Origin of the sequence: Porphyromonas sp. HMSC077F02 (genome assembly GCF_001815465.1) — a bacterium.
Lineage (GTDB): Bacteria > Bacteroidota > Bacteroidia > Bacteroidales > Porphyromonadaceae > Porphyromonas_A > Porphyromonas_A somerae.
Window position 1 is genome coordinate 52006 of record NZ_KV820690.1, and the last position, 43893, is coordinate 95898.

General features: G+C 47.7%; 29 protein-coding genes, 1 tRNA gene and 1 riboswitch. Of the genes, 10 read left to right on the top strand and 20 right to left on the bottom strand.

Annotated features, from left to right (window positions below):
- Positions 1-158 precede the first annotated feature (158 nt).
- Positions 159-1541: an ATP-binding protein gene (locus HMPREF3027_RS08965; RefSeq protein WP_070708274.1), complete on the top strand. Its 1383-nt coding sequence runs from the start codon at positions 159-161 to the stop codon at positions 1539-1541.
- A gap of 865 nt (positions 1542-2406) precedes the next feature.
- Here the strand turns inward: HMPREF3027_RS08965 and HMPREF3027_RS08970 are convergent.
- Positions 2407-5052: a carboxypeptidase-like regulatory domain-containing protein gene (locus HMPREF3027_RS08970; RefSeq protein ID WP_070708276.1), complete on the bottom strand. Its 2646-nt coding sequence runs from the start codon at positions 5050-5052 to the stop codon at positions 2407-2409.
- A gap of 261 nt (positions 5053-5313) precedes the next feature.
- Between HMPREF3027_RS08970 and folP the strand changes: the two genes are divergently transcribed.
- From folP to HMPREF3027_RS08985, 3 genes are read left to right on the top strand one after another with little or no spacing between them, the layout of a single operon-like run.
- A complete protein-coding gene (folP, locus tag HMPREF3027_RS08975) occupies positions 5314-6168 on the top strand; it encodes a dihydropteroate synthase (RefSeq protein ID WP_070708278.1) in 855 nt (284 codons plus the stop codon).
- Positions 6169-6179: 11 nt separating this feature from the next.
- Positions 6180-6998, top strand: a complete 819-nt coding sequence (gene cdaA / locus HMPREF3027_RS08980) for a diadenylate cyclase CdaA (RefSeq protein ID WP_018027657.1) — start codon at positions 6180-6182, stop codon at positions 6996-6998.
- Between the two features lie 14 nt (positions 6999-7012).
- Positions 7013-9340 carry a DUF5686 family protein gene (locus HMPREF3027_RS08985; protein ID WP_070708280.1) on the top strand — a complete coding sequence of 776 codons (2328 nt, stop codon included), beginning with the start codon at positions 7013-7015 and terminating at the stop codon, positions 9338-9340.
- Here the strand turns inward: HMPREF3027_RS08985 and nrdG are convergent.
- The 10 genes from nrdG to HMPREF3027_RS09035 form a co-directional block, all read right to left on the bottom strand.
- The gene (gene nrdG, locus HMPREF3027_RS08990; protein WP_070708282.1) at positions 9323-9793 is read right to left on the bottom strand and encodes an anaerobic ribonucleoside-triphosphate reductase activating protein; all 471 of its coding nucleotides are present in this window, start codon (positions 9791-9793) and stop codon (positions 9323-9325) included. The genes HMPREF3027_RS08985 and nrdG overlap by 18 nt on opposite strands.
- A 5-nt stretch (positions 9794-9798) precedes the next feature.
- Positions 9799-11475, bottom strand: coding sequence for a putative transporter (locus HMPREF3027_RS08995; protein WP_083317579.1), 1677 nt, complete (start codon positions 11473-11475; stop codon positions 9799-9801).
- A 15-nt stretch (positions 11476-11490) separates the two neighbouring features.
- Complete coding sequence (locus HMPREF3027_RS09000; protein WP_070708284.1) at positions 11491-13890, bottom strand: anaerobic ribonucleoside triphosphate reductase; 2400 nt, start codon at positions 13888-13890, stop codon at positions 11491-11493.
- 39 nt (positions 13891-13929) lie between these two features.
- Positions 13930-14134: riboswitch (cobalamin riboswitch) on the bottom strand.
- A gap of 75 nt (positions 14135-14209) precedes the next feature.
- Positions 14210-14283, bottom strand: a tRNA-Ala gene (locus HMPREF3027_RS09005).
- A 98-nt stretch (positions 14284-14381) separates the two neighbouring features.
- Positions 14382-14765, bottom strand: coding sequence for a lipocalin family protein (locus tag HMPREF3027_RS09010; RefSeq protein WP_070708286.1), 384 nt, complete (start codon positions 14763-14765; stop codon positions 14382-14384).
- Positions 14766-14834: 69 nt separating this feature from the next.
- Entirely contained in the window at positions 14835-15890 is a 1056-nt protein-coding gene (locus tag HMPREF3027_RS09015) for a BT_3987 domain-containing protein (RefSeq protein ID WP_070708288.1), read from the bottom strand.
- 29 nt (positions 15891-15919) lie between these two features.
- Positions 15920-17056, bottom strand: a complete 1137-nt coding sequence (locus HMPREF3027_RS09020) for a glycoside hydrolase family 18 (protein ID WP_070708290.1) — start codon at positions 17054-17056, stop codon at positions 15920-15922.
- Between the two features lie 15 nt (positions 17057-17071).
- Positions 17072-18379: a LamG-like jellyroll fold domain-containing protein gene (locus HMPREF3027_RS09025; RefSeq protein WP_070708292.1), complete on the bottom strand. Its 1308-nt coding sequence runs from the start codon at positions 18377-18379 to the stop codon at positions 17072-17074.
- Positions 18380-18397: 18 nt separating this feature from the next.
- On the bottom strand, positions 18398-19987 hold the full coding sequence (locus HMPREF3027_RS09030) for a SusD/RagB family nutrient-binding outer membrane lipoprotein (protein ID WP_070708294.1): 1590 nt from the start codon (positions 19985-19987) through the stop codon (positions 18398-18400).
- Between the two features lie 27 nt (positions 19988-20014).
- Positions 20015-23056, bottom strand: coding sequence for a SusC/RagA family TonB-linked outer membrane protein (locus HMPREF3027_RS09035; protein ID WP_070708295.1), 3042 nt, complete (start codon positions 23054-23056; stop codon positions 20015-20017).
- An 864-nt stretch (positions 23057-23920) separates the two neighbouring features.
- Between HMPREF3027_RS09035 and HMPREF3027_RS09040 the strand changes: the two genes are divergently transcribed.
- Positions 23921-26587, top strand: a complete 2667-nt coding sequence (locus tag HMPREF3027_RS09040; protein ID WP_070708297.1) for a calcium-translocating P-type ATPase, PMCA-type — start codon at positions 23921-23923, stop codon at positions 26585-26587.
- 2 nt (positions 26588-26589) lie between these two features.
- Positions 26590-27708 carry a polysaccharide pyruvyl transferase family protein gene (locus tag HMPREF3027_RS09045; RefSeq protein ID WP_083317580.1) on the top strand — a complete coding sequence of 373 codons (1119 nt, stop codon included), beginning with the start codon at positions 26590-26592 and terminating at the stop codon, positions 27706-27708.
- Here the strand turns inward: HMPREF3027_RS09045 and HMPREF3027_RS09050 are convergent.
- The 6 genes from HMPREF3027_RS09050 to HMPREF3027_RS09075 all read right to left on the bottom strand — a co-directional run bounded on the left by HMPREF3027_RS09050 (position 27705) and on the right by HMPREF3027_RS09075 (position 34831).
- A complete protein-coding gene (locus tag HMPREF3027_RS09050) occupies positions 27705-28214 on the bottom strand; it encodes an O-acetyl-ADP-ribose deacetylase (RefSeq protein WP_070708299.1) in 510 nt (169 codons plus the stop codon). The two genes, HMPREF3027_RS09045 and HMPREF3027_RS09050, sit on opposite strands and share 4 nt — an antisense overlap.
- Positions 28215-28411: 197 nt before the next feature.
- Complete coding sequence (gene hutH, locus HMPREF3027_RS09055) at positions 28412-29944, bottom strand: histidine ammonia-lyase (RefSeq protein ID WP_070708301.1); 1533 nt, start codon at positions 29942-29944, stop codon at positions 28412-28414.
- A gap of 5 nt (positions 29945-29949) precedes the next feature.
- On the bottom strand, positions 29950-30588 hold the full coding sequence (locus HMPREF3027_RS09060; RefSeq protein ID WP_070708303.1) for a cyclodeaminase/cyclohydrolase family protein: 639 nt from the start codon (positions 30586-30588) through the stop codon (positions 29950-29952).
- A 13-nt stretch (positions 30589-30601) separates the two neighbouring features.
- The gene (gene hutI, locus HMPREF3027_RS09065; protein ID WP_021902777.1) at positions 30602-31861 is read right to left on the bottom strand and encodes an imidazolonepropionase; all 1260 of its coding nucleotides are present in this window, start codon (positions 31859-31861) and stop codon (positions 30602-30604) included.
- Positions 31854-32828, bottom strand: coding sequence for a glutamate formimidoyltransferase (gene ftcD / locus HMPREF3027_RS09070; protein WP_070708306.1), 975 nt, complete (start codon positions 32826-32828; stop codon positions 31854-31856). The genes hutI and ftcD overlap by 8 nt, the downstream gene beginning before the upstream one ends.
- A 5-nt stretch (positions 32829-32833) precedes the next feature.
- Complete coding sequence (locus HMPREF3027_RS09075; RefSeq protein WP_210400699.1) at positions 32834-34831, bottom strand: urocanate hydratase; 1998 nt, start codon at positions 34829-34831, stop codon at positions 32834-32836.
- A gap of 539 nt (positions 34832-35370) precedes the next feature.
- On the opposite strand from HMPREF3027_RS09075, the gene lpdA reads away from it, so the two are divergent.
- Positions 35371-36729, top strand: coding sequence for a dihydrolipoyl dehydrogenase (gene lpdA / locus HMPREF3027_RS09080; RefSeq protein ID WP_070708308.1), 1359 nt, complete (start codon positions 35371-35373; stop codon positions 36727-36729).
- A 76-nt stretch (positions 36730-36805) separates the two neighbouring features.
- Positions 36806-38227 carry a C69 family dipeptidase gene (locus HMPREF3027_RS09085; protein ID WP_070708310.1) on the top strand — a complete coding sequence of 474 codons (1422 nt, stop codon included), beginning with the start codon at positions 36806-36808 and terminating at the stop codon, positions 38225-38227.
- 213 nt (positions 38228-38440) lie between these two features.
- Here the strand turns inward: HMPREF3027_RS09085 and HMPREF3027_RS09090 are convergent, their stop codons facing one another.
- From HMPREF3027_RS09090 to trpS, 3 genes are all read right to left on the bottom strand, one after another.
- Positions 38441-40399, bottom strand: coding sequence for a tetratricopeptide repeat protein (locus HMPREF3027_RS09090; protein ID WP_070708312.1), 1959 nt, complete (start codon positions 40397-40399; stop codon positions 38441-38443).
- 296 nt (positions 40400-40695) lie between these two features.
- Entirely contained in the window at positions 40696-41175 is a 480-nt protein-coding gene (locus HMPREF3027_RS09095) for a DUF3127 domain-containing protein (protein WP_246830572.1), read from the bottom strand.
- Between the two features lie 30 nt (positions 41176-41205).
- Complete coding sequence (trpS, locus tag HMPREF3027_RS09100) at positions 41206-42198, bottom strand: tryptophan--tRNA ligase (RefSeq protein WP_021902771.1); 993 nt, start codon at positions 42196-42198, stop codon at positions 41206-41208.
- Positions 42199-42458: 260 nt separating this feature from the next.
- Between trpS and HMPREF3027_RS09110 the strand changes: the two genes are divergently transcribed.
- Together HMPREF3027_RS09110 and HMPREF3027_RS09115 are read left to right on the top strand one after the other, a co-directional pair.
- Positions 42459-43451 carry a glycosyltransferase gene (locus tag HMPREF3027_RS09110; RefSeq protein WP_070708319.1) on the top strand — a complete coding sequence of 331 codons (993 nt, stop codon included), beginning with the start codon at positions 42459-42461 and terminating at the stop codon, positions 43449-43451.
- Positions 43448-43893: beta-1,6-N-acetylglucosaminyltransferase (locus tag HMPREF3027_RS09115; RefSeq protein ID WP_141756268.1), on the top strand; the 446-nt coding region annotated here is incomplete at its 3' end. The genes HMPREF3027_RS09110 and HMPREF3027_RS09115, both read left to right, overlap by 4 nt.

Below are 43893 nucleotides of genomic sequence, written 5' to 3' on the forward strand. Positions count from 1 at the left end.
GGCTAGCTGAATGGCACCCTGTCGGGTGCTCTGGCTGGGGCCTTTATCTGAACATTGTTTTTCTTGGGGTTAAATTTATTGGTGATTTTGTGTGTTGGTATTGATTAAGATATTATCTTTGCAAAACATAATGTTTGGCAAAGATAATTATTGGTGATATGAAATTTATAGATAGAGTAGAGGAAACAGCTGCGTTCATGCGTGCGTTGAGTCTTGGCCGGCCTGTGCTGATTGTGATTTATGGTAGGAGGCGTATTGGAAAGTCGGAGCTGATCAAGCATGTTTTGACCGAACAGGATGTATACCATCTGAGCGAAGAGGCACAGACGCAGCAACAGATAGATTCTTTTGCCAAGGCTGTATCTTTCACGTTTGATGGCTTTGATCGGGTATCTTACCACGACTGGGAGACGGTGCTCACCACCCTCAATCTATATGTTGGGGAAAATAGGTCGGTTTGCTTAGATGAGTTTTCGTATCTCGTCAAGAGTGATCCGTCACTGCCTTCCATCATTCAACGATTGGTGGACAACAATAAACTGAAATACAACCTGATCCTTTGTGGCTCCTCCCAATTGATGATGCACTCTCTGGTACTCAATGAGAAGTCTCCCCTATATCAACGCTGTACTTGGCAGCCAAAGCTGAAGCAACTGCGTTTGCCATATATTAAAGAAGCCTTGCATTGTTCCGACCAAGAAGCAGTGGAAGAATATGCCATTTGGGGCGGTGTGCCTCGCTACTGGGAACTTCGTGCCGACTTTGATAGTTTGGAGGAGGCAGTGCGCAATCTACTGGTCAATAATTATGGCACGCTGTACGATGAACCAACTCGATTGCTCCGTGATGAGCGTCGTGATACGGCTACCTCTTTCTCTCTGCTTACGACGGTGGGCAATGGAGTCAATCGCATTTCGGAAATAGCTGGCCGTATGAAGCAGCCTGCGACCAACCTTTCGCAGCCTATCAGCATTTTGACCGACTTGGGCTATGTGGAGAAAGATATCCCCTTTGGCGACAATCCGAAGAGTAGCAAGAAGGGATTGTATCGTCTTGGGGACAACTTTCTCTCCTTTTATTACAGGTTTATCAATCCCAATAAATATCTTATCGAATTAGACCGTCAGGATCTAGTAATGGATATCATCCGTAAGGACTTCAGTACGTACGTTGGTCAGGTATGGGAAAAGATATGTCGTGATTTCGTAACGGGTAATGAAATCGATGGCGTAGTTTATGGCATCGCCTCTCGGTGGTGGGGTGGCATACCAAAAGAGAAGGGTAGCAACGATTATGAGCAGGTGGAGCTTGACCTTGTAGCTGAGTCGCTAGACAAGAAGCACCTCCTCGTGGCAGAATGTAAATGGCGAGAACGTGATGAGGCACAGAGCGTATATGAGCAATTAACAAGTCGTGCCAGTCGCTTACCATTCGTAAAGAAGGGGCAAAAGGTACACACGATATTGTTCCTCAAGACAGAAACTAAGGCTGATGTTCCTTGCTATTATCCCAAAGACATCATAGCCTCTATGCTTCAATAAGAGGCCTAGCCTTTGTCGGGGGTGCCTTTAATGAGGGGGTACCTTTATCGAGGGGTACCTTTATCGGACAAGTCGGATAGGTCGTATGGTAGCATCGTTTTGCCGACCAGTCCGACTTGTCCGACCTGTCCGAAAAAGATCTCTTCTATAAAGTCACCCGATGGAAGAGCACCCGCGAGGGTGCCACTCAGCTAGCCCCTGGTCAAGGCACGAAGTGCCGAAGACCGGCGGGATCCGAGGCACCCCATATTCCACGACCCTTGTGGTCGCACCTACATAGGCTTGTGCGACCACAAGGGTCGATGACGTATGCCGTGCCTTTTTCCCGCTGGTCGTTCGGGGGCGTTTGCCCCCTCCGACCAGGGGCTATCTGAATGGCACCCTGTCGGGTGCTCTAACCGGGGGTGCTTTATCCGATTTCTTTGATAAAAATGGCCATTTGTAGGAGGTTAGTAATCAATGGGTTAGGAAGGCGAAAATTGAGATGCAACTAAGCATTTGCTTTGTTGCATCTCGCCGTTTGCTTAGTTGCATCTCGCCGATCGCTTAGTTGCAACTCAGTTTTTGCTTAGTTACCAGGAGTGGTATCGGGGTGCCTTTATCTAGGGGGTACCTTATTGGGTGGGGTGCCTTTATCGGACAGGTCAGACAAGTTGGACGGCTCGTGCAGTGGCGTCGTTTGTCCGAAAAAGGGACCTGCGATAAGAGGTTCCCCCAAGGGCCTCTGTGAGGGCCTTAGATAGGCCATCCTAAGGTTTGAGGATTTTACATGCATCAGTCCTTTAATGTAATATGATAAAGGGCGTACAAGTATTGACTTGCACGCCCCCTTATCATATTATTATGTAATTAGCTCGTCTAGTAACTAGAATTCATAAGTTACACTTGCATTGAAAGTTGTGCCAGGACCATAGTAAAGTCCATAGTTGTCTAAGCTAGCTACATAGCGCTTGTTGAGCACGTTGTACACATTTGCACGGATAAGGATACCTTGCTTTCCTGTGAGTGCAAAACGGTATGAAGCACCCATATCAAGTAGTCCATAGTTATCTAGCTTCTGAGATTTGTACTCTTTTCCCTTGACTGTTGCTTCAGCCAACTTCTTAATGTCTACATCACCATATAGGTTGAGATAATGATTGTAGTCTGCAAAAATTACAAATCCCTTAGCTTTGTACTCAGCACCGAATCCTAAAGTGCTCTGTGGTGCACTTCCGACCTTAGTACCAGCCAACTCAATTTCAAACTTATCAGCTACAGAATTTCCAGAATCATTGTCAATCACCTCAACAGGAGTCTTCCCTGAATACTTCCAATCGCCATAGGTAAAGTGACCACGAAGCATCAGCCCTGTCAATGGGTGAGTGCGTATATCAAGCTCTACACCCTTGTGAATTTGCGTTACATTGGAAAGCCTAAACCCAGCACTCTGTAGCAGTTTATGAGTATTGGGTGTGGTATAATCGTCCATGCCAAAGGCGAGGAATCTATTTGCCCAAGAGGTATAGTATACATTGAGATTGATTGTAGTGTACCCTGGAAGCTTTGCTGAATAGCCTGCTTCAAGGCCTAGGATATTTTCATTCTCTACCTTTTGCTCTCTAGGGCGAATGGTGGAGTACTCAAAAATGTTGTCCTTAAATGGCTGGCGAGAATAATACCCTGCATTTGCGAAAAACTTGTGATTTTCACCTGCTAGAATAGACGCACCACCCTTGATGTTAAAGCCAAAGCGATTAATTACATCGGACTTCTCATTGAGCAACTTGAAGTTTTCGGATGCTCTATAGCTTTGATTAGAGAAAGCAGCTTGTAAGAAAGAAGAGATTAAATCGTTATGGTACTCTACTTGCCCGAATAGCCCTTGGTAGTTAATCCACTCGCTACTATTGTATGCGATGCGATCTTCGGTAGGTGCATAGTTGAAGAGTGAAGCCCATGGGTCGGCTTTATAAGTATTGGTAATTAAATATGCACCATTTGCATCTAATAATGACTTATTACGTCCCTTTGCGTCGTTCCATCCCTTGAGACCAAATAGCTCTGTGAGCTGACGGAAGTGGTCTCCCTTATAAAAACGGAGATCTGCTCCGACATTTACAGATAGGTTCTCGTGGTTGTCATAAGAGTAGTTGGAAACGAGTCCAAACCAGTGGTGGTTATTAACAGAGGAGCGAATGGCAGTACCATCATACCCTTTGCCGTATCCACCAGCAATTGATTTATTGTATTCGTTTTCAATAAAGTCCCATCGGACTTGGCCATCAGCATCACGTCCAACTTTTTTCCCACTGGCATCTTTAATGTAATCAGGTCCATTTCCGTAGGCACCTGTTCCACCCCCACGACCAAATGATGCATATAGTACTGTGGATAGAGATTGTTTCTTGCTGATAGTCCAGTCCCAGTTGAGGTTCATTACTGGCTTGTGATAGTAGTTTTTGCGCTCACTCAGGACTTTGCCATTGTAGTAACCCCAATTCTTATTGTACTTGTATCCGTACTGGTCATATAGCTCTTGCTTAAGAGAGAAATGCTGGTTGTGCCACTGAGGAGCCCCAAAAATAAGGAAGTTAAACATGTGGTCTCCAGCTTTCTTACCTATAGAGAGGAAATAGTTTTGACCACTTCCCTGTGTGCCATCATTCCATTTGCGCTCACCTTGCCAATGGTCAATAAGTACTGAGACACCCCAGCCATTGCTTAGCAAACCTGTGTTGTATGCTGCTGTACCTTTGAAATACTTACCATAACCACCGATGAAACGAACAAATCCACCTCTTTCAAGGTCGGTAGCCTTAGTAACGATATTGATTGTACCACCGACAGAGGAAATTGCTAGCTTTGATGATCCCAAGCCACGTTGCACATCAATAGCATTGGCAATATCCGAGATACCAGCCCAATTGGACCAGTACATTTTACCATCCTCCATACCGTTGATGGGTTGTCCATTCAAAAGGAATGCGGTGTTGGACTGATCAAATCCACGCATAAACATCTGACTATCTCCAAAGCCTCCAGCTTGGTTGGCTACATAGACGTTTGGTGTGTTTTTAAGAGCCTCTGGGAATTCTACATTACCTACCGCTTTCATCTGAATTTCAGAAGCCTTGACGATAGTAGATGCTATAGGTGTCACACGATTAGCCACATCAATCACTCCTTTACCCACAACTAGTACTTCTCCTAGCTGAGTATTGTCTTGGTAGAGTGAAATAGTGCCTAAGGAACTCTTTCCAGATGCACTGTACTTAACAGTTGCACTCAAGTAGCCTAAGTAGTTTACTTCGAGTGTGCCATTTCCTGTAAGAGAGATAGTGAATTTACCATCCATGTTGGTCGTGGTACCTTTAGACGAATCTTTGCTATCTACCACCACAGCACCAATAAGAGGCTCATGTGTATCACCATCCACTACTACGCCTGTATAGGTCTTCTGTGCCCAAGAGGATGCACAAGTAAAGCCTAGTAAAAGCGAAAGCATTAAAAGCCTATAAAACTGTTTCATAAGTTTGCTTTTTTAGTTTATAAATTGTTGTCTCAAATAATAATCTACAATGGTCAATCTAATTCAATTGCAAAGTTACCTAAAACAATGTAGATTGGTGATATTATAAATTAAGATTTTGTTACATATCCTCGGAAAAGCTGTTATTTTTCAGGCTTTGGTGAAATAGACAGATAACACTTGCTATTCGGTAGCTTGGTGGAGTAGTTAGTTTTATTTACTTTTGTAGGTAGATATTAATTAGTGGAAAGGAGTGAAGCTATGCCAGATGTAGTGATGACCTTTAAGGGTCGGCCATATAACCTTACGGAGGAGCCTATGATCATAGGTATCCTCAATCATACACCCGATTCATTTTATGCCGGTAGTCGCATTGAGGGTGAGCGAAATATACACCAACGGATTGAGGAGATCATTGACCAAGGGGGTAAGATGATTGATGTGGGGGGGTACAGCTCTAGGCCTGATGCTGCGGAGGTCTCTGAGGAGGAGGAGTGGCGACGGGTGAAGGAGGTATTGGATATCCTGAAGAAGGAGTACCCTAGGTTGCCGGTGAGTGTTGATACCTTTACCGCTTCGGTGGCACGTAAGTCGGTAGAAGAGGGTGGGGCAGATGTGATTAATGATGTCTCGGGTGGGCGTATTGACCCACTGATGTTGCAGACGGTGGCGGAGCTACAGGTACCTTATGTGCTGATGCATATGCGGGGTACGCCCAAGACGATGCAGAGCCTCTGTGAGTACAAGGGGCGTGTGGCTGATGGGGTGATTGAGGAGCTACTGGTGACAATCGAGAAGCTGAGGGAGCTGGGGCTTCGGAAGGAGCATATCATCCTCGACCCTGGCTTTGGCTTTAGCAAAACGACGGAGCAGAATTATGAGCTGATGAGTGACCTTGATAAGTTTAGGGTACTCGACTATCCTCTCTATGTGGGGATTAGCCGTAAGAGTATGATCTATAGATACTTTGGCACTACCCCAGCTGAGGCACTCAATGGTACCACGGTGCTAAATACTTATGCGCTTCTTCATGGGGCGCACTTTATCCGTGTGCACGACGTGCGGGAGGCGTGGGAAGCGATGAAGATGGTACAGGAGATTAAGCGACTAAGCTAAGCATTAGGGGTATGGAGTGGTTGGCGTTTTCCTTTAAGGATTTTATGGATATCCTACTAGTGGGGCTATTGCTCTACTATGTCTATGATGTGCTCCGAAAGAGTGGTAGTGCCACGATCTTTGGAGGGATTATCTCGCTGATCCTCATTTGGATTGTCACCTCTCAGATCCTCCGCATGAGGGTGCTTGGGGGAATATTGGATGCTCTCTTTAGTGTGGGGATTGTGGTGATCGTCATTATATTTCAGGATGAGATAAAGGGCTTCCTTACCCTGCTAGGTAGCACGCAGAGGTGGCGATTTATTCGCCGAATCTTTAAGCCTGAGAAAAATGTGGAGGTGAGTCGGGAGCAGAGCTTTATCGGAATGATCTCTTTTGCCTGTGCCAATATGGCAAAGAAAAAGACCGGTGCCCTTATCGTGATTGAGCAGGGCACCAGTCTGGAGCAGTATATCCATACGGGGGAGATTATCAATGCGCAGGTCAATTCGCGGTTGATAGAGAATATATTCTTTAAGAATGCTCCGCTACATGATGGGGCGATGATTATCCGTGACTATACCATCGTGGCGGCGGCCTGTATTCTGCCTGTAGCACAGGGGCAAGAGCTACCGAAAGAGATGGGGCTAAGGCACCGCTCGGGACTAGGGATGTCGCAAGCAACGGATGCGAAGGTAATCATCATCAGTGAGGAGCGTGGGGAGATATCGATTGCACACAATGGGGAGATGATCGCTGATGTGACGACAGATCAGTTGCAACAATTTATCAGCAATGACTTTACCGACCTCGGGAAGATAGGTACGCTTGTCACAGCTCACGCCGTATAGAGAGGAGGTGGACTATGCGTGGAGGGCTTCGCTACTTACTTCTACTCTTTTCGCTACTTTCCGCACTGGTAGTAGAAGCGCAGGAGTTGGCTCCTGTAGTGATGCCTGAATTGCTCGTATTGGGTAGCCACACTAAGTATGAGGAAGATAATGATGCGGTAGCCCTGATTGAGCGGACTGCTACGCGGGAGCGTGCCGATAGGGCGGCACGGCAGTTGGATTATAGCTTTCAGCAGTCGGAGCAATTGCTTCTGGCGCTTGGTCGGGTGGATAAGTGGCGGGGCGCACTGCGTAAGGGGGTGCCTTTCTTTGATCGCTACTTGATTCATTCGCATATTGATGGTACGCCTGTCTTACCGCTTTCGGAGTACCAAAAGGTCTATCTCAAGGGGTACAATCATACGACGCAGCAGCTCAATGAAGCTATCTTATATAGTCAGCATAATGGGTTGGATCAAAACATCAGTGATGGCTCTCAGAGTGTGAGGCTGGAGGAGTTATTCTCCAAGGTGGACCTCTTTGAGAAGTATGTGAAGATACTAGATACCAAGCTCCCCGCACCTCTTTCGGAGCAGGCAAGACACCACTACAAGTACTATCTTACAGATACCATTATATCGGCTGGGTACGTGGCTCAGGTGGTGGACTTTATCCCACGTCAGTCCCATGCCCCTTCTTTTTCGGGACGGTTGCTGATTGTGGAGGATCATGGCCCGCGATTGCTCAATGCTTACCTTATCTTTCCGAAGCAAATCGATATTAACTTCGTGGAGGATCTTCGTCTGCAGCAACAATTTGTGAAGACCTCGGTGGGGTGGCACCTCAAGGAGGAGCGTCTGGTGGGTAATCTGAAGCTATTTATCAATCTACTCTCTCTCTATGTGGAGCAATCAAGGCACTACGATGAGTATGGCGAGCAATCGCCTGACTCCGAGATTATCGCTCTGAAGCAACCTTTTAATGACTGGCAGGATAGGGAGTTAGCAAAGCCAGTTCTCTCTTCTGCCATTGCCCGAAACCTGCTGACCACAAGCGATGGCCTGCGGAGGTTTATGGACCAATTCAAACAGCTAGGGTGGCAGCGTGTGGTACTGGAGTTGGTGGATATGGTGAGTCTCAACTATATTCGTACGAAGTGGGATTACAGCAAGATTTACGGAGGAAGCCTCTTTGACCTCGGGCCTGTGAATGAGCTGGTCGATGCCAATCATACGGAGGGGCTACGTATCAAGGTGGGAGGAAGGACTACCGGCTATCTCTCGCACCGTCACTTCTTTAATGGGTATCTTGCCTATGGATTTAAGGACCGACGCCCTAAGTATGGCGTTGGCTACGCCTATTCTTTTAGACCTAAGCGCTACTTTAGGGAGGAGTTTCCTCAGCACGAAGTATCGCTGAGCTATCAGCACGATATCTATATCCCAGGTCTTGAGGTACAGAATAACGACCGAGATAATATCCTCTATGATGTTGGGGTATCGTATCTGGCGACTACCTCTTATCGAAATCTCTTAACTCTGGAGTATCTAAAGGACTTCAATGCAAGTCTCTCTCTCAGGCTTTATGCTAGCTATAGGGAGGATAGGGCGAGTGGGCCGCTTGATTTTGTGCGGGTTAATCACGACCACTCTCTGCAGAAGCTGCCTAAGATCACCGATGTATATTCGGGCGTGGAGCTACGGTGGGCGATCGGTGAGCGTATCTTTGATGGCTCTATGCAAAGACACCGGCACTACGCGAATGTATATCGCGAGGTACCGGTGCTAAAGCTTCGCCACGAGTGGGCGGATAAATGGTTGGGGGGTGACTTCCGTAGGCAGCGTACTGAGCTATCTGCTGAGCAGAGACTCTGGATGGGGGTCTTTGGTCGTCTGGACTATCAAGTGACGGTGGGGAAGCTATGGAGCTCGGTGCCCTTTCCTGTCTTATATACGCCACCGACTAATATCGGAATTATGCACAAGCACAATACGTTCCAATTGCTCAACCCTTTGGAGTTCGTTGCAGATGAGTGGCTGACGGCCTTTATGGAATACCATATGCGAGGCGTGGTCTTTGACCGTATCCCATTGATCAATAAGTTGCGACTTCGGGGTGTGCTGACGGCCAACTTCCTCTATGGTAACCTCACTGCTAAGAACCGACAAGCTACGGGTAATGAATTATTCGTACTCCCTGTGCATACTACTGAGATGCAGGATCAGGTCTATGCTGAGGTGGGCTTTGGGCTGGAGAATATACTCAAGGTGGTGCGCATTGACGTCTATCGTCGCCTCTCTCCGCTTAAGGCTCACTCCAAAGGTCCATGGGGGGTGAAGCTAGATTTATCGCTTAGCTTTTAGGTGGATAATTCGTTGGTTGCTGCTACCTCTGAAGGAAAGGGTAGGGTCGTACAATCGCTTCTCAAAGGGACCATCGACCAATACATCGATCCACTCTAGTAGCGGTGCTCGCTCTGGATCCGCAAGCAGTTCTTCGTAAAGGTAGCCTGTGTAGCACCAGATGCTTAGTCCCGTCTCCTCTCGCACTCTTCTGAGTAGAGGACCGAAGTCGGTGGGGTTGTAGAAGGGGTCTCCGCCACTAAAGGTGACGCCATCGAGTAGGAAGTTGCCCTTAATCTCCTCTATTATGTTGCCTATCCGCTCCTCCGTCAGTGGCTCTCCTGCCTGTGGCGACCAGCTGAGTGGGTTGTGGCAACCAGGGCAGGCGTGCCGACACCCTGCCAAGTAGATGCTATACCTTATCCCATCGCCATCGAGGATGGTCTCGGGAATTACCTTGAGCAGATGGAGCATACCACCTAGGTAAGTAGTAAGATCATCCACTGTGCCGCCATCACTCGTAGGAAGAGGGTGACTGGATAGACGGTAGCATAGACCACCGATGGGATATTGTTTTTAGTGGCATCTGGAGTGAGCGATAGGGCTGGGGCAAAGGTCATATTCCCCGCCACATACCCTAAGAGGGTGAAGTAATCTAGCTTGAGCCAAAGGCGTCCAATCACGAGGGTGATCCAAAGCGGAATCATCATCATCAGTGCTGCGTAGCCCATCCAGACAAAGCCACCGCTCATGAGCTTCTCCACAAAGCTACCCCCGACACTCAGTCCCACGCAGGCTAGGAAGAGGGTAATCCCTATCTCCCGTATCATCATATTGGCACTCTCGGTGTTGTGGGTGTTGAGCCTAAACTTTGTTCCGAAGTTGCTCAGTAATATGGCTACAATCAGTGTGCCGCCTGAAAAGCCGAGCTTCACCGGCATACTCATTCCGGAAAGCTGTATCTCCAAGCTCCCAACAAGTACACCTAGCAGTAGTGCCAAGAAGAGCACCAGCAGATTGGGTCGCCTTAGGTTGGTAGCTGAGTTGCCAAGTATCTTCTCCACATGTTTTACGTCCTCCTCTTGCCCCACAATCACCACCGTATCACCTACTTGTAGGCGGAGGTCGGGCTTAGCGATTAAGTGGACGCCAGCACGATAAAGGCGTGAGACATTGACATTGTAGAGTGTCCTAAACTTGAGTTGCTCAATGCTCTTGCCGGTGATATTGGGGTGCGTCACTAGCACACGGTGAGATACCAAGGTATTATCGAGCTTAAACCAGGTGGCATCGCTCATCTCGAGCCGACGACCTACGAAGGCAGCGATGGTCTCCACCTCGTCTTGCTCCGAGATAACCAAGAGCTTATCGCCCTCATAGATTTTTGAATTGGAGCTAGCCATCTCCACCTCGCCAGTGCCTTCGTGCAAGATACGAGAGATGACTACCTCGTATTTCTCTAATAGCATCTTTACGTGGTAGATATCCATCCCGAAGAGGGCTGGATTGGTCACTTCTAGAGAGTAGACTAGGGCTTCTCGTTTATTCGCCTGCTCCCTCTCCTCCAATTCCTTCTCCTCACGTGCCACATCAATCTTAAAGATCCACTTGATGATTGAAAGGGTGACCACCATCCCAACAATGGCAACTGGATAACCAAGGGCATAACCTATGCCGATATCTTGTGGTGTACTTCCCGAGAGCATTCGTGCTGTCTCCTGTGCCGATGCAAGCGAAGGGGTGTTGGTCACCGCACCCCCTAGGATACCCATCAATGTGGCTATCTGTTCGCTTGAAAAACGGTAGATGAGGTAGGTGACGACTAGTGAGAAAAAGACTGATGCGATAGAGAGTAGATTCAGAGATACGCCTCCTTGCTTGAAGGTGGCAAAGAATCCTGGCCCTACGATCATACCAATACCAAAGATAAAGAGGATCATCCCACTCTCCTTCACAAAAGAGAGCACGTGAGGATCCATTGATAGGCCTAAGTGGCCCATCAATATCCCCACAAAGAGTACCCAGGTGACCCCGAGTGAAAACCCTCGTACCTTTACCTTGCTTAGTGCAGTGCCCACTGTCACCACTAAAGCGAGTACAAACATCGAAGAAGCGATATCCCCACCTAGGAGTAGTTGCTTCAGTACATCCATCATCTTTAATTAGCTTAGTTAATGATGCTTTACACGGTCCCGCTCCTCGGCACGCTTAGCAGAGTTCCACGAGGCGAGGTCACCAGTAAGATAACCCGTGATTCGCCTCATGCGTTGGATATCCTCACTTCCGCAGATTGGGCAACGGTCGTAGATCACTCCCTTATAGTGGCAGCTCCTACAGGTGTCAATTGGATGGTTGATAGAGCCGTAGCCAATCTGATTGTCCTTCATCAGCTTCACGATCTTTACGATCGCACGAATGTTTTTCTTCGCTTCACCATCCAGCTCTATATAGGTAATATGCCCACCAAGCGTGAGTGCGTGGAATGGAGCCTCTAGCCTGATCTTATCGGCAATGCGTACCTCCTCCTTTACATCGATATGAAATGAATTGATATAGTACTCTCGGTCATTGACCCCAGGTATCTTGCCGTACCGCTTCACATCAAGCTTTGTAAAGCGACCCGAAAGCCCCTCGGCAGGAGTGGCGAGTACCGAGTAATTGAGGTGATACTTCGCCTTCATCTCGCCAGCCACCTCATTCAGCACCACTAGGCACTCCCGCAAAGTCTCCCACGCAGCAGAGCTCTCGCCGTGTCCCCTACCATAAAGTGCATACATCGCATTGTGACCGCCGATAAATCCAATTCCCAGCGTACCGCTATCCAATACCGAGCCTACCTTGTCATTGGGTTTCAAAGCACCGCCTCCCTTCCATACATCGTTGCCCATCATAAATGGGAACTGACGAGCCAGTGCACTCCGTTGGTAGAGATATCGCTCATGTAGCTGTTCGCCAACTAGTAGTGCCATCTCTCGTAGCGACTCCTTTAGCTTTTGGATAGATACGCTCAAGATCCGGCCAGAGTCGGCAACCGAACCGCACTCGCGCTCCGCAGCACGACGAGCCTCAATCGCCAGCCTTGGTAGATTGATAGTGGTAAAGGATAGATTGCCCCTTCCTACAGAACTTTGTACCCCATTGATATTCTCAAAGACACGGGTGCGGCAACCCATCGTTGCAAGCTCATAAAGATAACGATTAGGGTCATCGGCACGCCAAAGTTTATTTTGATTGAAGGGGGTGTCGAGGAACAGGAAGTTAGGGAAGAGTGCCCTTGCTGTGGTCTTGCACGCTTTTAGGAATAGATAGAAGTTGGGTGCTTCAAACTCTAGCTCGCCCCTCATCGCAGCATCAAAGTCGGTCATTGCCAATTCATAGTCACGCTCTGAATAAGAGACCCCCTCCTTCACCTTAAATATCTGAATGGGGAAGACTGGCACCTCACCTCCAGCTCCTAGTCCCTCCATAGTCGCTTCCATCAACTCCTCGATCACCATCTGCCCCTCGGCACTGGTATCGGTGCCGTAGTTAATCGAGCTAAAGACCACCTGGTTGCCGCCTCTGGAGTGCATCGTATTGAGATTGTGGATAAATCCCTCCATCGCCTGGTGCGTATCTCGCCTGGTTAGTTCGCGAGCCTCCGCCACCATCATCTCCAGATCTTCGTAGGCGATAGCATCGTTAGTCACCTTGGAGAGCTCATCATATAGCCCGCGAATCTCCCCCGCACTCGGCATGATGTTGCCTACAGCGTCGGTAATCATCGTTCGCAGTGCCTTCCTCTCAAGGTTCCCCTCACCACTTCTAGCCTTTACCATAAAGGGAATCAGCTCTGCCAAGTGCTTCACAAACGACTTGTATACCCCAGGTGCCATAAAGTAGTCAAAGGCGGGGATTGCCTGCCCTCCGTGCTGCTCATTTTGATTGGTTTGGAAAATGATCGTTGCAAGAGTGGCGTAGCTCTGGATGCTCTGAGGAGTACGGATACTCCCATTCTTTGTGTGGAAACCCCGTTCGTAGAGATCTTTCAGATCGTACTGTACACAAGTAGTGGTCTTGGTGGGGTAGTAGTCGAGGTCGTGTATGTGGATATCCCCACGCCTGTGTGCTTCGGCAAATTCGGGGGAGAGTAGATAGCGGTAGGCATAGTCCTTGGAGACCTCACTCGCGAAGGTCATCATCTGACCAGCTGGAGTGTGGCTACTCATATTGGCATTGCTCAGATTGATATCATTTTCATCGATCCGTACAATCCCATCAAAAGACTTCTTGAGGTCGGTGCGTTTGTGCCGCTGCGTATTGCGCCACTCCCTATAGATAATGTAGCGCTTCGCTACATCGGGGCGCACCTTCATCAGCTCGCCCTCCACAATATCTTGTACCTCCTCTACCGAAATGGTAGTCTGCTCTATGCACGACAATACTTGGCGAGTTACTTGCTGTACCTCACCATAATTATCTCCATTGCCACTCGCTACGTAGGCCTTGAGAATAGCGTTTTCAATCTTAGAGGGGGTAAATGGCTCCTGCACGCCATCCCTCTTAATGATGTAAAGAACTGGATTATTCATATTACTTTAACTCCCGAAAGTTGATTAAATAGGTTTTATAATACGGTAAAATGCATCTGTCGGTCTTCTGACTTATCTCATACACCTCCGTACCTTCCCGCCCACATGGGCAGTGGCAAACGATCGGGGTGCTGTCAAGGCTTCCAAGCCCATCAAGACTTACAGCAGCGGGTACTGTACTGGACTCACACCAGTTTCCCAAGAGGTGAACTCTATCACCTCCACAAATGCACTACAAAGATACCTATTTTTATAGACCTGATAGCATTATATTCAGAAACAAAAATCCTCGGCAGTAACGCCGAGGATATAAAGAAAGTGGAGAATACCGGACTCGAACCGGTCACCTCTACAATGCCATTGTAGCGCTCTAGCCAGATGAGCTAATTCCCCATACTCCCCACAAAGATAACAAATATATCACCACCCACCAACTTTCAGCCAATGAAGTAGCTGATATAATGGACGTAGTACATTATATGTTATACCTTCTAAGGCTCAAATATGTAATCCTTGTTCTCCGACAGTCTATCACAAATCATGGCGAGAGAGTCTTGGCGAATAAGCATCAAGGTGCTATCGGTAGCTTCGGAGATAAGAAGTTTATAATCTCCTCGTGAATCCTGCATAAAGAGGGTGTCACTATCTATGGACCATCTTCCGGAGTATATTCTCTTGTACCCATCGGGTGCTACGAACACTTGGGTGATCGTTTGGTTGGGGTTAAAGGAGATATAATACTTTACTCCGTTAATTACTTCCCGTAGCTCCCACCTTCCAAGTATGGCATATTCGTGCTTAGTCTCGCTGTTCCTCGCACAAGAGATGTTCATAACGATAACGAATAATAAAGTGAGAAATGCTAACCTTTTCATAATGCTAATTCAACTGATAGAAAAATAGAGCGGGGTATGTCTACACCCCGCTCTATTCCTTTTTATTAGTTATTCAGTGTACACTTCAATCTCTACGATATCGGCATAACTAACTCTACTGATAAAGTCAGATAATAGAATCGCATCTATGTCAATTGCTTCGTTGAAGACAATATACACAGGGTTGGCTGGCTTGTCCATTAAGATGGAGCCTTGAGTAACATAAGTAGATCCACCGTTATTGGTAGCATGGACAGTTACTCCCTTCAAGGACTTATTGCCTTCCCAGTGATATGGATTTCCCCATACTACAATGGCTTTAACCTTTGATTTACTAGCTAGTTTAAGCTCTAAAGTAGTGGAGCTTCCTGATTCTACCCACCAGTTGTTACTGCGGTAATGAGTGTTACCATCAAACATTACCCAGAGTCTGCCAGATTGATAGTCGGACTTAGGTGTGATATCACTCGATGGATATTTGGTCACCCCATCAGGTAGATTGTCTGCAGCAGTCACATTGTTGCCCTGTGGAAGAGCTACTGAAGCTGTCGCTTTGACCTCAATCAGGTTGAAACCCTTTGCAAACCTCAGTGTCTTAGAAGTTGTTGAAAAGTCTAGAACTAAAGCGTAGGTGGTTTCCATCTCATAACGCTCCAAGTCCTTCTCTTCAAGAGTGATAGAGACCTTGGCAGATTTCTCCCCTGCTGGGATCTTTATCTCCTGAGGAAAAGTAAGAGCATCCTTAGTTAGTTCCTTATACATTGGGTTGGCGGTGAGTAGTTGCTCAGTCTTTTTGGCATCTACATCTAGTGTGAGAGTCACCTCCTCACTAAGCGCCTTAGTCAATTGTACCTTAAGGTCAATTGTTTTTGGATCGCCAACCGACACATTTCCACTCGTTTCCCTAAGGATAGAGAAGTTGGCTACTTGATCTTCCTTAGCCATATAAACGTAGGGGGTGTCATCAAATTGGAAAGGATCGGGAGTATCTACTGCCACCTTTTTCTCATCAATGGCATATTCGTAGTTGGACTCAACAATCTCTGGATCTGGTGACTGACACGAAGCCATTAGCCCAATCACTGAGATCGCCCATGTTGCATACGAAAAATATTTAGTCTTCATATTATATATATCTTCAATTGATTAGCTACTTACTCTTCTGGGGTGTATGTGTTGGCAGGGTTCATTATCTGAATTGCCTCCTTTACATTCTTGTAATTGGGCCCATAGATTACGTCCTCATTAATGTGGAAGGCTCCAATCCCGCCAATTCCTTTTTCGTTGGCGTAGACAGCGTAGTTCTTTGCAAAACTATTGGCGTTGCCCTCCTTGTTTTGGAAAGTCTCTGTAACTAGTAGCTTTTCAGGGCCGTAGCCAAAGCGACTTAAAGAATTGACCCAGCGACCAGCGGAGTTATTGTAGCTTTGAGCTGTAAAGTAGTCGAATAGGTGGGCTACTTGAGGATCGATCCAACTAATTGACCCATTGATATTGAGCATTAGCTTCTTATCCATCTTCTTCTCAAGCTCATCAAAGCCTTTTCTTAGCTCCGTAAAGAAGTAGTTCTCTCTCTCTTTATTGCTAGAGGAGCTACACGAGATGAGGGCTAGCAGTCCGTCTCCATCTTGGCCCCAGTCACCACAGTGGTTGCCGTTCTTGAATGGTGATGCAAAGCTAGGCTCGTAGTCGATATCCATACCATCGTAATTGTACTTTTGGATAGAATCACAAAGTGACGCTACATATACGTCAATCGCCTTATAAACATCCACGGAGCCATCCTCCTTTTTCCATTGCAGCCAGCCACCCTCTGGTGCATTGATACCTTGTCCTACGTTTTCAATGATCCACCCAATGGTCATACGGATTCCACGTTCGTGGGCATGCTTTAGTTGCTCTTTTTTGGCTTCACTAAGATCCCATTGCTGACCCCAATTGGAGATAAAGTCCACGCTATCGGGTAAAAGGTCGAGATTAAATACAGGGTCAGGGCTTTGAGGGTTCCAATTCGAAAACCAACCAAACATGAGCTTGTGGTCAGTCTTCTTGTACTCCCTTAGTGCCGCATAGTACTTCTGCTTGTTTTTCTCATTCTCTTCTGCTATTTTCTTAGCATTGGCCTCGTTTTCAGCCTTCTTTTTTGCTTCAGCCTCGGCCTTCTTCTTATCTCTCTGTTCCCAGAGTTCTTTCTGTGCTTGGTCATCTACATCTATTGGCTTAATGTTGGTACACGCGCCTAGAAATGCCACTGCACATACGATGGATATAAGTCTAAATATATTATTCATACAGCTCTTTATGTCTTAAGGGTTTTGAGGCTCTTCACCTTCAGTTGCTGAGTCCTCTTCTTCAATCACCATCTTAGTATTTGGGAAGACAATATTGTCCTGCATATCAGCCGATAGCGAATTAGGTACAATCACGGTTGCCCTACCAGTAAGCTCTTGGATGACTAGTGGATCAAAGGACATTGTCTCCTTAGTAAATGGCACATAGAATATCAGGTTAGGATCCTTAGGATCTTCTGGTAGATAGAGCTTGTCTTGCATCTCTGCAGGGGTCAATACCTTATTCCACATCTTCGCTTCACGGATGTAGTCGTTACCCCATGGGCAAGCACCAATTGACCAGCCAGCTTCCTTCGTACCCTTAGCCCACATATAGTCTTGTGTCTCCCAAGACTTCTGTAGCTCACCATCCACATAGACAGAAGTGATGCCACGGTTAAGACCTGTGCGCTTGAAAGTCCAGGTAATCTGCATCCAAGTCTTATCCTTTAAGGGTTTATTAGTCCACGTATCATCTCCATCTCGGCCTGTCTTCAGTTGGATACCACCTGAGTAGCTAATGCGAGTATACCACTCCATACCCGCTGGCACGCCATAGATATTGGAGATCGTTTGGTTAGGACTTGCTACATGGCAGTCGTTACGAGCCAAACGAGAGAAGTAGAGCTGAATTTGGAAGGTCCATTCTGTCAGATCCTCCGCTATAGGCTCATTCATTTGGATCTTAAGGGATTCATCTGAGCTGATCCAATGGAATGCTGAGGTCTTAAATAAGCGGTTGAAAGTAACGATACTGCTATTTTGATTGGATAGTAATGGCACATCAGTAGCATCGCTTTGGGCGATCTTTACTCCAAAAGCCCACTTGTCACTAAATGAATACTTATTGACATCTAGTTCTCTAACACCAGCTGAAACACTAGTTGAAATACTTCCTGCTGGAATAGTTACGGTGATTTCGCCTTTATGCTCCTTGCCTTCAGAGTCTATGAAAAGGACATCGCCCTTATCTACAGACTTCAGCTTAAGGTTGTTGGCTAGAGAGTAGTCCTCAATCACTTTTGGATCCACTCGGAGTGTTACCTTGACATCCTTATCAATTGGTGCAGCTAGTCTAGGAGTAAAAGTGGAGAAACCTCCCTTGTCTCTCTCAACTAGTACAGCAACGGCTTCCTTGCCATCTACTTGACTCATATAGATGCCATTATTCATCACTGAGCCATCTTTCGAATAAACCCCCATTCCTTCACCATCGGCAAGATTGCACGAAGCAAATCCTAGCAAGATAGCTATAAAGGATAGAGTAGATAATATATGTTTCATATCAATAATATAATCTAATTAGTTTTTGGGCTTAGCATCCCACCAAACATTAATATTCGCCATATTATTACCTCCTAGGTACTTATTGATGGCCTCCTGTACGTTATCTTTATTCTGTGTCAGCTCACTTTGTGGGTATGGCCAGCGACGTACGCCATCCTTGTACCCATCAGAAGTCACTACACCAAAGTTGGAAATATTGCTCAATGGTCTTAGTAGGCGTGGGTAGCCAGTACGTCTCCACTCCGACCATGCCTCTTGCCCATTAGGGTAGATCGCTAGATACTTTTGAGTAATGATGCGCTCAAGTTTTACCTCTTCGTCGGCACTATTATCCCATTTTGGAGTGATCGTAGAGGGGGCAGACTGGCTGTAGTTGGCATTAATCTTGTCTTGGAAAGCAGCAGGTTGCTTGGTGCTCTCCATATAGGCTGTTGCCTCTTCACTACTTAGCCCCCACTGAGCAAAAGAGAGCTGAATACCCTGCTTGTAGTACTGCTCAGCATTTCCTGGAATATATCCAACCAGTGCAGCTTCGGCCTTTAGGAATGCCACCTCAGCAGCGGTCATCCATACCGAAGGGTCAAACTCTTCAACTCGAGGCTTTGCTGCCTTATCGTATTGCCTTGCTGTTGAGGGAATTGCTGGTGGTACTGCTATAGAGAGATCCCCAGTGAAGTACTTCTCAGCTCTAGGATCCTCGTAGCCACGTAAGTAGCACTGCATTGTAGCACCTAGACGAGTGTCGTCGTAGGAATTAGCAATCACATAGAGAGAGTTCTTGGCCCTTACTCCACTCTTTTCATCGATCTGTGCTTGGTCGGCCACTTGGTCTATTAGCCCTGCTGGGTGTGTAGCTGCTTTTTGAGCGTAGGTCTTTGCTAGCTCTGGAGCTGCATAGCGTACACGCATCGCAAGTCGAAGCATGAGAGAGTTGCCTAGCTTTGCCCACTGAGAGGCATTTCCTTCATATACATAGTCCTTAACAACTAGTGTACGACCAGATGCGGCATAGAGTACGTCTACCGCCTCAGACAATTCAGTGAAGAATGACTTGTAGACATCTTCTTGAGAGTCATAAGGGACATTGAATGAGCCATTACCCACCTTTGAATAGGGGATGGCACCAAACATGTCAGTAGCCTTTTGGATGGTAAAGATTTTACAAATCTGAGCTATTGAGAAGACTTCTTCATTTTTAACCTCTCCATCCATGGCGATTTTCTTGGTTTGTAGCCAAGGGTTCATAGCTCCCATAGTGCCACTAAAGCCACCATTATTCCACCCAACATCAAAGTAAAACTGGGTGAGGTTACGGGAGGGCCACTTTGCATCGCGTGGTGCGTGATAGCCTATCCAAGACTCAGCGGTTAAGTTGTTAAGAACCTGATAGTTATTGACTGCATCAGTGCCTTCAGTCGCCGTCCAAACCACGTGGTACTGAAGGTCTGGCAAGTAAGCACTACCTAGGATATTATCCTTATTCAAATCCTCCAGATTAGGATTTAATGGGTTACGGTTGATGTCTCCAAAGTCTCTTGTGCAAGAGCTGAGCGAGAGTAGCCCACCAGCTATCAGAGGAAGTATATATTTTATTTTATTATTCATATGAATTACTTATCTATCAATTAAAGATTAGAAGCCAACTTTTACGCTAAAACCAAGGCTACGCATGCTTGGTGGCATAAAGTTGTCACCACCTCCGGAGTAAGTCCCTGTACCACCCGACATGTCGGAGTCGTAAGGAGCTGCACGATAAATAGTGAGTAGGTTGCGTCCGATAAGAGACACGCTTGCATTCTGCACGTAATTGCCTAGCCATGCTTTAGGCAGAGAATAGCCAAGAGATAGCTCCTGAAGCTTTACCTGAGTAGCATCATAGAGGTAGTACGCTCCAAGACGATTCAATCCAATGGTACGATAGTAACGCTCGGCATCATACTTCACTCCATCAATCATCACACCACCAGCATCTCTAGCATCTGCAGTAACTTTGGATACGCCATAGCCGTCCATCATAGCTTGGGTAGTAGACGAAACAAGTCCACCTACTCGGGCATTGATAAGGAAGCTAAGTGAAATTCCTTTGTACGCAAAGGTATTATTCCATCCCATCATAAAGTCAGGAGAGGATTTGCCTACCTTAATAATCTGAGAGCGGTCTACTTTATAGCCATCACCCTCTTCGATAAGCTTACCATCCTTGTCTTTTAGGAGAATGCCTGTAACAAAGATGTCGTCCATTGAGTCTCCAACGCGCATATACTTAGGTGACTTTAGGACATCAATGTCAAAGGTGGTGCCATCAATAGGATTCTTGAATCCCTTGGCAAGTGCCATCACACGGTTTATGTTGCGGGTATAGGTTATATTACTAAACCAGTTAAAGTCACCCCAGCTTTTATTAACGCCAAGGGCTAGCTCAATACCACGGTTGCGAATATCACCAGCTTGTACGTAGAACCCAGAGTAACCTGTTGACTTGGCCAGCTCTTGTAGGAAGGTCTGGTTGTAAGTGTTGGACTGGTAGATGGTAGCATCTAGGGTCAAGGCTCCATTAAAGAACTTAGAGTTGATACCAAACTCATAAGAGCAAGTGCGCTCAGGGCGGAACTCAGGGAATGGATAGATAGTGTTTGGATCAATCTTACCTGGCTTCATTGAATAGGTTATTGATCCTGGGGTCACACCTGTCATAGAGATAGGAGAACCAACTTCTGTAAATGAGCCACGTACCTTGAGGTAGCTCCACCACTTAGGCATATTCAGGAGCTCTGATACCACTGCCGAAAGACCTACCGATGGGTAGAAGATGGCAGGAGTCTTGCCATTGCTTACTAATTGTGATGCCCAGTCCGAACGGCCTGTAACAGATAGGTAAAGTTGGTTTCTCCAACCCAATTCTCCCGATGCAAAGGCAGCAATGTTACGGGTGCGATAATAATTCATTCCACCTGGTCCTACGGTAGGATCTATGTTGTTGGCAGAAAAGAAGTTGGGAATCATTAGCAATCTACCACCAATGCCCATTCCTGTGGTATAGTGATCATCGTATGAAGCACCAATGTTGGCGGTTAATGACCAATCGTCACCCCAGTTTTTATTGATATTGACCATCACATCGGCGTAAGTTTGCTTATACCTTTGCTCGGACTTGCCGAAGCTACCCATAGGGTGGTCAGCTTTGTCTCCTACAAATAGAGAGAGTGTAGAAGCGTAGAATTTAGTGTTTTGAGTAGTATAAGTATTATCAATACGAACACGACCAGCTATATTGAGCCAATCAAAAATGTCGTATTGTGCACGAGCATTGAACATATAGCGATGCTTTTGACTATAGAATAGCTCTCTATTGGCAATCCAATAAGGGTTCTCAAAGTCTTCGCCTGCGGTGCCATAAGGCCAGTATTGAGTGTAAATACGGCGGTTGCTATCATAGCGCTCCCAAACTTGGATATTTGAGAAGTCATCTCCTCTAGGGAATAGATAGAGAGGGCGAAGTGGGTTAAAATAGCGTCCGCCCGACATCATGTTTTGGTCTCCTTGTAGTACGTAGCTTGCACTTAGATCTAGATGAAGCCTGTCGTTAAGGAAGTCCGATGTATTGCGACCAGTAAAGTTGTAGCGGTAATACTCGTTATTTGGCATAATACCCTTGGAGTGAGTTGTGGCTACCGAAACAAAGGTACGGCTCTTCTCTGTACCACCAGAGAGATTCACGGAGTTAATCGTGTTGTATCCCTTTTGGAAGAATATTCTTGGATCAAAGGTGGAAGGTATGTCTAGCTTCTTACCCCAACTCATATAGGTATTAGGAGTGGTGCCGTAGGTGTTTTGAAACTCTGGAAGAATGCCAGCGGATAAAAACTCTGTGTTCGTAGAGACATTAACCCTTAGTGCACCTGCTTTACCTTGCTTGGTATTGATCAGGATAACACCGTTGGCAGCTGCTGCTCCATAGAGTGCTGCCGCTGATGGACCAGTCAATACTGAGATAGACTCAATGTCTTCGGAGTTGAAGTCTGAGATACCCTCACCTGATCCTGGGCGACCGTATTCGCTTCCATCACCAGCGAGGTTTTGGTTGCCAATAGGCATACCGTCAATTACATAAAGCACATTGTTACTACCCGCAATGGACTTGGAACCACGCATTGTTACTTTGGTTGCGCCACCAATACCGGCTGAGGACTTGGTGATATTGACGCCGGCTACTTTCCCGCTGAGGGAGTTGATGAAGTTGGCGTCTTTGACGGTGGTGAGCTGCTCATTATCGAGCTTTTGGACGTTGTAGGAGAGGGCTTTCTCGGAGCGCTTGATACCGAGTGCCGTTACGACTACTTCGTCGAGGAGCTCTGTATCCTCTTCGATCACGATTTGGATGGAGCTCTGTCCATTGATGGGCACCTCTATGGTCTTATATCCAATGTAGGAGACCCTGATGTGTCCGTTAGCGGGGACAGCCGTGAGTGTAAATTGGCCATCTAGGTTGGTGAGCATACCATTGGAGGCATCCTCTACCAGCATTACAGTTGCCCCTATGACGGGCTCATTGTGTGTCGCATCTGTGACCACTCCCTTCACGGTAATGGTCTGCGCAAGAGCCATAGGTGCCAGAAGACTCAGAAAGAGTGTACAGAGTAGACTTCTGAGCCATTTTGCTTGACTTAAATTCATACCTTGCTTTTTCAAAAAATGGAACTATTGTATTTGTTTATAATCCTTCACTATTCCTATACCGTATTGCTCAATGTAGCTCTAGAGTGTGGTTTTCTCATTATGCGGTATTGAGCGTCGCTTTTCCCCTTGCTTCTACTGTAACTATCCGTGGGGAATCTTTCTTCTAAGTGATAATCAAATGCCTACAAACATACCAATCTATTTTGAATTGGCAAAATATTTTATAACGATGAAATGCTAATGATTATATTTGCTTAATGGAGGTGCCAATTCAGTGTGTTTTGGGGAATGGTTCCGATTATTAGGGGTGCCTCATCGGACTAGTCGGAAGGCTCAGGTAAGTCGGATGGGGAAGGTCGATATTTGTGAAATAATGTGAAATATTAGCTGGGTTAAGAGGGAAAATAGGACGGTTTGTAATGCGTTGGTATTCAGGGCTCTATCTGAGGGCTAAATGAGATGCAACTCGCCGTTTGCTTAGTTGCATCTCGGCATTTGCTTAGTTGCAACTCGTCGATCGCTTAGTTGCAACTCGGTGATGGCTTAGTTGCAATGGATTTCTTGATTTTCTATAACTCGTTGGTTTGTAGTGGGGTTATGGTATTATAGTCACCGAGCTCTATGAAACTGCTAGTTGGATCTTATTTTTAACCTATTTTGAGTGTTTTGCGTAAAGGATGGGGACTGTCGTAAGGATTTGTCGGACCCCTCGGCGGGGGACGCCTCATCGGACAGGTCAGACAAGTCAGACAAGTCAGACAAGTCAGACAAGTCGGACGTGGTGATGATACAGATTTATACCACGCAATAGTCTCTAATAATTGTGTACCTTTGTCGTTTAGGATTATAGATTAGCAAGTGATGGATATAAAGCATTGGGAGGGATTGAGCGATAGTGAGGTGGCAGAGAGTAGGGCAAAGCATGGTGCCAATCTGCTGACTCCGGTAGCTCGGGTATCGGTATGGAGGAAGTTCCTAGAGAAGTTTCAAGACCCTACCATCATTATTTTATTGGTGGCTGCACTGCTCTCAATTGGGGTGTCGGTGTACGAGGTCTACTATCACGGGCGTGGTAGTGAGGCTTTTTTGGAGCCGATGGGCATTTTATTTGCGGTATTGCTGGCGACTGGCTTGGCCTTTTACTTTGAGCAAAAGGCCGATAAGGAGTTTACAATCCTTAATAAGGTCAATGACGATGAGCCGGTGCGGGTGATACGCAATGGGCATACTATGGAGGTGCCCAAACAGAGTGTGGTAGTGGGGGATATTGTGGTGGTGGAGAGTGGCGATGAGGTGCCAGCCGATGGGGAGCTACTGGAGTCGGTGAGCCTGTCGGTGGATGAATCGATGCTGACGGGGGAACCAATTGCCTCTAAGTCGGCCGATCCTACGGCCTCGGATAGTGAGGCGACTTTCCCAACGAATCATCTATTGCGTGGTACGCGTGTGGTGGAGGGACATGGCGTCTGTAGGGCCTTTGCAGTCGGTGATGCTACCGAAAATGGCAAAGTATTTCACGCTGCCCAGATTGATGACTCTGTGCGGACTCCGCTCAATGAGCAGCTGGATCGGCTTGGGAGTATGATTAGTAAGCTGGGCTATGGCATTGCTCTCTTGGTGTTGGTGGGGCGGATGTCGGTCTACCTTTGGGGTAGTGGTATGGAGCCTTTTGAGTGGTCGGAATTTATCACCTACCTTTTGCAGACCATTATGATTGCGGTGACGGTGGTGGTGGTTTCGGTACCTGAGGGATTGCCGATGGCGGTGACGCTGAGCCTAGCATATAGTATGCAGAAGATGCTGCAGACCAATAACCTGGTGCGTAAGATGCACGCCTGTGAGACGATGGGGGCGACGACTGTGATCTGTACCGATAAGACTGGGACACTTACAGAGAACCTGATGACGGTGGCGGAAGCACAGTTTTATGGTGCGGAAGGAGCTGGGAGTCGATTGGTACAGGAGGGGTTGGTACTCAATAGTACGGCTACGCTGGACAAGGCTTCGGATGGTAGCACTAGGGTATTTGGCAATCCTACGGAGGGGGCTTTGCTCTTGTGGCTGGATCGCGAAGGGGTGGCTATCGACGAGGTGGTCTCGGAGGCTAAAGTGGTGGCACAAATCCCCTTTTCTACGGAGCGGAAGTATATGGCTACGATTGTGCAGTCGCCTGAGGGTTCTTTTATCCTCTATGTGAAAGGGGCACCGGAGATGGTTTTGGGACTCTCTAGCCAGGTGGAGGGGGCTATTGACCGCCAATCAATTGAGTCGGAGTTGGTGAAGTACCAGTCGCAAGCGATGCGTACACTGGGTTTTGCTTATCAGAAGCTAGAGTGTATTGAGGAGGGGATAGCTGATGGAAAGTTGGTGGCTAAGGAGCTCACATTCCTAGGAATTGTGGCTATTTCGGACCCCGTGCGGGTAGATGTGCCACCGGCCATTAGGGAGTGTCTGACTGCAGGAATTGATGTGAAGATTGTGACGGGGGACACCGTGGCAACCGCTCGGGAGGTGGCACGACAGATAGGTCTTTGGCAAGATGAAGATGGGGAGCAGCAGGTTGTGACGGGTCCAGAGGTGGCTGAGATGAGTGATGAGGAGCTGGAGGAGCGTATCGGGAAGATTAAGGTGATCTCTCGGGCGAGACCTCTGGATAAGCAGCGATTGGTGGAGGCTCTGCAGCGGCGGAATCAGGTGGTGGCGGTGACGGGTGATGGCACGAATGATGCCCCAGCACTTAAGTCGGCACACGTGGGACTCTCTATGGGTGATGGGACTTCTATCGCTAAGGAGGCGAGTGATATTACCATTGTGGATAATTCCTTTGCTAGTATCGGCAGGGCGGTGATGTGGGGACGTTCGCTCTATCAGAATATTCAGCGCTTTATCATCTTCCAAATGACGGTCAATGTGGCGGCCTGTTTGATTGTGTTGGCTGGAGCTTTTCTAGGTACCGAGACGCCCTTGACGGTGACGCAGATGCTGTGGGTCAATCTGATTATGGATACCTTTGCGGCGATGGCTCTTGCGTCGTTGCCACCCTCTGCTCGGGTGATGCATGAGAAGCCGAGGGATCGCAGCTCTTTTATTATTGATAAGGCGATGGGGCGTGGAATATTAATGGTCGGAGGACTCTTCTTTGTGATACTACTAGTGCTCTATTACCTCTTTCATACGTATAATATTAGGAGTATGACGGACCTTTTCTCACTTTCGATGGTGGATGGTTTGCCGACTATTACGAGGTATGAGCAGAGTCTTTTCTTTACGCTATTTGTGTGGCTACAGTTTTGGAATATGTTCAATGCACGTGCCTTTAAGAGTGGTCGCTCGGCATTTCACTTTAAGGGGGCAAGGGGCTTTGTGTTGATCGCTCTTGTGATATTGGTAGGGCAGCTGTTTATAGTCAACTTTGGGGGCGAGATGTTTAGTGTCACTCCTCTCACGTGGAAGGATTGGTTGCTCACCTTTGTGCTCACCTCGCCAGTGCTGCTCATAGGGGAATTAGTTAGGGGCATTAGAAAATAAGGATGATGAAAGTAGGTATTCTTACTCAGCCGTTGGGCTTGAATTATGGAGGTATTGTACAGAATTATGCTCTTCAAGAGGTGCTACGGCAGGAGGGGCATAGGCCGGTGACGCTACGACGAATTGATTGGGTGGATGATCGTAGTACTTTGCGAAAGTATCTTTCTTACTTTTACCTACGCTATGTTCTTCGTGATCCTCAGTCACCTAGTAAGCCTGTCACAAAACGTAGAGAGGCGACAATGACTCGCTATACAGATGCCTTTGTTGAGAACTATATTGAGACTACTCCACTTATTCTTTCTCAGCTGGCATTGAGGGAGGAGGTAGTGTCAAGAGAACTGGGTGCCATTATTGTGGGGAGTGACCAGACGTGGCGCCCAAAGTATTCCCCTTATTTGCCTGATTACTTCTTGGAGTTTTTGCCGAGAGAATCGTCTATCAAGAGGGTGGCCTATGCGTCGTCTTTTGGGACGGATGAGTGGGAGTTTAATGAGAAGGAGACCCAAATGGCACGAGAGCTACTTCGATACTTTGATGCAGTCTCGGTGCGTGAGGAGTGTGGGGTTCATTTCTGCCAAGAGCATCTAGAGCATGAGGCAACGCTGGTGCTAGACCCTACTCTGTTGCTTTCTCGGGAGGAGTATGTGGAGAGGTTGAAACTAAGGGAGGAAACTCACGGAAAGGTCTTTGCTTATCTCCTTGATGCCACTCCTGAGAAGCGGAGGTTTGCCGAGGAAGTGGCTCGCGAGGTAGGCACTACTGCTTTTGAGATGATGCCTAAGATGACGGTCTATGACAGGTGGAAGGAGGTGTCGGACTACCAACTGAAGCCGGTGGAGACTTGGTTGGAGAATATCCTCAATGCGGAGTTCGTCGTGACTGACTCTTTTCATGGAGCGGTCTTCTCGACCATCTTTGGTAAGCCGTTTGTGGTGGTGGAGAATAAGGAGCGTGGCCTTGCTCGCTTTGCCACACTCAAGCAGTTTGTCTCTGCCGATGCCTTTGTGGAGGAAGAAGAGCTCGCTAGTTATCAGCTGGCTACTCCGTCTGTAGATCAGCAAAGGCTAGATGACTTTAGGGAGCACTCGTTGAAGTTTTTACGAGACTCTTTAGCTTAATCGGCTAAAAGCTTTTGATAGATCTGGGCATCTTCCTCTAGAAAGCAGCAGAGGGTTACTGTGCCAGAGTAGTGGTTGGTGGCGAGGTATTCTTTAATCACTTCGAGGGCAATCTTAGCGGCCCGCTCCCGAGGAAATCTGTAAACGCCTGTGCTGATGCATGGGAAGGCGATGGTTTTGAGTTGGTACTCCTCTGCTAGCTCTAGTGCGGTACGATAGCAGGAGGCGAGGAGTTGATCTTCATTCTGCGTTCCGCCTCTCCAGATGGGACCGACTGTATGGATCACCTTTTTGCAAGGAAGAAGGTAGGCATCGGTGATCTTGCTGGCACCAGTAGGACAACCGCCAAGCGTGCGGCACTCCTCCAGTAACCCTTTGCCTGCCGCTCTGTGGATAGCCCCATCTACCCCTCCACCACCGAGCAGAGTTTCATTGGCGGCATTGACGATGGCATCTACCTGAAGCGTGGTGAGGTCGCCCACGACTACTTTTATTCTCTCGTTCATATCTCTAAATACTGTTGCACGAATGCGATCTGCTGCGTTGCTTTCGGAATTCAGGCTTGGTCACGTACGCTAGTACGCTCCCTTCGCCTTCATCCTCAGCGCCTTGCATCTCATCCTTCGTGCAACATTCTTATAAAATAAATGGGCTAGTGAAGTCGGATAACTTCGCTAGCCCATATTGTTTACATCATAAAATACTATAGATGATAGCCATATACAAAGTCAGCGGCATCCTGCATCTGCTTGTACATTACTACATCATCTTGAACCATTGGCACCACCTTACGGAACTCCTTGTACAGCTCCTGCAGTGGCTTGGAGGTTTTCTCCTCGCCCTTACGAAGTGCCAAGGCTTGTGCTCCGTTCATCAGCTCTACGCCGAGGATGGCATAAAGATTATCGAGTAGAGGCAGTAGCTTGATGGCTGCATTGGCACCCATAGATACGTGGTCCTCCTGCCCGTTGCTGCTTACGATGCTATCGGAAGAGGCATTGAAGCAGTACATCTTATTCTGGCTAACCATCGCTGCTGCAGCATACTGTGGAATCATAAAGCCGGAGTTGAGACCTGGCTTAGCCACAAGGAATTCTGGCAACTGACGTAGCCCGAGGATTAGCTGAGCGGTACGACGCTCTGAGATATTGCCCACTTCAGCAATAGAGAGAGCCAAGTAGTCGAATACCAGTGCGATAGGCTGTCCGTGGAAGTTGCCGCCAGAGACGATAAGGTCGTCGTCGGGGAAGATCGTAGGATTGTCGGTCACTGAATTGATCTCGGTCTCTATCACCTTACAAGCATACTGCCAAGCATCATAGCTAGCACCGTGTACCTGTGGAATACAACGGAAAGAGTAAGGGTCTTGTACCTGTGGCTTGCTTACCTTCTGTAGCTTGCTACCCTTGAGGAGGTCTCTGATGGTCTTGGCTACTACCGCCTGACCAGCATGTGGGCGAACCTTTTGGATCTGTGGGGTAAAGGGCGCCTCTAGTCCGTCAAATGCCTCAAGGGAAAGGGCTGCTACCTTTAGTGCCATCCGCTCAGCACGACGAGCTAATATCAGAGCGTACACTCCGTGAGAGCTCATAAACTGAGTGCCGTTGAGCAGAGCCAAGCCCTCTTTACTCTGTAGGGTAATGGTCTCTAGCTTAGCTTTCTTAAAGGCCTCCTTAGAGGTCATCTTCTTACCTTTGTAGTACACCTCTCCCTCGCCAATCAGTGGAAGGAATAGCTTGGCCAAAGGTGCTAGGTCACCAGAAGCTCCTAGCGAGCCCTTGTCGTAGACAATAGGATAGATCTCTTCATTGAGCATATCCACAAGTCTCTGTACTGTGGCTACCTGTACACCACTATGCCCGAGTGAAAGGGCGTGTGCCTTGAGGAGTAGCATCAGCTTGACTACAGGCTCAGGTACTTCGTCGCCATAGCTACAAGAGTGGCTCTTTACAAGGTTCTCTTGCAGTGTGGTCAGCTCCTCTTGAGAGACGCTGATATTGCAGAGCGATCCAAACCCAGTGGTGATGCCATAGAGAGGCTTCTCCGACTTCGCTACCTTATTATCTAGGTAGTCACGGCACTTCTGTATGCGTGCAATCGCTTCGGGTGCTAGGGTGTAGGTGACCTTTTTGCTAAAGATGATCTTCTCTAGCTCGTCAATGGTGAGCTTGCCACTACCTACAACGTAGGAGATGGGCTCATCAAGTGTATATGGTTGATGTGTGACAACTCTCATGATGCTTACTTAATGGCTTGATAAGTATGTTGGAGGATACGATGCTCAATATCCGTGATATCTTTCTCTAGACGCTCACAATCATCGGCAAGCTCCTTTACAAAGGCTTGGTCCTTAAGACTCCCTAGATTGATACGTACGTTCAGTAGTGCTCCTAGCACGCCAAGACGGCAGTTCATCATAGCAATACAGCCATCGGTGATGGCGTTTTGATTGCCCTTCATCACCACCTTCTCGATGAGAGGAATCAGCTCATAAGTAGTCTTGGCTACCTCCATAGGCACCAATGCAGCTACCTTAGTAGCCTCTTGAATCTTGGCACTTCGTGCTGCCTTCTCCTCGTCCGTCTCCTTAGGCATCTTGAAAGCTTGAGAGACTAGGTCATAGGCGTCGCTATCCCTATCAATCGCCTCGATAAGTTCCTTATGCACCTCTCTAGCTTTTTCCACAACTGCCTTCATCTCCTCCTCTACCTCGACGTATTTCTTGCGACCGATGGTAAGGTTCGCCACCATTTCGGTGAGCGAAGCGGCGATAGTACCAGCGAGTGCCGATACGCTACCACCACCTGGTACTGGATCACTTCCAGCTGTAACGTTGCAAAACTCTGCAAGTGTATGATTTTGTAATAGTTTCTTCTCCATATCGTGATTAGTTTTAGTATTTGTATAGCTTTCCACTCTTAATCGTGGTGTCTACTAGGTTCATTCCAAAGTGATAGCTTAGGAACTTGTATGATGGGTACTTGAGGATTACCGCATCGCCAGCTTTGCCTACCTCTAGGCTACCCACCTTGTCGTGCTGATTGATTGCCTTAGCTGCGTTAATGGTGAGCGCAGCGATCGTCTCCTCCACCGTCATTTTCATGTAGATCGTTGAAAGAGCAATCAGTAGAGGAATAGAAGCTGAGAAGCAACTGCCAGGATTGAGGTCCGAAGCAACCGCCACGCAGCACCCCTCATCGATCATCTTGCGAGCTGGTGCATAGTCGTCCATCAGAGAGAAAGCGGTGAGAGGCAAGCAGGTGGCTACCGTTTCGCTCGCCGCCAGTGCCTTGATGCCTTCGTCTGAAATCTTGAGTAGGTGGTCGGCAGAAAGGCAACCCAGCTCAGCAGCGAGCTCAGCTCCACCAATCGGCACAATCTCATCAGCGTGCATCTTCACCTTGAAGCCCAATTCCTTGGCGGCATTGAGCAGACGGCGTGTATCCTCGTGCTCAAAGACATTTTTCTCCGTAAAGATATCAACACACTCAGCAAGGTTCTTCTCCTTCACTAGAGGCAGCATCTCACGGATGATAAAGTCAATGTAGTCGTGCGGACGTCCCTTGTACTCTATTGGTGTATCGTGAGCCCCCATATAGGTGGGGTAGAGCGAGATGGGATGGGTCTCATCAAGGTGGCGAATCACCTCTAGCTGACGGATCTCCGTATCTCGGTCCATGCCATAGCCACTCTTCGCCTCGGCTGTGGTCACGCCCATACGTAGCATAGCGTCGAGGTGCTTCTTGGCATGTTCCGAAAGCTCCTCAAAGCTAGCCGCACGAGTTGCCTTGGTCGTTGAGGCGATGCCACCGCCTCGCTCCATGATGCTCATGTAGCTCTCGCCAGCTAGTCGCCATTGGAATTCATCTTCCCGATAGCCGCCAAAGATTAGGTGCGTGTGGGAGTCAATAAACCCAGGGAGCACACATTGCCCTTGGGCATCCACAAACTCCATCCCTTGCTCCTTAGGGCAAGGGGCGTCGCTTTGCTTGCCAGCGTAGGTGACAATTCCATCCTCAATCACCAGCACTGCTGGCCCCTCGATCATGGCAAGGTCACCCATAGCGGAAGCCCCTTTGCGGGGGCCTCCAGCCATGGTAACCAATTGTCCTATATTATATAGGTAGAGACTACCTTTCTCCTTATTATGCATTGGCTTTCTTGAGCTTGTACTCGAGGATCTGCTCTACTGAGAATCCCTCTAGCTGTAGATACTTAGTCATCTCCTCTGCTAGCTGCTCAAGAGTGTACTCACCCTCGGCGATCTCCTCCTTCTTCAGGTAGTAAGCCAGTGACTGCTCTAGAGCCTCCTTAGGAACGAGTCCGATGATCTCTGCCCCTACAATCTTAGCACCATACCTCTGAGCCTCCATGCGTACCATCTCGTGAGTACGATAGATAGCCGTCTTGGTGTAGTCAGTGAGGTTCATAGATACTTGAGACTGATGGCGCTCAGTGAGGTCTACTCCCATACCCTTCACGAAGCGAAGACCACCGCCGATAAAGCGAACACGCTTAGCGATGGCAGTAGCCACCTCTACATCTGGGTGGTCGAGATTGACATTGTAGGCTACAAGAGGCATACGCGCACCCACTGCTACAGTACCAGCAGTTGCGTGGCGCTCAGCCTTGCCATAGTCGGGCTTCCACTCAGGTAGCTTGATCTTCTCGGCCATTCCCTCAAACTCACCCTTGCGGATCTTAGCAAGGTTCTTGCGGTCTGGCGAAGTGGCAGAGTCCTCATAAAGGAATACGGGTACACCGATCTCCTCACCGATGATACGACCCACCTCATTCGAAAGCTCAATAGCCTCCTCCTTAGTGACATCCTTGATAGGAATAAATGGGATCACATCTACCGCTCCCATACGTGGGTGCTGGCCTTGATGCTTGGTCAAATCTATCTTAGAAACTGCTACACGTACCGCCTCGAGTACCGCCTCCTTAAGAGGTTGTGGTTCACCCACTAGGGTAACTACCATACGGTTGTGGTCCTCGTCATTGCTGTAGTCTAGTAGTACTACATTCTCCTTGTTGCGAAGTGGAGCCAAGATGGCTTCCATTACCTCTTTGTTGCGTCCCTCGCTAAAGTTAGGAACGCACTCCATGATCTTTTTCATTGCATTTATTTGATTAAGTTGTTAATAATTTCGTCGTCTACCAAGAATGGCTCCGTGATGTGATATCCATCGGCGTGTGTCTCATTGAAGCTCTTCACGGTGCTCATTGCATTTTCATTGCGTGCCCATGACCTACGAGCTACACCGCCCATTACGTCCCAAAGCATAGCGGAGCGAATGATCTCATCGGCCCGCTTAGAGCCGTCGCAGACCATACCGAATCCACCATTGATGGACTTGCCGATGCCCACACCACCACCATTGTGCAGTGCTACTAGGCTAAATCCTCTCGCACAGTTACCAGCGAAGCAGTGTACCGCCATATCGGCCATCACGTTGCTACCGTCGCGGATATTAGAAGTCTCACGGAAAGGAGAGTCGGTACCGCTCACATCGTGGTGGTCACGACCGAGCATGATAGGACCTACCTCGCCATTGCGTACCATCTCATTGAACTTCAGGGCAATATTCATACGGCCAAGGGCATCTTGGTAAAGGATACGAGCTTGTGTCCCTACCACCAATTGATTCTTCTCGGCATCGCGGATCCAAATCCAGTTGTCCCTATCCTGCGCACGACGGTCAGGATCGATGCAATCCATTGCCGCCTTATCGGTCTTTAGTAGATCCTCATGCTTTCCGCTGAGGCAAACCCATCTGAATGGACCATAGCCATAGTCGAATAGCTCAGGACCCATAATATCCTCTACATAGCTAGGCCAGATAAAGCCATCCTTATCGTCATAGCCATTGCGAGAAATCTCCTTCACACCAGCATCGAAGCAAGCCTTCATAAAGGCATTACCATAGTCAAAGAAATAAGTGCCCTTAGCCACCAGCTTCTTGATGATCTCAAAGTGGCGACGAAGCCCCTTATCGACCTCCTTCTTAAAGCCCTCACGATCCTTAAAGAGCATCTCGGTACGCTGCTCGTAAGTAAGACTTACAGGGCAATAACCACCCTCGTAAGCTGCGTGGCAACTGGTCTGGTCGGAGAGTAAGTCAATATGAATATCATGCGCATAAGCATACTCCAGAAGGTCTACCACGTTGCCCAGGTAGGCGATAGAGGTAGGTTTTTTGCTCTCAATACCCTTGCGTGCCATCTCAAAGGCCTCCTCCAGAGAGTGAGCAATGTGATTAACCCATCCCTGCTCGTAGCGGATATGGATACGGCTCTCATCCACCTCGGCCACAATCGATGTAGCACCAGCGATATCGGCTGCCTTAGGCTGAGCTCCACTCATACCCCCTAGTCCGGAGGAAACAAATAGCTTGCCAGCGAGGTTGTCGTCCTGTCCCAAGCCTAGCTTCAAGCGCCCTGCATTCAGAATCGTATTGTAGGTGCCGTGTACGATGCCTTGTGGCCCAATGTACATCCAGCCTCCTGCGGTCATCTGACCATAGTTGGCAACACCCATCTGAGCAGCTACCTCCCAATCCTCAATATTATCGTACTCACCAATCATCATAGAGTTGGTGATGATGACACGTGGGGCACTTGGATTACTCTTGAATAGACCTAGTGGGTGACCACTTGCCACCACCAGCGTCTGCTCCTCAGTAAGCTCCTCGAGATACTTCTTGGTGAGACGATATTGTAGCCAGTTTTGGAAGACCTGACCAGTCTCGCCATAGGTCACTAGCTCATAGGGGTAGAGGGCGATATCAAAGCAAAGGTTATTGTCGATCATCACTTGGAAAGCCTTCCCCTCAAGGCACTTGCCCTTGTACTCGTCAATAGACTTCGCCTTCATATTGCCCTCAGGGCGATAGCGGTAAGCGTAGATCTTGCCGCGTGTCTTTAGCTCCTCTAGGAATTCAGGTGCTAGCTCCTTATGTAGCTCCTTAGGCACATATCTCAGTGCGTTACGCAGTGCCACCTTGGTCTGCTCTTTAGTTAGTCTGTACCCACGGTCGGGTGCTCTTCTTACTCCCTTGATAAATTCGGGATAAACTGGTAGAGTGCTGTCCAGCACAAATTTCTTAGATGTTTCCACCATAGTAGGTTATTGTAAGTTTGATAATAAATTTGTCTCTAATTCAGTGACACAAATATACTGAATATATTTGAGGTGGAGGGGCAATATGTTTGAAATTGTGGCGAGAATAAAGGAGGATGGATTTTTGCCCCCTATTTTGCCTCTTCTAAACCTATGGGTTAGTAGAGCAAAAGTTTAGTTGCAACTAACCGTTTGCTTTGTTGCAACTAAGCAATTGCCGAGTTGCAACTAACCGATCGCTTAGTTGCAACTAAGATTTTGCTTTTGTAGGATGCTGGTTATCAGCTCGTTATAAAAGCGTTTTTTGCACTCTCTCCTAACCCATTTTTTTTGGTCTAAGAATTGGTCACTCTAGATTAGTTTGTTCAACTTTCCACAAGGGGGAGGATTGGATTAATGACTGCGGAGTAAACGTCTCAAATTGCTATACCAATCGGCTAGCACTTTGCATCAACTTGTTTTTTTTGATGGAGTTTGGGGAATAATGTGTATCTTGTGGAGGTAACAGAATATCTAATCACTAATACAATATATATAGTATGAAAAAATATGACTTGGCTGTGCTAGGGGGTGGCCCAGGGGGCTACAATGCAGCAGCTATCGCAGCAAAAGCTGGACTTAAGACGGTACTCTTTGAGAAAAACAAGGTGGGGGGCGTTTGCCTCAACGAAGGGTGTATCCCTACCAAAGCTCTGCTCTATAGTGCCAATATGCTGGATAGCATCAAGGAAGCAAAGAAGTATGGCATCAATATAGAGGGGGAGATCACTGCCGATTACAAGAAGGTGGTATCGAGGAAGTCTAAGATTGTCCGTAAGCTGGTGGCTGGTGTGGCTCAGAAGCTCAAGAGTGCTGGCGTGGAGACGGTAGAGGCGACTGCTACTCTCGTTGGTGAGAATGGCGATGGGGTGCTGATCCGTGCCAATGACGAAAGCTATGTGGCAGACAAGGTGATCTTGGCTACTGGCTCTGAGGCGTTTGTGCCTCCTATCTCTGGTCTGAGTGAGGTGGAGTATTGGACCAGTCGTGAAGCACTTGATACCAAGGAGCTACCTGAGAGCATCTTGATTGTGGGTGGAGGTGTGATTGGGATGGAATTTGTCAGCGTATTCAATAGCTTTGGAGTACCAGTCACAGTGGTGGAGATGATGCCAAAGATACTAGGCCCTATGGATGGCGAGATATCTAGCCATCTTCAGGCTGAGTACGAGAAGCGTGGCGTGAAGTTTTATCTCAATACCAAGGTGGTGGCAGCTTCTGCTAAGGGGTTGACCGTAGAGCTACCTGATGGTACACAGCAAGAGCTAGAGGGCGAGCGTATCTTGGTGAGTGCCGGTCGTAGAGCGGTGCTGAAGGACCTAGGACTAGATGCCCTCAATGTAAAGGTGGAGCGCAATATCATTGTGGATGAGTATCTCCGTACCTCCAACCCTCGCATCTATGCGATTGGTGATGTGAATGGGCACTCTATGCTGGCACACACCGCTATCCGTGAAGGGGAAGTGGCTGTGAAGCATATTCTTAGTGGCGAGGGCGACCCAATGCGGTATGATGTGATCCCTGGTGTAGTCTATACGCACCCTGAGATTGCAGGGGTAGGAGCCACTGAGGAGGAGCTACAGAAGAAGGGCGTTGAGTACAAGGTACTCGGCTTACCTGCTAGCTTTGCTGGCCGATTTGTGGTGGAGAATGAGGGAGGCAATGGTCTCTTTAAGCTGCTCGTTGATGCCAACGATGGGCGTATCCTTGGCGGGCACATGATCGGTAACCCAGCCTCTGAGTTCATCGTGACCATCGGTATGGCGATGACTGAAAATCTAACGGTCGAAGGACTGAAACGGCATGTATTCCCACACCCAACCGTGTCGGAAATCGTGCATGAAGTACTCTTCGAATAAAAGACAAAGGGGCGTATCAGCTAGATACGCCCCTTTTTTCAATAGTAAGAAAGTAAATTAAAAATAGGATTGAAGTATGAAAGAAGAAATGAAGAAGTATCCTTCGGAGTGCACTACGATTATCGTGGGTAGTCAACTGATGGAGGATGGCTCTATGATTGCTGCCCGCTCTGAGGATTGGGATGCAATGGTGGCTAAGAATTTGGAGATCTTTGAGACGACTGATAACGGACCTGAGGAGTTTGTGGCAAAGGAGACGCCATTTAGGTGCCCTCTCCCTAAGCATCGCATTGGTTACTCTGCCCTTTCGCCTTACCACCTTCATGGAGAGTGGGGTAGTGCAGGATTTAATCGTGCCGGCGTGGGGATGAGTGCCACGGAGAGTATCTTTAGCTCTGAAAAGGCACTCGCTTGTGACCCTCTTGTGGAGAGCGGACTGGGGGAGAATTGTGTCTTCAATATTGTCCTGCCCTATATCACCACTGCACGTGAGGGAGTGGAGCGACTGGGTGGTTTGATTGAGGAGTACGGAATTGCTGAGGGCTTTGGGATTAGCTTTATCGATGAGCATGAGATGTGGTACCTCGAGACCGCCTCTGGGCACCGTTGGCTAGCAACTCGTATCCCTGAGGATAAGTACTTTGTCTCTGGCAACCAGAGCCGGTTTAGGGACTACGACCCAAAGGATAAGAAGAATTATCTCGCCTCTAGTGATTTGATTGACTTCGCTCGTGAGCATCAGCTCTTTGAGGGTGTGTTTGACTTCCATACCGCTTATGCTAGGGATGAGAAGCTGGATACCACCTACAGCTATCCACGTGTATGGTATCTGCAGAAGCTCTTTACACCTAGCAAGGAGCAGGACGTGACTAAAAATGACTTCCCTGTCTTCTTGGGTTCGGATAAGAAGTTGACACTCGAGGATATCAAGGCGGCATTCCGCACGCACTATAATGATACGGAGCACGACCCTTATCTCCACAGTAATCCTAAGGAGAAGTGGAGACCTATCTCGATATTCCGCACAACTCAAACGCATATTTTGCAGCGGAAGCCTAACCTCCCAAAGGAGATCGCACAGGTGGACTATATGTGTGAGGGAATGGCGGCACTCGGTATCTTTGTGCCCCTCTATGAGGGCATCTCTTCCTATCCAGAAGCGTGGAGAATAGGGGGTGGTGTTTCGGATAATCAGTCGGCTTACTGGCGGCTTCGCCATGTACAGACACTCGGTATGGTGGATTATAATCGCTATGCACCTATCATCAAGGAGACCTATCGGAAGCTAGAGGAGGAGATCGCACAGCGTGAGCAGGAGATGATTAAGGAGTATCTTGCTATTTATGAGGAGCGTCCGCTAGCTGCTAAGGACTTGCTACAAGAGTTTTCGGACCGTATGCTGAATAAGGTGTTGGAGGTGACCGATGAGCTGACGGAGCACCTATTTACCTTGATCGCAAAGCACACTATGGAGACGTACGAATTCCACGGTGCTTGATCATAGGTTAGCTGTAATACAGAAGAGAATGTTGCACGAAGAATGAGATGCAAGGCGCTGAGGATGAGGCCGAAGGGAGCGTACTCACGTACGTGACCTAGGCGAATGCCGAAAGCAACGCAGCAGATCGCCTTCGTGCAACATTCTCCAAAAAGAGGGTGCGTGTGAATGGTTATCACACGCACCCTCTCATTTTATATTATCGGGAGCCTACTACACTTCGAAGTAGGGCTCAATAGATAGCGTCACAAAGCTGTACTTTGCTTGTCCGGTAAAGCGATCTTTGTGCCGCTGTTGGAAGCCACGTACGATCACGTTATCTCCCACTGATAGCTCTACTGGAGCCACTGATAGATTGACAAAGCTGGGGGTGCCTTGCTCTGTATGGAGTAGGTATTGATCCCCTCGGATATCCTCTACCACTGCCTTAAGAGGATTGAATGTAAGGATGGCTTCGGTAGGATTTACCCTTTCAATATGGTAGATAAATTCGCGTGCTTGTGGGGTATTATTGCCCTTGCGTATTTGTTTCTCGATAAGAAGAACAAAGCGAATAAACTCTCCCTGTGTATATTCATTGGGTTGGCCAGGAAGGTAGTGGTGACGGCTATTGCTATCCATCACGTGGTAGGCGTGTAGTGCTTCGCTATAGCCATTGATCATCCCTACTTGAGTGGGGAATAACTCTTTGGGGTCACTCTCTTCGGAGAGGGTGAGCTGTACTACCTTGGTATGCTTGCGGTGGCGCTCTAGTAGCTTGACCATATAGATGTTGCCCCTATTGTCTCCAGGGAGTATGCCTGACTCTTTGGGGGTGACAAGTGCTGTCTTGCCCTCTGGGGTGATTAATTTGAGCATAGGCACTACTTGGTTGGACTGATCTTTGAGCCTCATCGCCATCGCATCGTAGACCATCATTGGCACCTCTGGTAACTCTCTAAAGATGTGTGCTAATGCCGGGCGAGATAGGGTATAGTAGAGGTCTTTATTGTCTTTGCTTTGCACGGTATCGCTAGGGATCTTTGCCATGAGGGCAGGGTGCTCTTCGGGCAGTGTGCGTGCTTTCTCCAAGCAGATCTGTGCCACAAAGGAGAGTTCTCTGAGTGCCTCTGCGTACATTTCCTTCTGTATCAATAGCTTTGCTAGCTCGATCCTAGCCTTGGTGATGTACTCGCGGTAGTCGTCCTTTTCCTCCCTAAGTGCCATGCAAAGTGCCCCGAGGCGTATCTCGGGATCGTCGGTGAGGTAGGCATATTCTGCCCATGCCATAGGCTCTTCATTGTCCTGTAACAAGAGTTCGTAGCGAAGTAGAGCCTCCTGCTCTGCACCTTGTAGTGCCATGATGCGTGCCTTGGAAAGCTGTGCTAAGCTATCCTCAGGGAAGTAGCTGATTGCATCGCTGAGTAGCTGTAGGAGTGGTTCCGGTACCTCTTTGGACTCTTCGACAGTTAGCTCAGTGGTGGCTGTGAAGAGCACCACCTCTCCTAGTGCACGCTCAACATCGCCATAGCCTGCTTTGCCTCTCTGCCAGTCCTCATGGCGAAGGTTGGCATATCCCCATTTGCTCAAAAGCTCTACAAAGTTTAGGTGATGCCCAAATGCTCTTTTCGCCTCCACGGCTATTTTTAGCATCCTAGAGTGTAGCTCTGAGGGGCGCTCATTATGTAGTGCTAGGTAGTGGTTGTAGGCCCCCGCAAACTCTTCGAATGGTATATGCTGGTAGTACCTTGAAAGGAAGCAGTAGATTATCTCAGCATAGGCGGGATGAAGTGCTTCATCGGGGGTCGCATTACTTTCCTCGAGCCATTCGAGAGTGGTATTGAATATCTCTTTTACTCGGACTCTATTCTTTGTCTTTTTGGCTTCCTCTGCTAGGCTAGCAAGTTCGCTATAATGAGGAATGAACTCCATGCGGAGAGCTGAGAGAGACTCTTGTGCCACATTAGCGGTGGCTCCCATATATCCCACGATCTGCTCCATCTGCTCTAGCAGTCTTTGGGCGTCCTCTCTCTTTTCCTCATTAATCTGTTGTGTAGCTAGGTCTTTCAATACCCAAAATAGTGCCGAAGCAGACCATTGGTCTTGATTCTCTTGGTAGTCTTTTTGGGCTAGTGTTAGTGCTTCTGTTAGGTTCCCTTCTTGGCGTAGTGCCATCACCTCTTTAAATCCCATAACAATCTCTTCCTTTCTTTCTCTCTCTTTGTGATTTCTTTTGTCTGCTCTCTTAGTAGGATATCACAGGCTCCAGTGGTTTTGAGTCGACTGTTTTTGTGTTGTACTATTAGTATTGGTTGGTGTCGCTCGGCTATGGATGCCCTGGAGGTATCTCCTTTTATCTCTCTTTGTATATAACTTTAGCTTTTCCCAAAGCTTGTTCTCCCCCGTAGCTTGGTGGTAAATAGGTCAGTAGCAACTAGCTTTCTCGTGGGAGAAAGACTAGTAGCTACTGTCACTTTATTGACTTTTAATTAGAATGGCAGGTCGTCGCCACCCCCTTGTTGTGGTCCAAATGGGGCATTGGTGCCTGGCATTTGTGTAGCACCTTGCTGTGGTTGCTGTGGCTGTTGAGGTTGCTGAGGCATGCCATATCCTAGCTGAGGCATCCCGTAACCTGGTTGCTGAGGCATTCCGTAGCCCTGCTGCTGTGGCATCCCCTTCATGATGTTGCGGGCATCGGCACTAGTATACCAACGCTCTTGGTACTCACGGCTCGATAGCTCGTAGGTGACGGTCACGTCCTCACCCATTTGGAGATTGGCAGCGTCTATCCTATCCTTGCCCCATATTTGGAAACATACTTGCCTAGGATACTGAGCGTAGGTCTCGATTACGAATTCCTGTCTGTACCATTTCTCTCCAGGCTTGTGCTTGCTATCTCCTGACACAAGAGGAAGTATTTTGATCACCTTACCGCTAAGGGTATTCAGATTGTCTGTCATTCCGTTCATTTTCTCGTTCTCTCTTTATCTGTTTTTGTGTTATCTCATCTTAGGAAATCCTATGATCTCTCTTGCCATCTCTACTGTTTGGCGGGCATTCTCCCTTGCCTTTTCAGCTCCCTCTTTGGCCACTCTCTCAAGGAGGTCGGTATCTTTTCGATACTCGATGATCTTCTCGCGGATGGGTGCACAGCAGGCATTGATATCCTCTGCCAATTGCTTCTTGAGGTCGCCGTACCGTATCTCACACTTATTGTAAGCCTCATCAAAGTGCTGGTAAGTATCGGGTGTAGAAACGATGCTCAGGAAGGTAAATAGATTGGCAATTGGCTCGGGCTTAGGTGAATTGGGCTCTGTAGGGCCAGAGTCGGTCACCGCTTTCATTACCTTCTGCTTGATGGTCTTTTCGTCGTCCATCAGATAGATCGCATTGCCTTCGCTCTTACCCATTTTACCAGAGCCATCTAGGCCAGGTATCTTGAGTGCTTCCTTGCCAAAGCTAAAGGACTCCGGCTCGGGGAATAGGTCTACCTCGTAGATATGGTTAAAGCGACGGGCAAACTTCCGTGCCATCTCCATGTTTTGCTCCTGATCCTTACCTACGGGCACCTTGTGTGCTCTGTGCATCAGAATATCCGACGCCATGAGGGTAGGGTAGGTTAGTAGCCCTGCATTGACATTATTGGGCTGCTTACGAGCCTTATCCTTGAATGTGGTGGTACGCTCTAGCTCACCGAGGTAAGCATTCATATTGAGGTACATATACAGCTCCAGCACCTCCTTTACATCGCTTTGCACGTATATCGTAGCTTTATTGGGGTCTAGCCCACAAGCGAGGTACTCGGCTAGGATGGTATGCGTATTATTGAGGATATTATCGGGGTGTGGGTGCGTAGTCAGCGAGTGCCAATCTGCGATAAAGAAATAGCAGTTGTACTCATCTTGCATCTTAAGGAAGCTCTTCATAGCCCCAAAGTAATTACCTAGGTGTAGGTTGCCAGTAGGGCGAATCCCACTTAATACCGTCTCCATATATTAATCTTGTCTCTGAATGTTCTTGCTACCTGCTTGCCACGCTCTTAAATTGTATTCTAAATCCTTTGTGATGGCCTTTGCCTTTAGTAGCAGAGCAAAGGTACCCAAATAATATTTATTTAGCCGATTTGGTCTGCGCTTTTTTTGCCCGAATAGCGATGCGAGCCAAAGTGAAGCTCTCTTTTTATGGTTTGAGAGGGCCATCTCAGAATTTATGTATAAGTTTGTCAAATAATTAACCAGTCAATTAGCATTATATGCCTACCCTATCTATAATTATACCGATTTATAATGTTGAGCGCTACCTTAGGCGATGTCTTGATGCCCTTGTGGGGCAGAGTCTATTGCCGTATGAGGTAATTTTGGTCAATGATGGAACCCCCGATAATTCTGGTACCATTGCTAAAGAGTATGCCGATAAGTACCCCTTTATGCGGTATGTAGAGCAAGAGAATCAAGGTGTTTCAGCTGCCCGGAATAAAGGCTTGTCACTAGCCACAGGCGACTTCGTCACCTTCTGTGATCCAGACGATTATTTTGTCCCATATTTCTGCGAAGAAATAGTAAAAATTATAGATCAACAATCTGCTGATCTCTATCACTATACTTATCAAAAGACATTTAGTGGCACTGGTCGTGAGTTTGCTGGTGATCTTGGAGTAGCTAAGCTCACACCAATCTATTGTGATGCACTTCTCAAAGGAGAGGTAAAGCTAGGTGAAATGATGGTCTGGATGAATGTGTATAAAAGGTCGATTGTTACTAAATATGGCATTCAATTTCCGGAGGGAATTGTGATTCATGAGGATGAGGTGTTTAATTTGCGGTATTATAGGCATTCAAACTTACTACTGAATATTGACAAAGCCTTTTATGTCTATTATATAAGAGAGGAAGGGGCTACCTCTCAAAGTTATGGGGGATTTAACTTCCAAGCGGTACATTCATTTTACAGAAATGCAATAATACTCCTTGAGGAATGGAAAGGTGATACCCCACAAGCGGTAACTGACTGCATTAGTAATTATATCTTTCAGTACTTTCGTGCATTTGCATTAAAAGAGCCTCTTTCAAAAGTTGAGCGATTAGAAGTTGAAGAAGGACTTAAGGAGATAATGGACACTGTAAATAGGTACGATGTAAAGCTTAGAAATGGCTGGAAATATAAGTTGATTAGTAGCTTTTTTCCGCTTTCACGCAAGTTGTATAGGACTAAGAGATATATTAAAAGTAAACTTTTGTCGAAGTGAAACACGCCTACTTGATATTGGCTCATGGGGATTTTGAGCTGCTGCAGTGTCTCGTCTCTGCCCTTGATGATGTGCGGAACGACCTTTATGTCCATGTGGATAAAAAGGTGAAAGAGCTCCCTTCGCTAGCGGTTCAGAAAAGTCAGCTCTACCTAATTGATGAGCGGATAGATGTGCGATGGGGCTCTGTGCGAATGCTCGAGGCTGAGTTTGCCCTTTTGAGGGCTGCGACCAGTAGAGATAGTTATCAGTACTATCACTTAATATCGGGAGCCGATCTTCCCCTCAAGTCTCAAGATGAGATCCATGCTTTCTTCTCTGCACACCAAGGCCAGGAGTTTATCGGCTACAGCCAGTATGATTACTCAAAGGAGGTGATGAGAAAGGTGCATCGCTACCACCTTTTTAAGCCTCATCCGATATTCTGGGTGATGAGGGTGAC

What these genes read in the sequence shown, in the direction of transcription:
- HMPREF3027_RS08965 (WP_070708274.1), top strand. Translation starts at nt 159, where the DNA reads ATGAAATTTATAGATAGAGTAGAGGAAACAGCTGCGTTCATGCGTGCG.
- HMPREF3027_RS08970 (WP_070708276.1), bottom strand. Translation starts at nt 5,052, where the DNA reads ATGAAACAGTTTTATAGGCTTTTAATGCTTTCGCTTTTACTAGGCTTT.
- folP (WP_070708278.1), top strand. Translation starts at nt 5,314, where the DNA reads ATGCCAGATGTAGTGATGACCTTTAAGGGTCGGCCATATAACCTTACG.
- cdaA (WP_018027657.1), top strand. Translation starts at nt 6,180, where the DNA reads ATGGAGTGGTTGGCGTTTTCCTTTAAGGATTTTATGGATATCCTACTA.
- HMPREF3027_RS08985 (WP_070708280.1), top strand. Translation starts at nt 7,013, where the DNA reads ATGCGTGGAGGGCTTCGCTACTTACTTCTACTCTTTTCGCTACTTTCC.
- nrdG (WP_070708282.1), bottom strand. Translation starts at nt 9,793, where the DNA reads ATGCTCCATCTGCTCAAGGTAATTCCCGAGACCATCCTCGATGGCGAT.
- HMPREF3027_RS08995 (WP_083317579.1), bottom strand. Translation starts at nt 11,475, where the DNA reads ATGATGGATGTACTGAAGCAACTACTCCTAGGTGGGGATATCGCTTCT.
- HMPREF3027_RS09000 (WP_070708284.1), bottom strand. Translation starts at nt 13,890, where the DNA reads ATGAATAATCCAGTTCTTTACATCATTAAGAGGGATGGCGTGCAGGAG.
- HMPREF3027_RS09010 (WP_070708286.1), bottom strand. Translation starts at nt 14,765, where the DNA reads ATGAAAAGGTTAGCATTTCTCACTTTATTATTCGTTATCGTTATGAAC.
- HMPREF3027_RS09015 (WP_070708288.1), bottom strand. Translation starts at nt 15,890, where the DNA reads ATGAAGACTAAATATTTTTCGTATGCAACATGGGCGATCTCAGTGATT.
- HMPREF3027_RS09020 (WP_070708290.1), bottom strand. Translation starts at nt 17,056, where the DNA reads ATGAATAATATATTTAGACTTATATCCATCGTATGTGCAGTGGCATTT.
- HMPREF3027_RS09025 (WP_070708292.1), bottom strand. Translation starts at nt 18,379, where the DNA reads ATGAAACATATATTATCTACTCTATCCTTTATAGCTATCTTGCTAGGA.
- HMPREF3027_RS09030 (WP_070708294.1), bottom strand. Translation starts at nt 19,987, where the DNA reads ATGAATAATAAAATAAAATATATACTTCCTCTGATAGCTGGTGGGCTA.
- HMPREF3027_RS09035 (WP_070708295.1), bottom strand. Translation starts at nt 23,056, where the DNA reads ATGAATTTAAGTCAAGCAAAATGGCTCAGAAGTCTACTCTGTACACTC.
- HMPREF3027_RS09040 (WP_070708297.1), top strand. Translation starts at nt 23,921, where the DNA reads ATGGATATAAAGCATTGGGAGGGATTGAGCGATAGTGAGGTGGCAGAG.
- HMPREF3027_RS09045 (WP_083317580.1), top strand. Translation starts at nt 26,590, where the DNA reads ATGATGAAAGTAGGTATTCTTACTCAGCCGTTGGGCTTGAATTATGGA.
- HMPREF3027_RS09050 (WP_070708299.1), bottom strand. Translation starts at nt 28,214, where the DNA reads ATGAACGAGAGAATAAAAGTAGTCGTGGGCGACCTCACCACGCTTCAG.
- hutH (WP_070708301.1), bottom strand. Translation starts at nt 29,944, where the DNA reads ATGAGAGTTGTCACACATCAACCATATACACTTGATGAGCCCATCTCC.
- HMPREF3027_RS09060 (WP_070708303.1), bottom strand. Translation starts at nt 30,588, where the DNA reads ATGGAGAAGAAACTATTACAAAATCATACACTTGCAGAGTTTTGCAAC.
- hutI (WP_021902777.1), bottom strand. Translation starts at nt 31,861, where the DNA reads ATGCATAATAAGGAGAAAGGTAGTCTCTACCTATATAATATAGGACAA.
- ftcD (WP_070708306.1), bottom strand. Translation starts at nt 32,828, where the DNA reads ATGAAAAAGATCATGGAGTGCGTTCCTAACTTTAGCGAGGGACGCAAC.
- HMPREF3027_RS09075 (WP_210400699.1), bottom strand. Translation starts at nt 34,831, where the DNA reads ATGGTGGAAACATCTAAGAAATTTGTGCTGGACAGCACTCTACCAGTT.
- lpdA (WP_070708308.1), top strand. Translation starts at nt 35,371, where the DNA reads ATGAAAAAATATGACTTGGCTGTGCTAGGGGGTGGCCCAGGGGGCTAC.
- HMPREF3027_RS09085 (WP_070708310.1), top strand. Translation starts at nt 36,806, where the DNA reads ATGAAAGAAGAAATGAAGAAGTATCCTTCGGAGTGCACTACGATTATC.
- HMPREF3027_RS09090 (WP_070708312.1), bottom strand. Translation starts at nt 40,399, where the DNA reads ATGGGATTTAAAGAGGTGATGGCACTACGCCAAGAAGGGAACCTAACA.
- HMPREF3027_RS09095 (WP_246830572.1), bottom strand. Translation starts at nt 41,175, where the DNA reads ATGAACGGAATGACAGACAATCTGAATACCCTTAGCGGTAAGGTGATC.
- trpS (WP_021902771.1), bottom strand. Translation starts at nt 42,198, where the DNA reads ATGGAGACGGTATTAAGTGGGATTCGCCCTACTGGCAACCTACACCTA.
- HMPREF3027_RS09110 (WP_070708319.1), top strand. Translation starts at nt 42,459, where the DNA reads ATGCCTACCCTATCTATAATTATACCGATTTATAATGTTGAGCGCTAC.